This window comes from Variovorax sp. PAMC26660 (assembly GCF_014302995.1).
GTDB lineage: Bacteria > Pseudomonadota > Gammaproteobacteria > Burkholderiales > Burkholderiaceae_C > Variovorax.
This window is the reverse complement of the sequence record NZ_CP060295.1, coordinates 2,514,255-2,569,760: the sequence shown is the minus strand read 5'-3', so window position 1 is coordinate 2,569,760 and position 55,506 is coordinate 2,514,255. Positions and strand designations below refer to the sequence as shown.

Genomic DNA, 55,506 nt, shown 5'->3' with positions numbered 1-55,506 from the left:
TGCACCGCTTCTCGGTCGACGTGGTCGACATGCAGGACATCGCAGGCCCGCACCACACGCATCCGAATGGCGAGATCGACCTGATCATGCCGCTCGACGACAGCCCGGACGCCACGTTCGACAGCCGGCCCGCGGGCTGGTGCGTCTACGGGCCCGGTACCGCGCATCGCCCGACCGTGGCGCACGGCCGCGCGCTCGTTCTCTATCTCCTGCCTGAAGGGCAGATCAAGTTCACTCCATGACCATCGAACGCCTCGCCAACCACGTCGCCGGCCTCTGGCAAAGCGGATCGGGCGCCGGCACGCCCCTGTTCGATCCGGTGCTCGGCACCGAACTCGTGCGCGTCGACGCCACCGGCCTCGATCTGCCCGCCGCCTTTGCCTTTGCGCGCGAACAGGGTGGCGGCGCGCTGCGCGCCCTTACCTACCGCCAACGCGCCGGCCTGCTCGGCGCCATCGTGAAAGTGCTGCAGACGAATCGCGATGCGTATTACGAGATCGCCACCGCCAACTCCGGCACCGTGAAGAACGACTCGGCCGTCGACATCGACGGCGCGATCTTCACGCTGGGCCAGTACGCGAAGTGGGGCGATGCGCTCGGCGACGTGCACGCGCTGCGCGATGGCGACGCGGTCAAGCTCGGCAAGGAGCCCGTGTTCCAGTCGCAGCACCTGCAGGTGCCGACGCACGGCGTGGCGCTGTTCATCAACGCCTTCAACTTCCCCTCGTGGGGCCTGTGGGAAAAGGCCGCCCCCGCATTGCTCTCGGGCGTGCCGGTGATCGTGAAGCCCGCCACGGCCACCGCCTGGCTCACGCAGCGCATGGTCAAGGACGTGGTCGATGCGGGCGTGCTGCCTGCCGGCGCGCTCTCCGTCATTTGCGGCAGCTCGGCCGGATTGATGGATGCGTTGCAGCCCTTCGACGTGGTCTCGTTCACCGGCTCGGCCGAAACAGCCGCGGTGATCCGCTCGCACGCCGCCGTGGCCCAGCGCTCGGTGCGCGTGAACATCGAGGCCGACAGCCTCAACAGCGCCCTGCTGCTGCCCGGCGCCGCGCCCGGCAGCGAGGCCTTCAACCTGCTCGTGCGCGAAGTGGTGCGAGAGATGACGGTCAAGTCGGGCCAGAAATGCACCGCCATCCGCCGCATCCTGGTACCGGCCGAGGTGTACGACGCAGCTGCCGAAGCCATTGGCGCCAAGCTTGCGGGCATCACCGTCGGCAACCCGCGCAACGAGAACGTGCGCATGGGTTCGCTGGTGAGCCGTGCGCAACTGAACGCGGTGCGCGACGGCCTCGACGCGCTGGCCACGCAAACCACCGTGCTGCACGACAGCCGCAACAAGCCATTGATCGACGCCGACCCCAAGGTGGCCGCCTGCATCGGCCCGGTGCTGCTGGGCGCGCGCGATGCCGATGCGGCGCAGCGCGTGCATGACGTGGAAGTGTTCGGCCCGGTCGCCACGCTGCTGCCGTACCGCGATCTCGCGCACGGCATCGCGCTGGCGCATCGCGGCCAGGGTTCGCTCGTCACCTCTCTTTATGGCAGCGACGATGCGGCGCTGGCCCAGGCCGCGCTCGCCGTCGCGCCAAGCCACGGCCGCGTGCATGTGGTTTCTCCCGAGGTGGCGCAGGCCCACACCGGACACGGCAACGTGATGCCGATGTCGATGCACGGCGGCCCTGGCCGCGCGGGCGGCGGCGCCGAACTCGGCGGCCTGCGCGCGCTGGACTTCTATCACCGGCGCAGCGCCGTGCAGGCCAGCCCCGGCGTGCTCGCCGCGCTCGGCCTCTAGAACAAACAAAGACACGGCCGAAGAAGACAAGACCATGACCCTGCCCGCACGATTCAACTTCGCCGAACACCTGTTCGCCCTCAACCGCGGCCGCCCCGAACGCACCGCCTACATCGACGATCGCGGCACGCTGGGCTACGGCCAGCTCCAAGACCGCGCGCGCCGCCTCGCTGCTGCGCTGAAGGCAGCCGGCGTGCGCCGCGAAGAACGGGTGCTGCTGCTGATGTTGGACAGCAGCGACTGGCCGGTTAGCTTTCTCGGCTGCCTCTACGCCGGCATCGTGCCGGTGGCCGTCAACACGCTGCTCACGCCCGACGACTACGCCTACATGCTCGACCACAGCCGCGCGCAGGCCGTGCTGGTGTCGGGCGCGCTACTGCCGACGCTGCAGGACGCGATGGCGCGCGGCGGCCATGAAGTGCACACGCTGATCGTGTCGCAACCGACCGGCCCGCTGCCCGAGGGCGCCAAGGACTTCGAGGCTGCGCTCGCCGCCGCCGAGCCGCTGGCCGCACCGGTGACCACCGCCTCCGACGACCCGGGCTTCTGGCTGTATTCCTCCGGCTCCACCGGCAAGCCCAAGGGCACGGTCCACACGCACGCCAACCTGTGGTGGACGGCCGAGCTGTATGGCAAGCCGGTGCTGGCGCTGACCGAAGACGACGTGTGCTTCTCGGCCGCCAAGATGTACTTCGCGTATGGCCTGGGCAATGCGCTGACCTTCCCGCTGTCGGTGGGCGCGACCGTGGTGCTGATGGCCGAGCGGCCCACACCCGATGCCACCTTCCGTCGCTGGGTCGAGCACAAGCCCACCGTCTTCTTCGGCGCGCCGACCGGCTTCGCGGGCATGCTTGCGTCGCCCCGGCTGCCATCGCGCGATGCGGTGGCGCTGCGCATGTGCTCGTCGGCCGGCGAGGCGCTGCCCGGCGAGATCGCGCAGCGCTTCAAGGCGCAATTCGGCTGCGAGATCATCGATGGCATCGGCTCGACCGAGATGCTGCACATCTTCATCTCCAACCGCCCCGGCGACATCCGCTACGGCACCACCGGCAAGCCGGTGGACGGCTACGAGGTCGAGCTGCGCGGCGAAGACGGCCGTCCGGTGCCCGATGGCGAAGTCGGCGACCTCTACATCCGCGGCCCCAGCGCGGCGCTGATGTACTGGACCAACCGCGAGAAGTCGCGCGAGACCTTCCAGGGCGGCTGGACCAAGAGCGGCGACAAGTACACGCGCGATGCGGACGGGTACTTCACCTATGCCGGCCGCAGCGACGACATGTTGAAAGTCAGCGGCATCTACGTATCACCGTTCGAGGTCGAGGCAACGCTGATGCAGCATCCGGCCGTGCTGGAAGCTGCGGTGATCGGCAAGGAAGATGCGGAAGGGTTGACGAAGACCAAGGCGTTTGTGGTGCTGAAGGATGGCGGTGCGGTCACGGAGGAAGAGCTGAAGGCCTTTGTGAAGGAGCGGTTGGCGCCGTACAAGTACCCGCGCTTCCTCGAATTCGTGAGCGAGTTACCGAAGACGGCGACGGGGAAGATCCAGCGCTTCCGTCTGCGCGAGCGGGAGAAGCAGGCATGAGCTTTCCCTCTTGTCCCCTCTCCCTCTGGGAGAGGGCTAGGGCGAGGGCATCGGCCTTCGCACGAGCACAGCCTTCGCCAACGCCGCTGGCCCTCACCCCAACCCTCTCCCAGAGGGAGAGGGGGCAAAACCCATGAGCGCCAGCGCCCGCAGCGACGGCACGCCGGAATTCGCCACCATCACCTGGCGCAACCGCCCCGTGCAGATCGAGTGCGCATGGATCGCTCCCGAGCGTACCAACGCCCCACTCATCGTCTTCCTCCACGAAGGCCTCGGCTCCATCGCCATGTGGAAGGACTTCCCGGCGCAAATCTGCGAAGCCGCCAACGCACGCGGCCTTGTCTTCTCGCGCCCCGGCTACGGCCGCTCCACCCCGCGCGCCGACGACGAGATCTGGGACGTCGACTTCATGCACCGCCAGGCACACGAAGTGCTGCCCGCGCTCTTCACCGCCCTGAAGCTCGGCGACGAAAAGCCCTGGCTCTTCGGCCACAGCGACGGCGGCTCGATCGCGCTGCTCTATGCCTCGCGCTTCCCCGAAAAAGTCGAAGGCCTCGTGGTGCTCGCACCGCACATCTTCGTGGAAGACAAGACCGTCGCGAACATCGAGATTGCCCGCACTGCGTACCTGTCGACCGACCTGCCGAAGAAGCTGGCCCGCTACCACGACAGCGCCGATTCCGCCTTCTGGGGCTGGAACCGCATCTGGCTGCATCCGCCCTTCCGGCACTGGAACATCGAGGCCGAACTCGACACCATCCGCTGCCCGGTGCTGGCCGTGCAGGGCATCGACGACGAGTACGGCACGCTGGCGCAGATCCGCGGCATCGCGGCGCGCGTCAGTGGTACTTGCGAGCTGCTCGAAATCCCTGAATGCGGGCATTCCCCGCATCGCGATCAGCCGGAACGTGTCACCGTCGCAACCGCTTCTTTCATCACCAAAAACAGGAGACAAACACCATGACCACCCTCACCCCGGTTCGCACCGCGCGCCTCGCACTGACCGCGATCGCCTTCGCCGCCCTGGCCACTGCGGCCGGCGCACAGGGCACGGCGAAGCTCAAGGTCGGCCTGATGCTGCCCTACAGCGGCACCTACACCGCACTGGGCGTGGCCATCGAGAACGGCTTCAAGCTCTACGTCGACGAACAGGGCGGCAAGCTGGCCGGCCGCGAGATCGAGTACTTCAAGGTCGACGACGAATCCGACCCCGCCAAGGCCACCGACAACGTCAACAAGCTCATCAAGCGCGACAACGTCGACGTGATCGTCGGCACCGTGCACTCGGGCGTGGCGATGGCCATGGCCAAGGCCGCCAAGGAAAGCGGCACCGTGCTGATCGTGCCGAACGCCGGCGCCGACGCGGTGACCGGCCCGATGTGCGCGCCCAACATCTTCCGCAGCTCGTTCAGCAACTGGCAACCGGCCTACGCCATGGGCGAAGTGGCGGCCAAGCAGCAGGGCAAGAAGAAGATCATGACGATCACCTGGAAGTACGCGGCCGGCGAAGAGTCGGTCAACGGCTTCAAGGAAGGCTTCGAGAAGGCCGGCGGCAAGGTCGACAAGCAGCTCACCCTGCCCTTCCCCAACGTGGAGTTCCAGGCGCTGCTGACCGAGATCGCGGCGGCCAAGCCCGATGCGGTGTACGCATTCTTCGCGGGCGGCGGCGCGGTGAAGTTCGTCAAGGACTACCAGGCCGCGGGCCTGAACAAGACCATTCCGCTGTACGGCCCCGGCTTCCTGACCGACGGCACGCTCGATGCACAGGGCGAATCGGCGCAAGGCATGCTGACCACGCTGCACTACGCCGACGGCCTGAACACCGCGCGCGACAACGCCTTCCGCGTCGGCTACGCCAAGGCCTTCAAGCTGCAGCCCGACGTGTACGCGGTGCAGGGCTATGACGCGGCACAGATGCTGGGCGTGGGCCTGAACGCCACCAAGGGCGACATCTCGAAGAAGGCCGAGTTCACGAGCGCCATCGAGAAGGCCAAGATCGACAGCCCGCGCGGCACGTTCACGATGAGCAAGTCGCACAACCCGGTGCAGGACATCTACCTGCGCAAGGTGGAAGGCAAAGAGAACAAGCTGGTGAGCATTGCGCTGAAGGGTCTCGCCGACCCCGCTCGCGGCTGCCGGATGTAAGAGGCCACGAGGCCTTCGTTATCTCGTTCCCTCGCTGCCCTCGACCGAGTTCACGGGCCGCGAGCCGCCTTGCGGCAATCACATTCAACTGGGATCTCACACGGTGGATTTCGGAACCTTCCTGGTCCAGTGCCTGAACTCGGTTCAGTACGGGCTTTTGCTTTTCCTCGTGGCCTCGGGGCTGACGCTGATCTTCGGGATCATGGGCGTCATCAACCTTGCCCACGGCAGCTTCTACATGATCGGCGCGTACATGGCGTTCGCGCTCGCGCCGCTGTTCGGCGACCAGTTCCTGCTGATGCTGGTGGCCGGCGTGGTGCTGGCGGCCATCTTCGGCTACCTGCTCGAATGGGCCTTCTTCAGCTACCTCTACCAGCGCGACCACCTGCAGCAGGTGCTGATGACCTACGGGCTCATCCTGGTGTTCGAGGAGTTGCGCTCCATCCTGGTCGGCAACGACGTGCACGGCGTGAAGGTGCCGGCCTGGCTCGACGGCAGCTTCGCGCTGGGCAGTGTCATGAGCTACCCGTGGTACCGCCTGTTCGCATCGGCCGCGTGCATCGTGCTCGCGGTCGGCTTGTACTGGGTGGTCAACCGCACGCGCCTGGGCATGATGATCCGCGCCGGTGCCAGCAACCGCGACATGGTGCGTGGCCTGGGCATCGACGTGAAGCGCCTGTACCGCATCGTGTTCGCGGCCGGGGTGGCGCTCGCGGCGCTGGCCGGCATGATCGCGGCGCCCATGTCCTCGGTGTATCCAAACATGGGTGCGAGCGTGCTCATCATCTGCTTCGTGCTGGTGGTGATCGGCGGCATCGGCTCGATCACCGGCGCGCTGCTGGCCTCGCTGCTGGTGGGCTTCGTCGACACCTTCGGCAAGGTGTTCTTCGCGGACCTGAGCGGCATCGGCATCTACCTGCTGATGGCCATCGTGCTGATCTGGAAGCCCGAAGGGCTGATGGGGAGGCGGTCATGAAGAAGAGCGCATTCCTCGTGCCCGTGGCCTGCGCCGTCGCCATCGGCGTGGCGGGCCCGCTGATGGGCAACTACATGTCCGACTTCGTCGTGAAGATCATGATTTTGTCGATCTTCGCGTTGAGCCTCGAACTGCTGGTGGGCATGACCGGCCTCGTGAGCCTGGGCCATGCGGCCTTCTACGGCATCGGCGCGTATGTCACCGTGCTGGCCTCGGGCAGCGAGGGCGGCAACTTCGCGCTGCTGCTGCCGCTGGCCATGGGCGCGGCGGCGCTGTATGCGCTGTTCGTCGGCGCCTTGAGCCTGCGCACGCGCGGCGTGTACTTCATCATGGTGACGCTGGCCTTTGCGCAGATGGCTTTTTTCGTGTTCCACGACACCAAGGTCGGCGGCGGCAGCGACGGCATCTACATGTACGTGCGCCCCGCCATCGGTGCGCTCGACCTGGAGAACCGCACGGTGCTGTTCTATGTGGTGCTGGCCTCGCTGGTGTTCACTTATGGCCTGCTGGCGCTCATTCGCCGCTCGCGCTTCGGTGCGGCGCTCGCGGGCATCCGCGTGAACGAGCAGCGCATGCGTGCGGCGGGCTTCGCGGTGTACGGTTACAAGCTCGCGGCCTTCGTGCTGGCGGGTGCGCTGGCCGGGCTCGCGGGCTTTCTGCTGGCCTCGCGCGATGGCGTGGTCAACCCCGAGCTGATGGCCTGGCACAACTCGGGCGAGGTGCTGCTGATGGTGATCTTGGGCGGCCTCGGCCATCTGCGCGGCGCGGTGATCGGCGCGATCGCCTTCACGCTGCTGAAGGAGATCTTCTCGACGCATGCGGTGATGGGCCCGCTGGCCGACCACTGGCAACTGACGCTGGGCATCGCGATCATCGTGTTCGTGGCCTTGCTGCCGAAGGGGCTGATCGGGCTGGTGCAGCGGCTGTCGCCGAAGGGGGCGGCATGACCTGCGCCCGCTTCCTGTCTTTCTCCCTCCCCTCCCGGGGGAGGGCTTGGGTGGGGGCGCGCGGCCTCCAACACCGCGCAGCATCCAAGGCCGCTTGCCCCCATCCCAACCTTCCCCCGGAAGGGGAAGGAGCAAGACCATGAACGCACTGCTTTCCGTTGAAAAACTCACCCGCCGCTTCGGCGGCCTCACCGCCGTCAACGCCGTCACGCTCGATCTGCACGTCGGCGAAGTCCACGCGGTGATCGGCACCAACGGCGCCGGCAAGTCCACGCTCATCAACATGCTCTCGGGCGAGATCGAGGCCTCCGAAGGCCGCATCGCGCTCGACGGCATCGACATCACCGGCCGCGCGCAGTCGCGCCGCGCCCGCGACGGCGTGGGCCGCAGCTACCAGCGCACCACCATCTTTCCAGAGTTCAGCGTGCACGAGAACTGCCGCCTTGCCGCGCAGGCCGCCACCGCGAAGCCGTGGGCAATCTGGCAGTCGTCACAACGCTGCACCACCAGCAATGCATCGGCCGATGCGGCACTGGAAGCTGCAGGCCTGTCGAACGAGGCACTGCGCATCGCCGGCACGCTGAGCCACGGCGCGCAACGCCAGCTCGAAGTGGCGATGTGCCTTGCCACCCACCCGCGTGTGCTGCTGCTCGACGAGCCGCTCGCCGGCATGGGCGCCGAAGAAACCGACCGCATGCTCACGCTGCTCGTGCGGCTGAAGGCCACGCACGCCATCCTGCTGGTGGAACACGACATGGACGCGGTGTTCCGTATTGCCGACCGCATCACCGTGATGGTGAACGGCACCGTCATCGCCACCGGCGACCCGGCATCGATCCGCGAGAACCCCGAAGTGCGCACCGCCTACCTGGGCGAGGAAAAACACTGACATGCTGCTCGTTCGCGACCTCAACACCTACTACGGCAACAGCCACATCCTGCGCGGCGTGCACGCCGGCATTCCGGCGGCCACCTCGGTCGGCCTGCTCGGGCGCAACGGCATGGGCAAGACCACGCTGATCCGCACGGTGATGGGCTATGTGCGCCCCGCTTCGGGCGAAGTGCAGGTCGACGGCCGCACCGTCACCGGCCTGCCGCCCGAGAAGATGGCGCGGCTGGGCATCGGCTATGTGCCCGAAGGGCGCGGCATCTTCCCGAACCTGTCGGTGCGCGAGAACCTCGTGATGAGCGAGCGCGCGGGCATCGACGGCAAGCGCGAGTGGACCTTCGACCGCGTGATGGCGACCTTTCCGCGGCTGTCCGAGCGGCTGTCGCACGGCGGGCAGCAACTGTCGGGCGGCGAGCAGCAGATGCTGTCGATCGGCCGCGCGCTGATGACCAACCCGCGCCTGCTGATCCTCGATGAAGCGACCGAAGGATTGGCGCCGCTGATCGTGGCGGAGATTTGGCGCGTGATCAGTGAGATTCGCAGCACAGGGATCGCGACGCTGATCGTGGACCGCGACTATCGCAAGGTGCTGGCACATACCGACCTGGCGGTGGTGATGGAGAAGGGGCAGATCGTGCGGCACGGGGCTTCGGCGGAGTTGCTGGCGGAGCCGAAGGTGCTGGAGGAATTGCTGGGGGTGTGAGCAGCCAGCCAGTGCAGCGATTCAGCGCGGCGGCGGCAGCTTCGCATCCACGAAAACTACCAGGTTGTCGCTTGCGACACTCGCCAACTCGTCTCGGAAGAACTCCGCATCTTCCTGCGAGCGGCAGCCCACGTACACCTTGTGATTCACAAGCAGCGGCCGAAGCCCGGCCGCTAACGCAATCCTGCGCGATGTCATGCGCACGCGTGTGGCATCGTAATAGAGGGTCTCGCAAACCGGATCGAAATTGAACACCTCCGGGCTGCCGTAGGGTCTGCCGATGGTGCTGCCGTTCACGGTAATCGCGCATTTCACGCGCGCCTCCTGCAAGGCAGCCGACACCCGAGGCAGGTCAAACACGTACTTGTTGCCGCTGAGCGTCTTGCTCCTGCCCGTTGTCAAGCGCAGCCGGCCGTCTGGCTCGAAAGCACCTAGAAGTGACTGCACAGCAATCGCGCCACCGTGCTGACCTTGAAGCTGCCTGATATCGAACGCCTTAGCATCGTCCTCGATCACTAGTCTGGTCGTATCAAAACTGACCCTCGCCCGGTTGGCGCCGCCATGTCGCACGGCGTTGTAGATGATCTCGAGGATCGCATCGACGAGCCGCTGAACGAACTTTTCGTCGTAGTCGCTGCTCGCGGCATAGCGTCGCAATTTGTACTCAATGTCTTGGCCGAGTTCATGCTCGATCGTGTCGGCCATGGCATCACTAGCAACACCGCGCGCATCGAATTCGACGGCATCGCCCGAAAGCACGTCGCGCAACCAGTCGATTTGTTCATGCGGCCTGGTCACAGCAAGCTGGTCGTGAGACTCGAGCGCACCAAGCAGAGGCTCAAGCGTCTGCGCGGCTTTGGCGGCCGCTTTTGTCTGGAATTCCTGGGAAAAATCGCTACCGCCCGCGTCCGATGCTGACTTGACGACCAGCCAAGGCTGGTTGTCGGCGACGAAGCCAAAAGCCTCCATCTCGCCACCCAGGATTTCCGGCCATGCCGCCACGAGTCTGTCGCGCAAACCGTCGCTTTTGTAGAGCGTCTCCATGCTGGCAAGAGGACCGGCAGCCACGCTGGGCCCTGCAGAGCCCAGACGCTGCCGGAGATCGGCCATCAGCGCGTCCTCGATGCGGACGGCGCTAGTCTTCCGGTTGAGCACCGGCACCATAGCGTCGCCCTGCGCATGCTGCACATTGAGTGAAAGTACTAGCGGACTCACTACTACTGTCTCGACTGCAAGTTGTGCCGGGTTGCCCCAGCAGAATCCGGCCAGCAACGTCATGGCGGGCCTCGGCAGATGGGGGCTACAAAGAATGCCAGTGGCTATACGGGCAACTGAGAGGTCCTTCGAAACTCCACTGTCACCTGTCACGTGCAACACCAGTCGGCCGCCAAGCACGCCGAACGAGCACCCACGGTGCGCAAGCCCGATGTCCGCCCGCGCGCGGTGCTTGAGCACGGTATTGACTGCATTCTTCTCATGGCTGTTCGAGGTCAAAATCAGGACATAGTTGTCCACGAGCGCGGCTGTGTACCGATGGACGTGAACTCGCAAAGTCATGGTCTCTCCTGATGCGATGTGAAGTCGAGGGATAAGGCAAGCAGCATGTTAGACGTCACGCAGGCGGGCTCGCCAGTTCGTTGAAAACGACAACCCCACCGGGTTTCACCTCTCACTCGCGACAGTGCGACAGCCGAATGATGGACGGCTGCGCGGCCCCTGGCATGGCCGCGCCCCACCATCCTCGCGAGGTTGCGCATGACTTCCCTGCAATCGCGTCACATCGACAACGTCTATTCGATCGCCACCGGCACGGCGCTGGCCGATCCGGCGACGAGCCTGGTCCACAAGTCGTGGGCGCGCTGCGTGCGCGACCACGGGCTCGATCCGTCGAAGCCAACACCCGCGCGCATCCTGCCGGCGCAGGAGGTCCGCGCGCACCAGCAGCAGCTCGAACACTTCCTGCGGGCCGCGCGTGCGGGCATGGAAGACATCTACCGCCGCGTGGCCGACCTGGGCTACATGGTGCTGCTGACCGACGCCGAAGGCATCACCGTCGACTACATCGGCAACCCGGCCTGGGACGACCAGTTGCGCAAGGCCGGCCTGTACCTTGGTGCCGACTGGAACGAAGCCCATGCCGGCACCTGCGGCGTGGGCACCTGCCTGGTCGAGCGGCAGCCGATGACCTGCCACCAGACCGAGCACTTCGATGCCACGCACATCGCGCTCACCTGCACCACCGCGCCGCTGTTCGACCACAGCGGCAAGCTCACGGCCATCCTCGATGTGTCGGCGCTGCGCTCGCCCGAGGCGCGGGAAAGCCAGCATCTCGTGAGGCACCTCGTATCGATCTACGCGCGGATGATCGAAGACGCCGATTTCCTGCGCAACTTTCGCGGCCACTGGATCCTGCGGCTGGGCAGCGCGTACGGGCTGGTCGATGTGGCGGGCGAGGTGATGCTGGCGTTCGACGACAGTGGCGCGGTGGTCGGCGCCAATGGCGGTGCGCGACGGGCGTTCAGTGATGCGCAGACGCCGCTGCTGGGCGGCGCGGTGTCGCAACTGCTGCACATGCCGATGGACGCCATCTGGCGCATCGGTGCCGGCGCCTCGTCGGCCATGCCTTTCGCGCACACGGTGCTGTTGCCCGGCGGCGGCGAGTACCACGCCTCGCTGCTGGCGCCGCGCGTGCGGCGTTCGCCGACGACGGCCACCGCTCTCACTTCCACCAAGCCCTCCGACCGCCTGCCGCCGCTCGACCGTATCGCGGGCGACGACCCTGCGATGCAGAAGCTGCTCGCGCAGGCGCGCCGGCTGGTGGACCGGGGCATCCATGTGCTGGTCGAAGGCGAGACCGGCAGCGGCAAGGAAGTGCTGGCGCGCGCGATGCACGGCCAGAGCAGCCGCGCGGCGATGCCCTTCGTGGCAGTGAACTGCGCGGCCATTCCCGATTCGCTGATCGAGAGCGAGCTGTTCGGCTACACGCCCGGCAGCTTCACCGGCGGCCGCGCCAAGGGCATGAAGGGCCTGATCGCGCAGGCCGACCGGGGCACGCTGTTTCTCGACGAGATCGGCGACATGCCGATGGCGCTGCAGACGCGGCTGCTGCGCGTGCTGTCTGAAGGCGAGGTGCTGCCGTTGGGTGCGGAGTCGCCGCAGCGCGTGGACATCGCGGTGGTGGCGGCCACGCATCGGCATCTGCCGGAGCTGGTGGCTGCGGGGCGCTTTCGTGAAGACCTGTATTACCGGTTGTGCGGCGCGGTGCTGAAGCTGCCGCCCTTGCGTGATCGCGGCGACAGGCGCTACCTGATCGAGGTCATGTTCAACGAGGAGGCGGCTGCGATGCGCTCGACGGCGCGGCTGTCCGATGCGGCGATGCAAAGGCTGCTGGCACACGACTGGCCGGGCAACCTGCGTGAGTTGCGCAATGTGCTGCGGCTGTCGCTGGCGTTGTGCACGGGGTCGACTGTGGCAACGCAGGATCTGCAATTGCAGCCGCGGCCGATGCAAAGCGCCGACACGGCGGTCGACGAAGACCCTTTCGATGAATCCGGCCGCCTGCTCGACGCGCTCAAACGCCATCGCTGGCACGTCGCACGCGCGGCCGACGAACTCGGCTTGAGCCGTGCGACCGCCTACCGCCAAATGAAGCGCCAGGGCATCGTGGCGCCGCGTCGAGGGTAAGCCAAGGCAACCGAAACGCAACGCCATCACGCGACCCGAACGAACGCTGCCCTCATGAAAAAAGCCCGCAACGCCTGTGATGGCGTGCGAGCTCTTTTCGTTATCAGCTCTGTCGAGTTACTGGATGAGACCCAGGTGCAGGAAGCCCGCGCGAGCGGACGGACTGCGTGCGCCGACCAGCACTTCGAGCTGCTTGGAACGCATCGTAAAGAAAGAGTCCGGACCCGATGCCGCCGAGCGGATACCGTAGGACGCCGAAGCGGGGCCTGCAGCCACCGTGAGGGCCAACGGGGCATGGATGACTGCGTCGGTCATGACAATGTTATAGACGGACGGGGTGGCACCGATCACCATGTCCATGGTGCCGTCTGTCGACCATCCGGCAAACGAGCTGAAGCCCACATATTCCGACGCCGCCGGCACCCCAATGGCGAACACTTGGCCACCAGTGGCGGGCGATACTCCCGCGCTCAGGTAGATCTTCTCGCCGTCAACGATGGCAACGCCAAAACGGCCGAGGACGGTTCCATCCGCAGGGTTCTTGAGCAACCACAGACCGCTTTCGGTATCCGCTTCGACCTTGCTGGTCACCACGTTTGCCGTCGGACAATTTTCGATCCTGTAGATGATCAGGTCCGAGCACTGCTTCATCACGGTACCGCCACCAGAGATCTGAATCTGCGCAATGGCCGATTCGCGGCTCGAGTTCGAGATCTCTATGCGTGCGCGGTCGTAGGTACCGTCCAGCTTGCTCTGCGTGGCGAGAAGCGCACGGGTCGCCACCAATGGCGCTGCCGCGTAAGACACCGGCGCCGAGAAGGGCTTCGCAAATGGGAACGCTCCGACGATGTTGTCGCCAAGGGCCCAGAGTGCGGAGGTGTTCGTGCCGGTGATGCGGCTGTTCTGGACCTTCCAGTCGTTTGCAAGCGTCGATGGGGTAGGCGGTGTCAGCGTGCCGCTGGTCATATCGCCGGCCGCATCCGTCATGCTGTAGGTGGCCTTGTCGAAATCGATGTTCAGCTTCTGGCGCGAGCCGTTGGCGGCGAACACCATGTAATCGCCGTTGCGATAGTCACCCGTCTGCACTACGAAGTTCAGTTCCTTTGAGCGGCTTTCCGATGCATTGGCCACGAGTTTGTAGGAGCCAGTCTGCGTCTTGTCGGAATTGGCAAAACGCGAAACCCACTGCGCGACGGTGGTGTCGACATCTGTGCGGGTCACGAAGCTGTTGCCGGCGTCGCTGACCCACGTCACGCTGTCGCTGGCCTTGACCACCACTTGCTGGCCGGGCACCACGCTGTATTTGCCGGCGCCATCGGGCGTTGCGGCTGCCCCCGCGATCTCGACCGTGAGCTTGAGCTCCGCAGCGGCGGGCTGCTGCTGCGACGGCGCGGGTGCGACCGGAATCGGCAGCAACGGAACGCCGCCCCCTCCTCCACCTCCACCGCCGCCACAACCGGCCAAACCCAAGACCAACGCCGCGCCGAACGCAACTCCAATGTTTCTCCTCATCTGTCCCTCTTCATTCGTATGAATCAAATACGTCCTCGGCGACGCCGTGGATCGCATACGAATGTAGCGAAGTGCTTAATTTCTGTAATCAAAAGCAAACAGAAAAGTAGTTGAGAAACCACAAGCTGCGCATGTATTGAAAACAATCATTTTTGAAATTAAATCCAAAGTCTTATTTTTGTGTCCACGGCAATATGAGGCCTGTCGCATCCGTGTCGCACGGCCGTCGCAAGCCACCTGCGACGCACACGACAGTTGCGACAAAAACACCGCCAACCCATTGATTCTTCGTCGCGCCCCACGCGGCACGAAAGCTGCGCAATGAACACCGCGAGCGCCATGCAGCGCCGCGCATTCATCCAACGCCACGGAGACATCCAATGACAGACCCGACCACCGCCCCCACCCGGGCCGCCGCCACCTGGCTTGCCGACTTCGCCGCTGCGCTCGCGCGGGGCGACATCGACGCGGCCGTCGCGCTCTTCGAGCCCGACAGCTACTGGCGCGACCTCGTGGCCTTCACATGGAACATCCGCACGCAGGAAGGCCCCGACGCCATTCGCGCGATGCTGAAGGCGCAGCTGGCCGGCACGCAGCCCACGGCCTTCGCGGTCGAGGGCGAAGCGACCGAGGCCGATGGCGTGGTCGATGCGTGGTTCACCTTCGAGACGCGTGTGGCTCGCGGCCGTGGCCATGTGCGCCTTCGCAACGGCAAGGCGTGGACGCTGCTCACCACCATGACCGAGCTGAAGGGCTTCGAGGAAAAGACCGGCGACAACCGCATCAAGGGTGCGGAGCACGGTGTGCACAAGGGCCGCAAGAACTGGCTGGAGCGCCGCGCGGACGAAGAAGCGGCGCTGGGCTACACCGAGCAGCCCGAAGTGCTGATCATCGGCGGCGGCCAGGGTGGCATCGCGCTCGGTGCGCGGCTGCGCCGGCTGGGTGTGCCGACCATCATCGTGGAGCGCAACGCGAAGGCGGGCGACTCCTGGCGCAAGCGCTACAAGTCGCTGTGCCTGCACGACCCGGTCTGGTACGACCACCTGCCCTACATGCCCTTCCCCGATGACTGGCCGGTGTTCGCGCCCAAGGACAAGATCGGCGACTGGCTGGAGATGTACACGAAGATCATGGAACTGAACTACTGGAGTTCCACCCACGCGAAGAAGGCGCGCTTCGACGAAGCCACGCAGACATGGGAAGTGACCGTCGAGCGCGAAGGCAAGCCCGTGGTGCTGCGGCCCAAGCAGTTGGTCTTCGCGCTCGGCGTGTCGGGCTATCCGAACGTGCCGAAGATGGCGGGCGCCGAGAACTTCAAGGGCGACCAGCACCACTCCAGCCTGCACCCGGGGCCCGAGGCTTACGCCGGCAAGAAGTGCGTGGTGCTGGGCTCGAACAACTCGGCGCACGACATCTGCGCGGCCCTGTGGGAGCACGGCGCGGACGTGACGATGGTGCAGCGCTCGTCCACGCACATCGCGCCTTCGCAGTCGCTGATGGAGCTGGCGCTGGGTGGCCTGTATTCCGAGCAGGCGCTGAAGAACGGCATCGACCACCACAAGGGCGACCTGATCTTCGCCTCTGTGCCCTACAAGATCATGCACACCTTCCACATCCCGGTGTACGAGGAGATGAAGAAGCGCGAAGCGGACCTGTATTCAAGGCTGGAGAAGGCGGGCTTTCTGCTGGACTTCGGCGCCGACGGCTCGGGCTTGTTCATGAAGTACCTGCGGCGCGGCTCGGGCTACTACATCGACGTGGGCGCATCGGAGCTGGTGGCCAACGGCAGCATCCACCTGAAGAGCGGCGTGAACATCGAGCGGGTGAACGAGCGCTCGGTCACGCTGACGGACGGCACCGAGCTGCCGGCCGACCTGCTGGTGTACGCCACCGGCTACGGCTCGATGAACGGCTGGCTGGCCGACCTGATCTCGCCCGAGACGGCGGACAAGGTCGGCAAGTGCTGGGGCCTGGGCTCCGACACGCCGAAGGACCCGGGGCCGTGGGAAGGCGAGCTGCGCAACATGTGGAAGCCGACGCAGGTCGACAACCTGTGGTTTCACGGCGGCAACCTGCACCAGTCGCGGCACTACTCGCAGTTCCTGGCGCTGCAGTTGAAGGCGCGAATGGAGGGGATCGATACGCCGGTCTACGAGCTGGCGGCGTCGCACCACACGCGCTGAATCAGCGCCGGCCGCGCACGATCTGCGCGATGGCGGCGCGCGCCGCCATCGCCCGCTTCACCGGCAGCAACGGCCAGACGTGGATCATGCCGGTGGCCTCGTGCATCTCGACATGCACGCCCTGCGCTGCGGTGCGGTCACGCAGGGCCTGGCAGTCCGCCAGCAGCAGGTCACGCGTTCCGATGAAGACCGTGAGCCGGCCCAGCCCCTGCAGCGGACCGTACAGCGGGCTCAGGTGCGGCAGGGCCGGGTCTTCGTCGCCGGCCCACCAGCGCCCCGCTTCCGCCAGCCCGGGGCGGGCCAGCCACGGGTCGTCGGCTTCGAGCGCGGGTATGGCCGGGTTCGACACCGTGAGGTCGAGCCAGGGCGAAATGAGCACGATGTCGCGCGGCTGCGGCAGGCCCAGCGCGGCGAAGCCTTGGGCCAGTGCGAGCGCGAGGCCGCCGCCCGCCGAATCGCCCATCAGCACCAGTTGCCGGGGGTCGTGCCCGGCGGCCAACGCACGGTAGACCTCGTTCACCATCGCGCTGGCCGGCCGGTACGTGTGCTCGGGCGCGAGCGGGAAGATCGGCACATGCGCGGTGCAGCCGGTGGTCTCGACCAGCTCCGCCATCAGGCGCCAGTGGAACGGCGAGATCTCGGCCACGTGCGCGCCGCCGTGCAAGTACAGGAGCTGTACCGATCCCGCGCCGGACAGCGGCGCCAGGGTGTAGCAATCGTGGCCGTCGACCTGGTATTTGCTGATCGTGCAGCGCTTGCGCACCGACGCGGGCGGTTCGGCACTCGCGGTCTTGCGGTCTCGGGCCACGGCCGTGCGCAAGCCTTCGATGCTTTCGAAGCGGCGGCGACGGCCCAGGAGCTTGAGCAATGCGAGGAACAGGGGCCAGGGCAATGTCATGAAGGTTCCGCCGTTTTTTGGATAGGTTCGTTACTCGATGAAGCGCCGCAGCCCTTCGAGGTCGATCACGGTGATGCCGCCGTACTCGATCCGCAAGAAGCCCGCCTCCTTCAACCGATTCAACGCCGCATTGCACCGTTGCCGCGACACGCCCGACAGGTTCGCAATCTCCTCCTGCGAAGTCTGCAGATGCGGCTCGCTGCCCGGATGCAGCCACGGGTGGAACAGCCCCGCCAGCGCGCGCGCCACCTGGCTGTCCGCATCCAGCAGCCGGTGCGCCGCATAGTTGCCCATGAACCAGTGCAGCCGCTCGTTGATCTGCTGCAGCAAAAAATGATCGAAGCCGCGCTGCGTGCGGTGCAGCCACTCGAAAGTGTCCAGCGGCAGCCGCGCCACGCGGCTGGGCCGCAGCGCGATGATGTCGGCCGAGCGCGGCACCGCGCGCAGCAGCGTGCCTTCGCCGAACCAGCTGCCGACCGACAGGCCACCGAAGGTCACCGAGCGCCCGTCGCTGGACGTGATCGACCACTTGAGCAGCCCTTCGAGCGTGCCGTACCAGTGCATCGGCGTGTCGCCGCGCCGGCACAGCGCGGCGCCGGCGGCCACGTCGACTTCGCGCATCTCGTCGCGCACGCGTTCACGCGCCGCTTCATCGAGCAGCGGGAACCAGGCCGAGCCGTGCAGCAGTTGCGGAATCGTCAGCGATGCCGCCTGGATGGCCGGCTTCGTCGTGGGCATGGAATGAAAGCTCCTGAGAAGGCAAAGAAGGGGCGCGCCGCGTAAACCCTGCCCCCAAATGTCGTCGCGATGACTGAGTGTGCCTGCGCCTCAAAAAATAATACCGCGCCCCCCAATGAAAGACACCAGGAGCCCGGAATGTCGTCGAAGCGCAAAGTGATCGTGACCATCGCCCCCACCGGCGGCATGGCGCACAAGTCGCAGAACCCTCACCTGCCCACGCAGCCCGCCGAGATCGCCGCCGACGTGCTGCGCTGCTGGAACGCCGGCGCCAGCGTGGTGGCGATCCACGCGCGCCGGCCCGACGACGGTGCCACCTGCAATGCCGACGTGTACCGCGACATCAACAGCCGCATCCGCGCGGGCGGCAGCGACATCGTCATCAACAACTCTACCGGCGGCGGCGTGCACGGCGACATGGTCAAGCCGCTGGCCGGCGACCGCTGGGAGATCGCGTGGGAAGAGCGCATCAAGGGCATGGACGCCGGCGCCGAGATGTGCACGCTGGACGCCACCACGCTGAACCTGAGCTTCGAAGGCAAGGAGATCCTGATGGACACGCCCATCACGCGCGGGCGAGAACTCGCCGCCGGCATGAAGGCGCGCGGCATCAAGCCCGAGTGGGAGGTGTTCAGCCCCACGCACATCCTGCAGGACGTGACCACGCTGGTCGGCGAGGGGCATGACGACGAGCCCTACTTCATCAACCTCGTGATGAACGTGCACCGCAACTTCCAGAACGCGATGCCGTATTCGCCGCGCAACCTGCAGATGATGGTCGACACGCTGCCCAAGGGCAGCATCTTCGGCGTGAGCGGTATCGGCATGTCGCAGCTCGAAGCCAACGTGGCGGCGCTGCTGCTGGGCGGCCATGCGCGGGTGGGGCTGGAAGACAACCTCTACTTCCGGCACGGCGAGCTGGCCACCAACGTGCAGCTCACCGAGCGCATCGTGCGCGTGATCCGCGAGCTGGACATGGAAGTGGCCACGCCCGCCGAGGCGCGGCAGATGATGGGCCTGCCGCGCACGGGCACGCCACGGCCCGAGTTCGCACTGGGCTGACAGCCGACAAGAACAACGAACGGAGACAAGAGCACATGAACAATTCCCGCACCGCACTGGCCCTGGCGCTCGGCACGGTTTTCGCAGCGAGCGCCTGGGCCCAGGTGTCGGACGACGTGATCCGCATCGGCTTCATCAGCGACATGTCGGGCCTGTACCGCGACTACGACGGCCCGGCCGGCGCCGAGGCCATCCGCATGGCCATCGCCGACATGGGCGGAGCCATCGACGGCAAGAAGATCGAGCTGGTCACGGCCGACCACCAGAACAAGCCCGACATCGCCGCTGCCAAGGCACGCGAATGGTTCGACGTGCAAAAGGTCGACATGCTGATCGGCGGCGTCAACTCGGGTGCGGCCATTGCGATGGCGGGTGTGGCGGCCGACAAGAAGAAGCCGTACTTCGTGGTGGGTTCGGGCGCATCGAGCCTCACCAACGAATACTGCTCGCCCTACACGGTGCACTACGCCTACGACACGGTGGCCATGGCGCGCGGCACCGCAAGCGCGGTGGTCAAGGCCGGCGGCAAGAGCTGGTACTTCGTGGCGGCCGACTACGCCTTCGGCGCGGCGCTGCAGAACGATGCGGTCAAGATCATCCAGGCCAACGGCGGCACGGTGGCGGGCTCGGTCAAGCATCCGCTGGGCGCGAGCGATTTCTCGTCATTCATGCTGCAGGCGCAGAACTCGAAGGCGCAGGTGCTGGCGCTCGCGAATGCGGGCGGCGACACGGTGAACGCGATCAAGTCGGCGGCCGAGTTCGGCATCAACAAGCACATGAAGCTCGCGGGCATGATCATCACGATCAACGACGTACACGCGCTGGGCCTGAAGGCCTCGCAGGGCATGTACCTCACCGACAGCTGGTACTGGAACCAGAGCGCCGAGTCGCGCACCTGGGCGCGCCGCTTCTTCGACAAGCACAAGCGCATGCCCTCGTCCTTCCACGCCGGCGACTACTCGGCCGCGCTGCAGTACCTGCAGGCCGTGAAGGCTGCTGGCAGCGACGATGCAGACAAGGTGATGGCGCAACTGCGCAAGACGAAGTTCAACGACATGTTCGTCAAGGGTGGCTGGCTGCGCGACGACGGGCTGATGGTGCACGACATGCACCTGATGCAGGTGAAGACGCCGGCCGAGTCGAAGGAGCCGTGGGACTACTACAAGGTGGTCGAGCCGATCGCCGGCGAGGCCGCATGGACCACCAAGGCAGAGAGCCGCTGCACGCGGTGGAAGTCGTCATGAACTCCGTCACCACCACCGATGTGAAGCGCGTCGCCGTCGTCGGCACTGGCGTGATCGGCGCGAGCTGGGTCGCGTACTTCCTGGCGCACGGGCTCGACGTGAACGCGACCGATCCGTCACCCGGTGCCGAGGCGCGCCTGCGCGAAGCGGTGGCGCAGCATTGGCCGACGCTGGAGCGCTTCGGCCTGTCGGAAGGCGCATCGGTGGACCGCCTGCGTTTTCACGACAGCCTGGAAGACGCGGTGTCCGTGGCCGACTTCGTGCAGGAGAACGGCCCCGAGCGCATGGATTTCAAGATCGACCTGTTCCGCCGCATGGATGCGGCAGCGCCGCCCGACACCATCCTGGCGTCGAGTTCGTCGGGGCTGGCGATCAGTGGCGTGCAGTCGGGCTGCGCGCATCCGCAGCGCGTGGTGTTGGGGCATCCGTTCAATCCGCCGCACCTGATTCCGCTGGTGGAAGTGATCGGTGGCGAGCAGACTTCAGCCGAGGTCATCGAACGCACGATGGCGTTCTATGCGGCCATCGGCAAGCGGCCGATCCACGTGAAGCGCGAGGTCAAAGGACACATCGCGAACCGGCTGCAGGCTGCGCTGTGGCGTGAGGCCTTTCACCTCGTCAACGAAGGCGTGGCGAGCGTGGCCGACATCGATACGGCCATCGCGCATGGCCCGGGTTTGCGATGGGCGGTGATGGGGCCGTTCATGAACCTGCATCTCTCGGGTGGTGCGGGTGGCATCGCGCACGTGCTCGCGCACCTGGGCGGCCCGATCGAGGACTGGTGGAAGGATCTGGGAGCACCGTCGATGACGGCCGAACTCAAGCAGCAGGTGACGGAGGGCGTGGCTGAAGAACTCGGCACGCGCCGCACCGCCGAACTCGAAACCGCACGCGACACCCTGCTGTTAAACCTGATTCGCGCGAAGGCTGATACCGGCAAGCTTGACTAGATGGAACCCTGCTTTTCTGTTCGCCGCGGTGTGCGTTTTTGCGCTGCTGCTGTTCAGGGCGGCACTCACGCCGACACGGTGCTCTTTTTCGCGAATGTCCCCCGCTTCGCTCCTCCTTTATTTCGCGAAAAAGAGCCCCGTATCGACGTGAGTGTTATGCGGAGCGGTCGTTGATCGGCTGCGCATCAGCAGCGTGTCCAGGTGCGAATGACGCCGGGTGCTCCCCGCAGCGAAATAAAGGAGGAGCGAAGCGGGGGACATTCGCGGAGGGGAGCACCTGGTGTCATTCGCACTCGCCCCGAACAAGAACGCCGCAGACAGCACTCCGTGGAACACTGAAATGACCGACTTCCTCCAAGACGAAACCCTGATCGCCCCACCCCGCACGCTGCGCATCGATTTCGACGACGGCTCCTTCGCGCTGCGCTCACCGATGGCGCTCAAGCCTTATGCACGCTGCATCGGCGAGTGGATCGAACGCTGGGCGCGCGAAACGCCCGATGCATTGGCCTTCGCGGAACGCGACGAGACCGGCGAAGGCTGGCGCAAGCTCGACTACCGCGCGCTGCGCCAGGCAGTCGGCGCAGTGGCGCAAGGCCTGCTCGACCTGAACCTGCCCGCGGGCCAGCCGGTGGTGATCCTCTCGGACAACGCCATCGACCATGCGGTGCTGATGCTTGCGACGATGCACATCGGTCGCACGGCCTGCTCGCTGTCGAGCGCCTATTCGCGCATGGCCAAGGACCCGTCGCGGCTTCACGGCATGCTGAAGGCGCTCGGGCCTTCGCTGATCTATGCATCGGACGCGAAAGTCTACGGCGGCGCGCTCGCGGGCTGCGGTGTCGAGGCGGCCACGGTATTCAGCCGCAACGCCGACGCGCATCCGGGCGCTCTGGCCTTCGACCAGTTGCTCGCGGCCCGGGAAACTCCGGCCGTGATGGAGGCCTTCGCGGCCATCCTGCCCGACACGCACGCCAAGTACCTGCTGACCTCCGGCTCCACCGGCAAGCCCAAGGTGGTGATCAACACGCACCGCATGCTGTGCGCCAACCAGCAGATGATGGCGCAGACCTGGCGCTTCCTGTCGCAGGAAAAGCCGGTGCTGGTCGACTGGCTGCCCTGGAGCCACACCTTCGGCGCCAACCACAACCTGCACATGGTGCTGTGCCACGGCGGCGCGCTCTACATCGACGAAGGCCGGCCTGCGCCGGGCCTCATCGAGAAGACGGTGCGCAACCTGCGTGAAGTGAAGCCCACGCTGCTGTTCAACGTGCCGCGCGGTTTCGACATGCTGTTGCCCTTTCTGGAAGCCGACGACGCGCTGGCCACCGAGGTGTTCTCGCGGCTGCGGCTGGCCTTCTATGCGGCGGCGGCGCTCGCGCCTTCCACGTGGCAGCGGCTCGAAGCGGTGGCGCAGCGCGTGCGGCCCACGCGGCCGCTGTGGCTCACGACCTCGTGGGGCGCGACCGAGACTTCGCCCGCCATCACTTCCGCGCACTGGAAGCTCGACGGTGCCGGCTGCATCGGCGCGCCGCTGCCGGGGCTGGAAATCAAGTTCGTGCCGAACGGCGAAAAATTGGAGATGCGGGTCAAGGGTGTCTCGGTGTTCCCCGGCTATCGCGATGCGCCACGTGAAACCGCCGAGGCTTTCGACGAAGAAGGCTACTACCGCATCGGCGATGCCGGCTTTCTTGCGGACCCGACGCAGCCCGCGCACGGCGTGATCTTCAACGGCCGCGTGGCGGAAGACTTCAAGCTGTCGACCGGCACCTGGGTGTCGGTGGGCACGCTGCGCGTGAAGCTGGTGTCACTGCTCGCGCCGCACGTGCAAGACGTGGTGCTGACCGGTCATGACCGCGACGAGATCGGCATGTTGGTGTTTGCCAGCCCGCAAGGCGCCGCGCTGTCGCCCGAAGCGATGGGCGCACGCATCGCCGAGGTGTTGCGTGCGCTGCGCGATGAAGGCGCGGGCTCGTCGCAATGCCCGGCCTGTGCGCTGGTGCTGGCCGAGCCGCCGAGCCTCGATGCGGGCGAGATCACCGACAAGGGCTACATCAACCAGCGCGCGGTGCTGACCCGGCGCGCGGCCGAGGTGATGCGGCTGCATGCGCGTACGGCCGGCGATGCGCAGGTGGTGCGGCTGCGCGGCTGAACCTTGGCGGCTCAGGACGGCTGTTCAAACAGGGCCAGCAAGGTGTTCTTCAACCACTGGTGCAGCGCGGAGGTCTCGTGCCGCTGGTGCCAGAACAGCTCGATGATGCGCGGCGGCGCTTCGAGCGGAACGGGCATCTTGCGCAGGCCGGTCAGCCGTGGCGGCTCGAAGCGCTCGGTCCACGGCAGCACCGCGATCAGGTCGGAGCGGCGCACCACTTCGTACGCCGCGCTGTAGTGGTTCACGGTCGCGACCAGGTTGCGTTGCAGCCCGCGGCTGTGCAGGAAGAGGTCGTAGGTCGGCGTGGTCTTGCCGACCAGGCTCACATCGACATGGCGCGCGGCAAGAAATTTCTTCAGCGGAATTTTCTGCAGGCGCGCCAGCGGATGCCCGGTGCGCATGAGGCAGACGAAGTCGGGTGACCACAGCGCCCTCGACTTGAGGAACGCCGGCCGCTGCACTTCCTCGTTGTAGACACTGATCGCGAAGTCGGCCTTGTTGTCCGCCAGCACCTTGCCGAAGTCCACCAGCGTGTTGGGAATGGCGTGGATCTGCATCGACGGCGCCGCCTTGCTCAGCCTGCTGGCCAGCCGGGGCACCACGATGCTCGACACGTAGTCGGACATGGCGATGCTCAGGCTGGCGGTGCTGCGCAGGGCATCGAAGCTCTCGACATCGAGGGTGTTGCGAATGGCATGCAGCGACTGCGAGAGCGGCTCCCACAGGTCGATGGCCCGCCGCGTCGGGTTGACGCCCGCGCCGCTGCGCACGAACAGCGGGTCGTCGAAGGTCTCGCGCAAACGCCGCAGCGCATTGCTGACGGTGGGCTGGGTCAACGACAGCTTGCGGGCCGCACGGGTGACGTTGCCTTCGGTCATGAGGGCCTCGAACACCTTCAGCAGGTTGAGGTCAGCGGTGCGATAGGTCATTCACAGCCTCTATAAACACAATCACCAGTATAAATTTGTCGTTATATCCGGTCGATCCTACGATCTGGCGCGTCGTTCATTTGCCGCGTTTGCCAAATCCGTCGTCGAAGGAAATCACATGACCATGCTGTCGGCCCGCATCGAGCGCCTGCCCTTCTCCGGCTTTCATCGCCGGCTGCTGCTGATGGGAGGACTGGGCTACACCTTCGATGCGATGGACGCGGCGGTGATCGCCTTCGTGCTGCCGGTGCTGCGCGTCGAATGGGCCCTGAGCAGCGTGCAGATCGGCGTGCTGGCCAGCGCGAACTTCATCGGCTTTTTCTTCGGTGCGCTGGCGGCCGGCTCCTTCGGCGACCTGATCGGGCGGCGCAAGGTGATGATGTCGGCGCTGGCGATCTACTGCGTGGCTTCGCTTTTCAGCGGCATGGTCAACGAATGGACGCTCTTCCTGGCGCTGCGCATCGTGGCCGGCTTCGGCGCCGGCGCCGAGAGCGCGATCATCGCGCCCTACCTGTCGGAGTTCGTGGCGCGCCGCTACCGGGGCACCTTCACGGGGGCGCTGGCGGGCTTCTTCTCGTTCGGCTTTGTTGCCGCGGCCTTGCTGGGCTACTTCATCGTGCCGGCGTTTGCCGACGGCTGGCGCATCGTCATCTTCATCACGGCCACGCCCGTGGTGCTGTTGCTGTGGTGGCGCCGGGCTTTGCCGGAATCGCCGCGCTGGCTCGAAAGCCAGGGGCGCACGCTCGAAGCGCAATCGATCATGGACGCAATGGAGTCCGACCATGTGCGGCGCGGCCTTGCGCTGCCCGCGCTCAACGCCGAGGACATCGCCGCACCCCCGCCCAGCAACAGCCGGGGCAGCCTGCTGAAGAACTACGCCACGCTGGTCTCCAGCAAGCTCATCCGCATCAGCAGCATGACGTGGTTGATGTGGCTGTCGATCACCTTCAGCTACTACTCGTTCTTCACCTGGATTCCGAGCCTGCTGATCCAGAACGGCATGACGATCACCAAGAGCTTCGGCTATTCGCTGGTGATCTACATCGCGCAGATTCCGGGCTACTTCTCGGCCGCATGGTTCAACGAACGTATCGGCCGGCAGGCCACCATCGTGAGCTACATGCTGCTGGGCGGCCTCTCGGCGCTGGGCCTGGCCTTCACGCACAGCGACAACCAGATCATGCTCGCCGGCGTGCTGCTGTCCTTCTTCATGAACGGCACGTACGCGGGCGTCTACGCCTACACGCCCGAGGTGTTTCCGACGCAGGTGCGGGCCACCGGCTCCGGCCTGGCGTCGGCCATCGGGCGCATCGGCGGCATCACCGCGCCCATTCTGGTCGGCTTCGTCTACCCGTCGCTGGGCTTCGCGGGCGTGTTCGGCATGACGACGGCGGTGTTGCTGCTGGGCGCGGCAGCCGTCACGTTCATGGGCATCCAGACGCGGGGGCGTTCGCTCGAAGACATTGCCGCCACCGAACTTTCCTAAGACCTGTCATCCATGTTGCCAACCTCTTCCCTCACCGAATCGCTCTTCGCCGTGGCACAGGCCCACGCCGACACGCAGCAGCCGCAAGCCACCTTCGATGCGATCAATGCCGCAGTGGCGGCGACCATCGGCCACCGGCTGTTCACCATCCTGGTTCATCACCGCGCGGCGCGCGAGTCGGAGCGCGTCTACACCAACATGCGCGAGGCCTATCCGGTGGGCGGGCGCAAGCCCATCACCGATTCGCCATGGATGCAGCAGGTGATGCTGCAAGGCCTGCCCTACATCGGTCGCAATGCCGACGACCTGCGCGACGTGTTCTATGACCACGAACTCATCGTGTCGCTGGGTTGCCGCAGCGTGCTGAACATTCCGCTGCGCTGGCGGGGCGAAACACTGGGCACGCTGAACATGCTGCACGAAGAAAACTGGTACGACACCGGGCACGTCGAGCTTGCGCGCGTGTTCGCGCAACTGGCCGTGCCGGCCGTGATGGCGCAACAGACCCAGGAGTCCATGGCATGACGAACACGGTACTTTTCAGGAACGCCCATCTGCTCGACCCGCTGCGCAACGAGCTGCTGGAGGGGCACGACATCCTGGTCGAACAGGGTGTGGTGCGCGAGGTCTCCGACAAGCCGCTGCACAGCAAGACGGCGCGGGTCATCGACGTGAAGGGCAAGACGGTGATGCCGGGCCTGATCGACCTGCACGTGCACGTGATCGCGGTGGAGCTGAATCTCTCGCGGCAGGTGCACATGCCCAATGTGCTCATCACGCTGCGCAGCGTGCCCATGATGCGCGGCATGCTGCGCCGCGGGTTCACCACGGTGCGCGACGCGGGCGGCGCGGGGTTCGCGTTCAAGCAGGCGATCGATGCAGGGCTGGCCCAGGGGCCGCGATTGTTCGTCTCAGGGCGCGCACTGAGCCAGACCGGCGGACACGGCGACATGCGGGCCCGTTCCGACTTCCTCGACCCGGGCGCGACCTGCTCGACCTGCGTGCGGGTGGGTGCGCTGGCGCGCGTGGTCGACGGTGTCGATGCGGTGCGCAGGGCCGTGCGCGAAGAGCTGCAGATGGGCGCGGACCAGATCAAGATCATGGCCTCCGGTGGCGTGGCGTCGCCGACCGACCCGGTGGGCGCCTTCGGCTACAGCGAGGACGAGATCCGCGCCATCGTGGAAGAGGCCCGCGGGCGCGGCACCTATGTGATGGCGCATGCCTACACCGCCGCCGCCATCGCACGGGCCGTGCGCTGCGGCGTGCGCACCATCGAGCACGGCAACCTCGTGGACGCGCCCACGGCGGCGCTGATGGCACAACTCGGCGCCTACGCGGTGCCCACGCTGGTCACCTACGACGCGCTGGCCAACGAAGGCGAGAGCTACGGCCTGCCCAAGGAAAGCGTGGCCAAGGTGGCCGACGTGCGCGAGGCCGGCCTGCGCTCGCTGGAAATCTACAAGGCGGCCGGCGTGAAGATGGGCTTCGGCTCCGACCTGCTGGGCGAATCGCAGCGGCTGCAGAGCGACGAGTTCCGCCTGCGCGCCGAAGTGCTGTCGCCCGCCGAGGCCATCGCCAGCGCCACCACGGTCGGCGCCGAGGTGCTGGGCATGTCCGACCGCCTCGGCCGGCTCGTGCCGGGCGCGCTGGCCGACATCCTGGTGGTCGACGGCAATCCTCTGCGCGATGTCGCCTGCCTGCTGGGCCAGGGCGAACGCATCCCGCTGGTCATGAAGGAAGGCGTGATCCAGTTCGACGAACTGGGGTGAAGCGCTTCGGCGCGGTCAGGGCTGCGCCAGCCACTGGCGCCACAACTGCAGCGCCTTGCCCTGGTAGCGCTGGGTCGCCACGAGCAGCGCGGCCCGCGGCTCGGGCGACATGAGTTCGGCCGGCAGCAGCGGGTCGCGGATCAGGTGCGCGATGACGGCGCGCCCCAGCAGCAGGGACTCGCGCACGGCCACTTCCAGCGGCTGGGTGCGCAGGCGCTTCTCGCTGCGTTCGAGCCCCGTCTGCAGGCGCCGGCAGTCGGCTGTCAGCGAGCGCACATCCCACAGCTTGCGCGAAGCGGCCTGCGCCGCCGCATCGAGATCGGCCAGCCGGAACACCAGCGCCTGCGCCGACAGGCCCAGCGCTTCCAGTTGCGTGCGTTCGGCTGCGAGCCCGCCCGCGAGGTTGTCGGGCCGGATGTGCAGGCCGGGCCGCAGCGCGGCGAAACCACGCAGCGTGAGCGCCAGGCCGTGGTGACGCCAGGCCGTCTTGTCGGCGCGCGGCACGCCGGCGTCGTGCACCGCGAGCCAGTCGCCCTGCCATGCGATGGCCTGCGCCTGCTTGTGCTGCCAGTCGTCGACCGCGCGCGACAAGGCCGGCCCCGCGCGGTTGAGCCGATAGCTGCCGCGCTCGCCGCGCCCGATCTTGCCGTCGCTTGCCAGGCGCGTCAGGCCCACGCGAAGCGTCGACTCGCCGATGCCCATGAGCGCGCCGGCCCGGCACAAGGCCTGCGAAGTCAGCGTGCCGCCGTGGGCCACCAGCAGGTCGAGGATCAGATCCGGCGCACTCGGAACGGCGACCGGAACATTACATATCTTGTCCATGTTTGCGTAATAGTGAAATATTTCCTACGATGACCATGAACGAATCAAGCATGTAATTTTGCCCCGAAAGGACACCCACATGGTCAGCCCTTACGTGAACTACACCGTCGACCGCACGGTCTGCACCATCACGCTGAACCGCCCCGACAAACGCAATGCGGTCGACGGCGTCGTGGCCGCCGGGCTGCGCGAGGCCTTCGAGCGCTTCGAGGCCGATGACGCATTGCGCGTTGCGGTGCTGACCGGCGCCGGCGGCCACTTCTGCGCCGGCGCCGACCTGGCCGCTGTGGGCGACCCCGCGCGCCGCAACGAACTCGACCGCGAAGGCGGCGGCAGCGGGCCGATGGGGCCGACGCGCATGGCGCTGTCCAAGCCGTTGATCGCGGCGGTGAACGGCTATGCGGTGGCAGGCGGGCTCGAACTCGCGCTGCTCGCCGATCTGCGCGTGGCCGACGACGACGCCGTGCTCGGCGTGTTCTGCCGCCGCTGGGGCGTGCCGCTGATCGACGGCGGCACGGTGCGCCTGCCGCGCATCGTGGGCATGGGCCGCGCGCTCGACATGATCCTCACGGGCCGGCCGGTCGGTGCCGCCGAGGCGCTGGCGATGGGCCTGGTCAACCGCGTCACGCCGCCCGGTGGCGCGCTCGCGGCCGCACAGGAACTGGCCCACCAGATCGCCGCATTCCCGCAGCAATGCATGCTGACCGACCGCCATTCCGCCTACGGGCAGTGGGACCTGCCGCTGGCCGAGGCCCTGCGCAGCGAAGGCGCGCAGGGCGTGCCGATCGTCTTTGCCGAAGGCGAAGCCGGTGCCGCGCGCTTCGCCGGTGGCGCCGGGCGCCACGGTGAGTTCAAGCGCTGAACCGCACACCCCATCCATAGAAACGACAGGAGACACGCCTTGCATTCCACGCCGTCCGCCGCCCCACCCGCCCGTGGCCCGACCTACCTCGACCTGATCCGCCGCGGCGCACTGCAGCACGGCCCGCGCACCGCCATCGTGTTCGGCGACAAGACGCTGACATTCACCGAAGTCGACCGCCTGAGCAGCCAGCTCGCGCATGCGCTGCACGCGGCCGGCGCGGTGCCGCACACGCGCGTGGCGCTGCTGCTCAACAACGGCCTGCACAGCGTGCCGCTGGACTTCGCCTGCGTGAAGGCCGGCATCAACCGCGTGCCGTTGAACTCGCGGCTGTCGCTGGCGGAACACGCGCGCATGCTGGCGGAAACCGGCAGCACGCACCTGGTGTTCGGCCCCGATCTCGCCGAGCGCGCAGCCGCCTTGCGCGAGGCCGTGCCCGCGCTGGTGTGCATGGGCATGGGCGCAGCCCTGGCCGGCGCCACCGACCTGCTCGCACAAGCCGCGTCGTGCCCCACCGAAGGCCCGGCCTTCACGCCTTCGCACGACGACGTGGTGCTGACGCTGTTCACCTCGGGCACCACCGGCACGCTCAAGGCGGCGCAGCACACACAGGCGTCGTATGCGGGCATCTGCCGCAACGTGCTGCTGAACCTGCTGCCCGCCACGCCCGACGACGCGATGCTGCACGCGGCTTCGCTGATCCATGCGAGCGGCGTCTTCGTGCTGCCCTTCTGGCTGCGCGGCGGCCGCACGGTCATCCTGCCGGGCTTCGAGCCGGGCCTGTTCCTGCGCACGCTGCAGGCCAAGCGCATCACCGCCATCAACCTGGTGCCGACGATGCTGCAGATGCTGTTCGAGCACCCCGACATCGCCGCCACCGACGTGCAGGCCCTGCGCTATGTGATCTACGGCGCCTCGCCCATGCCGCGCGCCGTGATCCAGCGCGCGATGGCGGCCTGGGGCCGGCACCGCTTCTGGCAGTACTACGGCCAGACCGAGGTGCCGCTGTGCCTGGCGGTGCTGCGGCCCGAAAACCACACCGACGACCTGCTCGACGCCTGCGGCCAGCCGGCACTCGACATCGAGATGCGGCTGATCGACGAAGCGGGCAACGACGTGCCACCGGGCACGCCCGGCGAGATCGCGGTGCGTGCGCCCTCTGCCGTGGCGGGCTACTACAACGCCACCGCGCTCAATGCCGAAACTTTTGTCGAAGGCGGCTGGGTGCGCACGCGCGACGTGGGCGTGTTCGACGAACGCGGCTTCCTTCACCTGAAGGACCGCACCTCGGACATGATCATCAGCGGTGGCTACAACGTCTATCCGCGCGAGGTCGAGAACGCACTGATGACGCACGCGGCCGTGCGCGAATGCGCGGTGATCGGGCTGCCGCACGAGAAGTGGGTCGAGATCGTCACCGCCGTCGTGGTGCTGCGCGCCGGCCAGCAAGTGAACGAGGCCGAGCTGATCGCGCATGTGGCGGACCAGCTCGCGTCTTACAAGAAGCCGCAGCGCGTGCTGTTCGCGCAGGAGATTCCGAAAACGGCCGTGGGCAAGCTCAACCGCAAGCAGTTGCGCGAGAGCTTGCGCGACTGACGACGTCTGTTCAGCTCCCGCGCCGCCGCAGCGCGGTGCGCAGCGCCTTTGCGAAACGCGGGTCGGCCATCGCGCCCACGTTGAAGCGCGACCAGCGCGACACCTGCGTCGAATCGACGCTGAAGATGCGCCCAGGCGCCATCACGATCTTGCGCGGCAGCAACTCGCGGGCAAAGGCCAGCGAGTCGTCCACGCCCGGCAGCGCGGCCCAGATGTAGAGCGACTGCGGGCTGCGCGCAAAGACCTCGGCGTCCACGGTGTCGAACAGCTTGAGCGCGTTGCGCGTCGCTTCACCGAGCCGGTTTTGCAGGCGGTTGAGGTGCCGCTGGTAGTGGCCTTCGCTGAGGATCACGTCGACCGTGCGCTCGCAGTACTCCGAGCTGCTCACGTGGATCAGCGCCTTCAGGTCCGCGAGGTCGCTCGCCAGGTCGGCACCGCAGGCAATGAAGCCCACGCGCAGCGCCGCCGAGAACGACTTCGAGAAGCTGCCGATGTAGATCGTGCGTTCGAGTTGGTCGAGCGCCGAGAGGCGCGGCAAGGCCGTGGGCTTGAAGTCGGCCAGCGGGTCGTTCTCGACGATCAGCAGGTCGTACTTCTGCGCCAGCTGCAGCACGCGAAACGCCTTGGCCGGCGAGATGTCGGAGCCCGTGGGGTTGTGTGCCAGCGACTGCGTGAAGAACAGGCGCGGCCGCTCGGCGATCAGCAACTGCTCCAGCACGTCGAGGTCGGGCCCGTCGGCCAGACGCGGCACGGCGAGCATCTGCGCGCCCGCGAGCTTGAGCTTGCCGAACAGCGGGTAGTAGCCGGGGTCGTCCACCAGCACCTTGCCGCCGGGCGGCACGAAGTAGCGGATGACGATGTCCATCGCCTCGTTGGCGCCATGCGTCAGCACGATCTGCCGTGGCTCGGCGCCGATGCCGAAGTCGGCGAGCTTGCGCACGAGGTGGTCGCGCAGCGGCGCATAGCCGAAGCGGCTGCCATAGCGAAACAGCGCGCCGAGCCCCGTGCGGACCACCTTCGGGTGGTACTTGTCCAGGCGCACGTCGGCCAGCCATTCGACCGGCGGAAAGCCGTCGCCCACGGCGATGGCGTCGGGCTGCGTCTTCAGTTGCTCGCGCATGAGCCACACGATGTCCATGGCGCGGCCGAGGCTGCCGGCGTCTTCTTCCGCCGGCTTGGCCGCCTGCTGTTGCGGCAGCACGAAGTAGCCAGAGCCGCGTCGCGGCTCGACCAGCCCGCGCGACACCAGCAACTCGAAGGCGGCGACGACGGTGTTCTTGGCGTAGCGGTGCAGTTGTGCGAGTTCGCGCAAGGAAGGCAGCTTGTCGCCGGCCTTGTAGGCGCCGCTGGCGATCTGGCGCGCGAGGGCATCGGCGAGCGAATCGGCAATGGTGGTCATGGGCGCCGACTGTGACACAGCGGCCCGCCCTCGCGCACCACTGTCCGCACTGTCCCGCCAAACTGTGCCTTCCGCCGGCGGTACAGCCGACCTAAATTGCCTGCTCCCGAATTCATCTTCCGAAGAGACAAGCAACGATGGTCGCCGATTCCCGCATTCCCAACTTCCGCGCACTCACGCCCGCGCAGCGCTTCGCCCACATCGCGCAGGCCGCATCGCTCAGCGACGACGAAGTGGCGCTGCTCGCGCAGCCCGGCGCGCTGAGCGTGGACCGCGCCAACGGCATGGTCGAGAACGTGATCGGCACCTTCGAGCTGCCGCTGGGCGTGGCGGGCAACTTCACCATCAACGGCCGCGACTATCTCGTGCCGATGGCGGTGGAAGAGCCCTCGGTGGTGGCCGCCGCGTCGTTCATGGCCAAGCTGGCGCGCGAAGGCGGCGGCTTCGAGGCATCGAGCACCGGGCCGCTGATGCGCGCGCAGGTGCAGGTGATCGGCATCACCGATCCGTACGGCGCGCGGCTCGCATTGCTGCGTGCGCGCGACGAGATCCTGGCCGTGGCGAACAGCCGCGACAAGGTGCTGATCGGCCTGGGCGGCGGCTGCCGCGACATCGAGGTGCATGTGTTCGGCGACACGCCGCGCGGCGCGATGGTGGTGATGCATCTGATCGTCGACGTGCGCGACGCGATGGGTGCGAACACCGTCAACACCATGGCCGAGGCGGTGTCGCCGCTGGTCGAGAAGCTCACGGGCGGCACGGTGCGGCTGCGCATCCTGTCGAACCTGGCCGACCTGCGGCTGGCGCGTGCGCGCGTGCGCCTTGCGCCCGCGGTGCTGGCCACGCGCGAGCGCAGCGGCGAAGAAGTGGTCGAGGGCGTGATCGATGCGTACACCTTCGCGGCCATCGACCCCTACCGCGCGGCCACGCACAACAAGGGCATCATGAATGGCGTCGATCCGGTGATCGTCGCGACCGGCAACGACTGGCGCGCGGTGGAAGCCGGCGCACATGCCTACGCCTGCCGCAGCGGGCGCTACACCTCGCTGACCACCTGGGAGAAGGACGCCACGGGCGCGCTGGTCGGCACCATCGAGATGCCGATGCCGGTGGGCCTGGTCGGCGGTGCGACCAAGACGCACCCGCTCGCACGGCTCGCACTGAAGATCCTCGACGTGAAGTCGGCGCAGGAGCTGGGCGAAGTCGCGGTGGCCGTGGGCCTCGCGCAGAACCTCGGCGCCTTGCGCGCGCTCGCCACCGAAGGCATCCAGCGCGGCCACATGGCGCTGCATGCCCGCAACATCGCGCTGGTCGCGGGCGCCACCGGGGACGAGATCGACGGCATCGCCAGGCAGATGGCGGCCGAGCACGACGTGCGCACCGACCGCGCGGTGGCGCTGCTCGAAGCGCTGCGCAAGAAGTAGGCAAGCAGAAGGCGGGAGAGCCCCGCACAACGGACCGCGGCCGATACCGCGGCGGCCACGCAGGTGGCCGTCACATAACCACCGACGGAGACAAAGACCAATGAACGCAGACAGTGCAACGCCCGCCCGCTGGCGGCTGGTGGAGATATGGGGCGACACCGCCGACCTGGGACACCTCGCGTGGTCCATCGTCATCGGTGTCGCGGTGAGCCTCACGGGTTACCTCGTGGCGAGCCGCGTGCTCGCAAGCGCCGTGAGCACGCCCGAGCTGGCGCGCGCCTACGCCATGCTCGCGGGCCTCGGTGGCTGCGTGGTGTCGGGCCTGATCTGCGCGAAGCTCTTCGTGCCCAAGCGTGAAGTCGTCGAAGGCACAGCGGCCGATCCGCGCTGGCGCGAAGAAGTGCTGGCCGAACTGGCTGGCGAGCACAGCGACCTCGGTTCGGTGGACGACCTGCCGCCGTCGGTGGTGCGCGAGATGAAGGAGCTGGAAATCTACGACCTGTTCGCGTCGTACAAGCCCCGCGCCCGCAGCACTGAAGGAGCCGCACCGTGATCGATGCCGCCCTGTTCAACCAGATCCTCGTCGCCACCGGCATGGGCCTCGTGGGCGCCATCGTGTTCGCGGCCATCGGCCTCGTCTCGGGCACCGACGAAACAACCACGCTCGCGCCGCTCACGCTGCTGGTGGTGCTGCTGGGCGTGCCGCCCGAAGGCGTGTTCACCTTTTTCCTGGCGGCGGCCGTGGCCAAGCACATGACGCATGCGGTGCCCACCGCGCTGCTGGGCATTCCGGGCGACACCATGGCCACGCCGCTGCTGCAGGATGCGAACGTGCTGCGCAACCTGGGCGTGCCGCACATCGCGCTGCGCAAGATGGTGTCGGGCGCGATCATCGCGGCCTTCATCGCGGTGCCGCTGGCCGTGCTGTTCGCGGTGCTGCTGGCGCCTTATGGCGCAGCCATCACCAAGGCGGCGCCGTGGATCTTCGTGGTGGCGGCCGTGGCCATTGCGTACTTCTCCAGCGGACGCTGGGCCTCGGTGGCCACGCTGGTGCCGTTCGTGATGGTGATCGTGGCGCTGCAGGCACTCACCGGCAAGTACGGCGTGAAGCTCAGCATCAGCTACTTCCTGGGCATTGCCATCGGGCCGCTGGTGGCCGACCTGTTCTCGGTGATTTCGCCCGCGGCGCGTGCACGGATGAAGCGCGACAAGGTCCGCACCTTCTCGCTCGCACCCGACGTGAAGGGCTGGACGGGCTACTTCCCGAACCCGTTCAAGGTGCTCGACCGCACGCAGGTGAAGTGGACCTTTGCAACGGCCGCGATTTCCAGCGCCACCTTCGTGTTCAGCCCGGTCGCGATGACGGTGGTGCTGGGCGAGCTGGTCGGCTCGCGCATCAAGCATGCGTACCACCGCCTCACCACCACGCTGGCCGCGCGCAACGGCGTGACCGAGGCGACCTACATCGCCGAGGCGCTGATTCCGCTGATTGCCATCGGCCTGCCGCTGAGCCCGGTGGCGGCCGGCCCGGCCGCGCCGCTGTTCAATGCGCCGCCGGTCTACACCATCGACACCGCCACCGGCCAGACCCACAACCTGCACAACCTGCTGAACCACTGGGAGTTCCTGGGCTACGGCATGCTGGCGGTGGTGCTTGCAGCGCTGGTGGCCTATCCGTTCACGATGAACTTCGCGCGCCGCGCGGCGCTGTTCGTCTCGCGCAAGGTGAGCCACGAGGCGATCATCGCGACCTTCGTCGGGCTGATCGTGGTGATCAGCGTGTGGGAAGGCCAATTGCTCGGGCTGCTGGTGATCTTGACGATGGGCCTGCTCGGCGGCTTGCTGTCGCGTGCCATCGGCTTCAACACCGGCGTGCAGTTCATGGGCTACTACACGGCGGTGCTGACTGTGCCTGCTGTGATCAAGGCTTTTTCGTAGTCGTACGTCTCGTTCGGAGGTGCTGCTGTTCAGGGCGTTGCTCACGCCGACACGGTGCTCTTTTTCGCGAATGTCCCCCGCTTCGCTCCTCCTTTATTTCGCGAAAAAAAGCCCCGTCTCGACGTGAGCGCTCAGAGCAGTCGTTGATCGCGGGATCACCAGCAGCGTGCCCAGTGCGAATGACGCCAGGTGCTCCCCGCAGCGAAATAAAGGAAGAGCGAAGCGGGGGACATTCGCACAGGGGAGCACCTGGCGTCATTCGCACTCGCCCTGAACCTATCGGCGAGCGGCCGGCGAGGCCGAGCCGGCCTGAGCCGCGTTCAGCGCGCGGAGGCTGGCGCCGTGCGCTGCTTCCTGGGCGCCGGCTTCTCGGGCTTGCCGCCACCGAACAACTTTTCCACCTGCTGCCCCACGCGCGCGCCGATGGCGGTGCCCACGCCCGGCAGCACCGCGCTGCCGATGGCCGCGCCCGTGAGCGCGGCGCCGGTCAACGACAGCTCGGGGTCGCTCACCGTGCCGCCGATCTTGAGCGGCACGCCGACCACGCCGTCGACGAGGTCGACCGCCACCTCGCCATCCAGCTTGCGGTTGAACAGGCGCAGGTTGCCGCTCGCGGACAGCACGCCGGAGCGCGCCTTGAGGTTGCTGTACTGCATCACCACGCCGTCGGCGGTGCCCTGGGTGTCGAGCGTGCCGGTGAGTTCGTCCAGCGCCGTGCGGCCGCCGCGGCTGATGCCGGCGGTGGTCACGGCCTTGGCGATGTCCAACTTCGTGAGCGTGGCGGGCTGGACCGAGAAGGTGGTGCGGGTGTGCAGGCTGCGCACCAGCGCCCCCACCTCGTCGGCCTCGGCCACCAGCGTGGAGCGGCCCGAGACCTTGCCGGCCAGCGCGCTGCGGCGGTCGAAGGCCTGCAGCAGGCCTTCGATGTCGACCTGCCGGGGTTCGAGTTCGGCCGACACGCGCAGCTTGCCGTCGGCCAGCGTCTCGAAGCGCATGACGCCGTTTCCGGTGCCGCCGCCTGCATCGATGCGGGTGCGCCAACGGTCCTGCCCGGCCTCGCGGTCCAGCCGCAGGCGCACCGGTGGCGACACGCCGGCGCGCTCGACGCGGGCCTGGCGCGGGCGCCATTCAGGGTCGAAGGTGATTTCGCCGTCGTAGGCCAGCGCGATGTCGCGCCGGTCGATCCAGACCACGTCGCGCCAGCGCAGCAGTTCCACGGGGATGGGTGCCAGCGTCCACGGCGTGGGCAGCGCGACGACATTGCTGCCCTCGGCCGGCTTGGGGCCCTTGCCCCGGAATGCTTGCACCGAGGCGCGCGGCAGCACCAGGCTGTCGACCTCGACTTCATCGACGGCAATGACGCGGTGCAGCAGCGGCCCGAGCTTCAGTTGCAGGCTGACCTGGCGCAAGGTAATGGGGCGGGCCTGGTCGGTGGCGATGTCGGTCAGCACCAGCGCAGGCGCCGGCAACAGCGACCAGCGGGCGCCGCCGACCTTCAGGGCAACGCCGAAGCGCTTCTCGAAAGCAGCGGAAATCTGCGCGGCCACCTCGGCGTCGGTGGGCAGCTTCGCGCGCACGACCAGCACCAGCACGCCAACCCCCAGCAGCAGCACGGCGGCGGTGCCGATGAGCCAATGTCGGAGGGGGCGCTTCATCGATCCAAGTTAACACGCAAAGGCGACTGCCAATGTCAGCCGCCGTCGCTATAGTTTCCCCACACCCTGTACCGGAGAGAACCGAATGCGTATCTGGAAAAAAGAAATCACCGTCGAAGAACTGACCCGCAACCACGTCGGCACCGCCGTCGCCACGCTGGGCATGGAGTTTCTGGAGGTGGGCGACGACTTCATCCGCGCCCGCGTGCCGGTCGACGAGCGCACCCGCCAGCCCTACGGCATCCTGCACGGCGGTGTGTCGGTGGTGCTGGCCGAAACGCTGGGCTCCTGCGGCGCCCACTACTCGGCGCCCGAAGGCGACCGCGCCGTGGGCCTGGACATCAACGCCAACCACATCCGCTCGGTCACCAGCGGCTGGGTCATCGGCACGGCGCGGCCGGTGCACCGCGGCCGCAGCACGCAGGTCTGGCAGATCGACCTGACGAACGAAGCTGGCGAGCTGACCTGCGTGTCGCGCATCACGATGGCGGTGCTGCAGCCGCGCTGAGGCGGCGGTCTCTTCTTTCTTATTGGCGGGGACAACTGTTCAGGCGCTGCACCTGCCTGACCATACGTTCGGTGTTCTCGGCGAGGCAGGTGTTGCGCGCCGTGGGCTCCATGGAGCCACCGCCCCATTCCCGGGCGGCACTCTTCGTGCAAGTCCGGTCGCGGGCCGCCTTCCAGCGTTCGACCTTGGCGTCGATCGCGCCCTTGCACCCGGGGCGTCCGCGCACCTTGTCCGCCATCACGCGATCGAGCTTCAGTTCAGCCGCCACGACATCGCGGTAGGCGCAGAAGTACATGTTCTGCTGGTTGGCCGCGCAATCCGCGGTCAGGTGGCGCAGTTCGTCCTCGGAAAGCTGGCTGCGCCGGGACAAGGCGGACAGGACTTCCTGGGCCGAAGGCGTCTGTTCTGACTGGGAGAAGGCCTGTGCATGCGCCGTCGCGCAGATGCCCAGGGAGACGAGGATTGCCGCGATCAAGCCCGCCGTATTCACAGTGCACGCCTTGTTGGATGTGGTGATGCCAAAAGAATAGAGGCCACCGACCAGGCCCCGCCTCCCAATCCATCACGGTCTGGCCGCAAATCAATGCGGTGCATGCGGATGTTCAGCACGAAGCGCTTCGACCACAATCACGCCCCGGGAGAGCCAGGGTGCGCTGGGACAAGCGCAGGCGATTCGACGGCAACCACCAATCAACACCCCCTCAAGAGGAGCAAGAAGAATGTTCAACTGGACTGAAAGACCGGCGTCCGCGCTGGCCAACGGCGCGGTCATCGCGCCCGACGAGCGGCTGCCCTGGCTGCAGACCGGCGCGATGGGCGTGCAGCACGTCATCGCGATGTTCGGCGCCACGGTGCTGGCGCCGATCCTGATGGGCTTCAGCCCCAACATCGCGATCCTGATGAGCGGCATCGGCACGCTGATCTTCTACTTCATCACCGGCGGCAAGGTGCCCAGCTACCTGGGTTCGAGCTTCGCCTTCATCGGCGTGGTGATCGCGGCCAGCGGCTACGCGGGCAAGGGCCCGAACGCCAACATCGCGGTGGCGCTGGGCGGGATCATCGCCTGCGGGGTGGTCTACATCCTGATCGGCGCCCTCGTGCAGGCCATCGGCACGGGGTGGATCGAGCGCTTCATGCCACCGGTGGTCACGGGCGCGGTGGTGGCCGTGATCGGGCTCAACCTGGCGAGCGTGCCGATCAAGAACATGGCGGCCAGCAATTTCGAGTCGTGGATGCAGGCCGTGACCTTCCTGTGCGTGGGCCTGGTGGCGGTGTTCGCGCGCGGCATGCTGCAGCGCCTGCTGATCCTGGCCGGGCTGATCCTGGCCACGGTGGTCTACGCGGTGCTGACCAACGGCCTGGGCTGGGGCAAGCCGGTGGACCTGAGCGGCATCGCCAACGCGGCCTGGGTCGGCATGCCGACCTTCACCGCACCGGTGTTCACCACCAACGCGATGCTGCTGATCGCCCCGGTGGCGATCATCCTGGTGGCGGAAAACCTGGGCCACCTGAAGGCGGTGACGGCCATGACGGGCCGCAACCTCGATGCGTACATGGGCCGCGCGTTCATCGGCGACGGCATCGCCACGGTGGTGAGCGGCGCTGCGGGCGGCACGGGCGTGACGACCTACGCCGAGAACATCGGCGTGATGGCGGCCACGCGCATCTACTCGACGGCGGTGTTCGTGGTGGCGGCCGTCATTGCGCTGGTGCTGGGCTTCAGCCCCAAGTTCGGCGCGCTGATCCAGGCGATTCCGCTGCCGGTGATGGGCGGCGTGAGCATCGTGGTGTTCGGCCTGATCGCCATTGCCGGCGCCAAGATCTGGGTCGACAACAAGGTCGACTTCTCGCAGAACAAGAACCTGATCGTGGCCGCGATCACGCTGATCATCGGCACGGGCGACTTCACGCTGAAGTTCGGCGACTTCGCGCTGGGTGGCATCGGAACCGCCACTTTCGGGGCGATCATCCTCTACGCGCTGTTGGGCAAATCGCGCAACGCCTGACCCCCGGGAAAGTGAAACGTGGTGCAAGAAGTGTTGTGCGAGGGGCTTCAAAGAGCGGCCGGTCACCGGCCGGAAGCCCGCGCCCGTTAGACTCCAACGCTTTTCGCACCGACGTTTTCCAATGGCCGATGTCTCCGCCGCGCGCACCAAGGCGGTTTTCGAATTCAAGAGCGCCACGCTGCCGCTGATTGCAGTGATCCTCAAGACGGCCGATCTGGACGTGCTGGCCGAGGCGCTCGACGCCCAGCTGGCCGACTCGCCCGACTTCTTCGAGCAGGAGCCGGTGGTGATCGACCTCTCGCTGCTGCAGGCCCAGGAAGGAGACGACGGCGCCACCGCCGAGATCGACTTCGCCGCCCTGCGCAGCCTGCTGGCGCGCCACCAGACCCAGCCCATTGCGGTGCGCGGCGGCAATACCGCCCAGAACGCCGCGGCCCGTGCCGCCGGCCTCTCGCTGGCAGCCATGCCCTCGGCGCCTGCGCCGAGGTCTCCGGCCCCACCCGCCGAGGCCCCGGCCGCGTCGGAAGCACCGCAGATCGTGCGCGAAGTGCCGGTGCCGGCCAACGGCACGCTGCTGATCGACAAGCCGCTGCGCTCGGGCCAGCAGGTCTACGCCCGTGGCGGCGACGTGGTGGTGACGGCCGTGGTCAGCTTCGGCGCCGAGGTCATTGCCGACGGCAACGTGCACGTGTACGCGCCCTTGCGTGGCAAGGCGATTGCCGGCGCGCGCGGCAACACCGAGGCGCGGATCTTCTCGACCTGCATGGAAGCGCAGCTGGTGGCCATCGCCGGCATCTACCGGACCAACGAAGTGCCGCTGCCCGACGCGGTGCTGGGCAAGTCGGCCCAGGTGCGGCTGGACGGCAAGAAAATTGCGATCGACGCGATTCCCTGACCCGGCTCACCGGCTCACGGAACGCGGCGACCCTGACAACCAACAACTGAATCGAAACAAGAAGGAATGGCCATGGCCAAAATTGTGGTGGTGACTTCGGGCAAGGGCGGCGTCGGCAAGACGACCACGAGCGCCAGCTTTGCATCGGGCCTGGCGCTCGCGGGCAAGAAGACGGCCGTGATCGACTTCGACGTGGGCCTGCGCAACCTCGACCTGATCATGGGATGCGAACGCCGCGTGGTGTACGACCTGATCAACGTCATTCAAGGCGAAGCCAACCTGAGCCAGGCGCTCATCAAGGACAAGCAGTGCGACAACCTGTTCGTGCTGGCCGCCTCGCAGACGCGCGACAAGGAAGCCCTGACGCAGGAAGGCGTCGAGAAGATCCTGACCGACCTGGCCGCGATGGACTTCGAATACATCATCTGCGACTCGCCCGCGGGCATCGAGACCGGCGCCATGATGGCGATGTACTTCGCCGACGAAGCGCTGGTGGTGACCAACCCCGAAGTCTCTTCGGTGCGCGACTCGGACCGCATCCTGGGCATGCTCAGCAGCAAGACCAAGCGTGCCAAGGACGGCGGCGACCCGATCAAGGAACACCTGCTGATCACCCGCTACAACCCGAACCGGGTGGCAGGGGGGCAGATGCTCTCGCTGGAAGACATCCAGGACATCCTGCGCATCAAGCTGATCGGCGTGATTCCCGAGTCGGAAAGCGTGCTGCATGCCTCCAACCAGGGCGTGCCGGCGATCCACGACAAGGACACCGACGTGGCGCAGGCCTACAGCGACGTGGTGGCGCGCTTTCTGGGTGAAGACAAGCCGATGCGCTTCGTCGACGCCGAGAAGCCGGGCTTCTTCAAGCGGATTTTCGGAGGCAAGTAGGCATGTCGTTTCTCTCGTTCCTGCTCGGCGAGAAGAAGAAGACTGCAAGCGTCGCAAAAGAGCGCCTGCAGATCATCCTCGCGCACGAGCGCTCCAGCCTCAGCGGCAAAAAGCGCCCCGACTATCTGCCCGAACTCCAGCGTGAGCTGGTGGCGGTGATTTCCAAGTACGTGTCGATCAACGCGAACGACATCAAGGTTCACCTGGAAACCCAGGACAACCTCGAAGTGCTCGACATCAAGATCGAGCTGCCCGACCCGGCCCCTACGCCGGCGCGCTGAGAGGGAAGAAGCGAAAGCGCACCGACGGGTCCTGCCGGACCCGCTCGGCCAGCGCGCGCTCCCACGCCAGGTAGTCGGCCCAGGCCGCGTCGCGGCGCGGACCGAACACCCGCATCACCGAGCCCCAGTCGTCGTCGAAGGGGGTCAGGAGCTGGGCCGGCACGAAGGCGGTCGTCAGCGGTCGTCCTGAAGCCTTCCAGCCCTGCGTTCCGTCCTGGAGCCAGGTGAACACCGCCCCCGAACCCGGCCAGCGCTGGTGCGCATCGCGCGCCACGCGGGACGCGGCCTCGCCATCCGGCGAGGTGAAGACCAACGTACGGCCGGCCGCGGCATGCGCGGCCAGGGGCGCGAGCGAGGCCGGCAGCATGTAGAGCGCGCCGGGCAGATGGCCGCGTTCGTAGTCGAGGCTGGGGCCGACGTCGATCACCGTGACCGCACCGTTTTTGCGCAACTGGGCGAGGCCGGCGTGGTCGAGCGACTGGGGCGCCTCTTTCACGGTGCCGGATGTTGCGGGCGACGCCTGTTCCGGCAGGAACTCGCCGTCGTAGATATGCACCTCGGCCTGGTTGAGCTGCGTGAGCCAGAAGCTGGTGACGGCCGCGCGCAGCCGGTGGGCCGGATCATCGAGCAGCACGATGCGCGCGCCGCGCGTGCCGATGAGGTTCTCGAAATGCATCAGCAACTGGCCGCCGGGCACCTGCTGCACCGCCGTGCCCGCCAGGGCCGGATCGGCGGTGGGCCGCACGTCGAAGACGTAGAGCGTGCGCGCGTCGTCGGTGCGCCAGCGTGCGAGCTGGTCGGCGCCTGCCACTGGCAGGGCGAAGCGTTCGATGAGGTCGTCGGCGATGCGGCGCAGCACATGCGGCGACTCGGGCGGAAGCTCGTCGTCGGGCGCGGCGTTCTGGACGGTCGGCGCACCTTGCAGGCCCCAGGCCATGACGCCGTCCTCGACGAACACTGCGTCGGGCGCATGGCCCAGCAGGCGCAGCGTGGTCGCGCCGATGATGCCGCGCGTGCGGCTGAAGCAGTTGATGGCCCACACGTGGGCCGTATCGCGCGGCTCGAAGTGGCGCAGTGCCAGCTCGGTGCCGGCGTGGTTGCGCGCGCCGGGCAGCGACAGGAACTCGAACTCCGCACGCGGCCGTGCGTCGACCAGCGTGGTCGGCAGGCCTTCGCGCTGGCGAGCCCGCAGCGACTCGACGGGCAAGGCCGGCGTGCCGTAGTGCAGCCGGGCGCGGTCGCCAAAGGCCTTGACCAGCGTGCCGTAGCCGTCGATGGCGGGCAGGCCCTCGGTCACCCAGCGCTGCAGGCCGCCGTCGAGTGTGCGCACGTCGGTGTAGCCGATGCGCGCGAGCAGGGCTGCGGCAGCTTGCGCGGCGCCGTCGGGCGCGTTGTAGTCGTCGTAGAGCACCACGGGCGTGGAACGGCGGGGCACCAGTGCGCCGATCTGCAGTTCGAGGCCGCTGAACGGTGCGTTGCGCGCGAGGTTGGGGTGGCGTTGCACGAACCAACGGGTTTCGCGCACGTCTAGCAGGGCCAGCTCTGCGGTGGGTTCGGCCAGCAGGAGGGTCTGCAGTTCGGCGGGGGTCATGGCCTTCTTCTGGGTCCAGCTCATTTCGGTTTTTTACTACGTTGGGGCGCGGTGTGTTGCGGAGCTTTTGTTTTGAGCGCTTGCTGTTCGGGGCGTGTGCGAATGACACCGGGAGCTCCCCTCCGCGAATGTCCCCCGCTTCGCTCCTCCTTTATTTCGCTGCGGGGAGCACCCGGTGTCATTCGCACAGGGGCACGCTGCTGGTGATCGCCGATCAACGACTGCTCTGTCCAACGCTCACGTCGATACGGGGCTCTTTTTAGCTAAATAAAGGAGGAGCGAAGCGGGGGACATTCGCGAAAAAGAGCACCGTGTCGGCGTGAGCGACGCCCTGAACAGCAGCGCCCCAAAACAACGCAACGAACACCAAAGCAAGATCTCGTCCCGGCGTCAGTTGGGCTGGATCCCCGCCTGCTTCACGACAGCCGTCCACTTGACGGTCTCGGACTGGATGAAGCGGCCGAACTCCTCGGGCGTGTTGCCCACGGTGAATGCGCCGATGTCGTCATAGCGCCTCTTGAAATCGGCCGACTGCACGATGTCGCGCAACTCGCGCGACAGCCGCTGCACCAATGGCGCCGGCGTGCCGCTGCGCACCACCACGCCGTACCAGGACGTGACCTCGAAATCGGGCAGGCCCGCTTCGGCGGTCGTCGGCACGTCGGGCAGCCACGGCGCGCGCGTCTTGTACGCCACGGCCAGCGGCTTGAGCGTGCCGGCCTTCACGAAAGGAATCGCGGTGATCACCTCATTGAAGATGAACTGCGTCTGTCCGCCCAGCAGGTCGTTGATGGCCGGCGCGCTGCCCTGGTAAGGAATGGCGGTGAAGTCGGCGCCGGTCTGCGCCTTCAACAGCTCGCCCGCGAGGTGCGAGTACGCGCCCACGCTGATGCCGTAGTTGACCTTGCCGGGATGCTTCTTCGAATAGTCGATCAGCTCGCGCGGCGTGCCCACAGGCAGCTTCGGATTGACCAGCAGCACCTGCGGCGTCTGCACCAACAGCGAGACCGGCGTGAAGTCGCGCGCGAGGTCGTAGGTCAGTTGCTTGAAGAGCGCGGGCTGCACCGTGAGGTTGGACGCGGGCGCGAGCAGCAGCGTGTAGCCGTCGGCCGGCTGGCGCGCCACGTAGTCGAAGCCGATGTTGCCGGCTGCGCCGCTGCGGTTTTCGACCACCACGGCCTGCTTGAGCCGCTGCTGAAGCTGCTCGGCGACCTCGCGCGCGATCTTGTCGGCGATGCCGCCGGCCGGATAGGGAACGACGACGCGGATGGTCTTTGTCGGGTAGTCGTCCACGGTGGCGGCGTGGGTCGGCGTGAAGGTCAACAGCGCGGATGACGACAACGCCCCCAGCAAAACGGCAAGACGGGACAGGGAGGGTTTCATAAAGCAGACGCGAAGACGGACGGAAGCGGCAGGGACGCAGCAAAGCCGTGCAGCGTAGGCCGCGCAGGCCCCGGGCGGAACGAAGTTTCACGACCTTGCTTATGCGAAATGCGCGCATGCGAACAGGTTCTTCATACCTAGGATCGCAGTCCTTCGCACCATGACCTCGATCGCCGAACCGTCGCCCGCGCCAACGCGCGCCCCCATCGCTAAGCGCCAGCACTGGTGGTGGCACTACGAAGCGCCCACGCTGCTGCTGGCCGTCGCGCTGTACGGTGCGTGGGCCGCGCTGCTGTGGTGGCACACGGTCTTGCCGGGCTGGGCGTTGTTCGTGCTCGGCGGTTTTCTTGCGCAACTGCACTTCTCGCTGCAGCACGAGAGCATCCATGCGATGCGCCATCTGCCGAAGTGGTTGCGCCATGCCGTCGTGTGGCCGCCGCTCAACCTGTGGCTGCCGTACCCGTTCTACAACCGGGGCCACAGCTCGCACCACGTCAACTTCCACCTGACGCATCCCGAGCGCGACACGGAAAGCGCCTACCACTCGGCGCCCGCGTGGGCCGGCTACGGGCCGGTGTGGAGGTGGATCTACATGGCGAACCAGACGATCGCGTTCCGCGTGGTGCTGGGGCCGTTCCTGCGGCTGTGGAAGCTGGTGCGCTTCGAGCTGGGGCAGGTGTTCGCGGGCGACTTCTCGCGCCTGCCGACTTGGGGCTGGCATGCGCTGAGCGTGGCGCCGGTGCTGTACTACGTGACCGAGGTCTGCAGCATGAGCGTTGGCGAGTACCTGCTGTACTTCGTCTACCCCGGGATGATGCTGGGCTCGCTGCGCACCTTCACCGAGCATCGGTGGGCAGACACGCCGCACGAGCGCGTGGCCATCGTCGAATCGAACCTCGTCTTCGGGCTGCTCTACCTCTTCAACAACCTGCACCATGTGCATCACCGCGCGCCGACGATGCCCTGGTACGAGATCCCGGTGTACTTCCGCCGTCATCGTGCGGCGGTGCTGGAAGCGAACGGCCATTTCTACTACCGGGGGTACGGGCAGATCGTGTGGAGGCACCTGTTCAGGCCGGTGTTCACGCCGGTTCATCCGACGTGGTAGCGGGCAGCAGACGCTGAGCTATGCCAGCGTCATCAGGAAACGCGTCACCTCGTCGAGCACCGCTGCTTCCTTGAGGATGCGGCGATGACCCCAGCCCTGCGTGGCCACGAGGCGTGCGTTGACGATGGCATTGCGGTAGGCCTCTGCATCTGCGAAGCGGTTCACGCGGTCGTCCCGGTCATGCACGATCAGCGTCGGCTGTGCGATGCGCGGGCCCACGAAGGTGGGCTCGAACTGCGGCATGAGCACGCCTTCGCGCGCCTCGAACATCCACTGCATTGCGGCCCGCGTGCATTCACTGAGGCCGAACGCATGCGCGAAGTAGCGCGTGTATTCGCGCGGCGACGCGGGCGGTGCAAGCAGCACGATGCGCTCCGCGGGGAGCCCGCGCCCGGCGGCATAGGCCAGGGCGTTGGCGCCCAGTGAATGCGCCACCACTGCACGCAGGGCGTGCCCATCGTTCGTGAGCCGCGCCGCGACGTAGTCGATAGCGCGCGCGAACTGTGCGCCGTTGGTCACGGTGCCCGCGCTGCGGCCGTGGGCCGGCAGTTCGAGCAGCACGGGCCGCAGGCCGGCAGCAGCCAGCACCTGGGCGAGCGGCAGCATCTGGCCCGCGTGGCCGCCCCAGCCGTGCACCAGCAGCACGACAGGCGCTGATTCCGCGGCCGAGTCCTGTGCCGCGAGGTGGTAAATGCCCAGGCTCGCGTCCTCGAAGGACCAGGCTTCGTGTCGCCAGTCGGTGCCGGGGTGTTGGCCGCGATAGAGCCACTTGGGTGGCAGCGGCGTGCCGAACACGCGGTAGGCGGCGCGAACGCCCAGCGCGGGCCAGAGGCGCTGCGAGGCACCCAGGCCGAAGCGCATCGCACGCATCAGCCGGCTGGCGCCGTAGTAGTTGACGGGGGTGGCCTTCGAGGTGGCGGAAGTGCTTGTCATGAGGTGGTCCTTGGGTATCCGTTTTTCACCACGCTATTGCGTGGCTTGCGGCGTATGAAACGGGCGCCGATCCGTGGGGCATTTGGGTGCTTGGGTTCGGGGGCATTCAGGGCGTGTACGAATGACACCGGGTGCTCCCCTCCGCGAATGTCCCCCGCTTCGCTCCTCCTTTATTTCGCTGCGGGGAGCACCCGGTGTCATTCGCACATGGACACGCTGCTGGTGTGCAGCCGATCAACGACCGCTCTGTCCAACGCTCGCGCCGATACGGGGCTCTTTTTAGCTAAATAAAGGAGGAGCGAAGCGGGGGACATTCGCGAAAAAGAGCACCGTGTCGGCGGGAGCTCGCCCTGAACAGCAGCGCTCAAAGCACAAAAGCCGACGAACAGAACCGGGGCTTCATTCCTAGTACCAGACCCAGTCGCGGTTGCTGCGAGGCAAGCTGCGCAAAGTGTCGCAAACGGCTCGGGCGCCGACGACGGCCGCGTAGGCAGCGAGAAAGAGGGCAATGATCAGCATGGCGCTTCTCCTGTTTATCGCACGACTGTGCGAAATTATGACAAATGGGAACGCGGGGAATCCGCCTGCTCCGTGAATCAGGCGAGGTAGCTGGAAAGAAGCCGCTGCCAGGTCTGCGTGGCGCGGTCGGCCGCCTGCGGGTCGCGCAGGAAGCGCGCGTCGTGCAGCTGGGTCATCATCACGCCGTTCATTTCGCTGACCAGTTGCGCGGGGTCGGTGTCGGCCTTCAGTTCGCCGGTTTCCACCGCGAGCAACACTGTGCGGCGCAGTGCGGCGCGCCAGCGCGTGATCTCGTCGAACAGCACGTCGCGCAACTCGCCTTCGCGGTCGTCGAACTCGAAGGCACCGGCCATGTAGAGGCATCCGGTGTACATCTCCACATCTCGCGTGCGGGCGATCCAGCGCGCCACGATGTCGTTGAGGCGGGGCAGGCCCTTGGGCTTTTGCATGGCGGGCACGAACACATCGGCCAGGAAACCACGGCCGTACTCCTCGATGACAGCCTTCTGCAGCGCCTCGCGTGAGCCCACGCGGGAAAACACGCCGCTCTTGGACAGCCCGAGCCGGCTCGCGACCGCTTGCAGCGTGATCGCCTCCAGCCCTTCGGCCAGCGCAAGGTTCATCGCCGCACCGACGATGGCGGTGCGGGTGAGTTCGCTTTTTTGGGTCTTGGCGTCCATGCGGCGAACTTTAGCACGGACGTGCGAAATTACAAGAGACCTACCGACAAAGGCTCTAAAGATGTTTTGCTCATGTGAAACCAACAAACGCATCGTTCCCCGAATAAGCACTTGTACGGAGAATCGCCCGTCGGCTCCGCTCCGGGGCCCCGACCCTTTCGCGCCAGATGAACTTTCAACAACTGCGCTCGGTACGCGAGGCCGTTCGTTGCGGCTTCAACCTGACCGAAGTCGCGCACACCCTTCACACCTCCCAGCCCGGCGTGAGCCGGCAGATCCGCGAACTCGAAGAGGAACTCGGCATCGAGCTCTTCGTGCGCGCCGGCAAGCGGCTGACCGGCCTCACAGAGCCGGGTGGCCATGTGCTGCCGATCATCGAGCGCATGCTCATGGAGAGCAGCAACCTGCGGCACGCCGGACAGGAGTTCGTCGCGCAGCAGAGCGGCCTGCTTTCGGTGGCGGCCACCCATTCGCAGGCACGCTACGCGATGCCGGTGGCGGTGCAGGAATTCCGCACGCAGTTTCCGAACGTGAAACTGCACCTGCACCAAGGCTCGCCCAAGCAGATCGCGCAGATGCTGCTCGACGGCGAGGCCGACGTGGGCATTGCCACCGAAGCATTGGGCGACTACCCGCAACTGGTCGCCCTGCCCTGCTACCGCTGGACGCATTCGGTGATCGTGCCGCCGGAGCATCCGCTGCTCGATGCACCGCTCACGCTCGATGCGCTCACACGCTATCCGCTGATTACCTACGACACCGGCTTCACCGGCCGTTCGCGCATCGATGAGGCCTTCGAGCAGCGCGGGCTGCAGCCCAACATCGTGCTCGCCGCAATGGATGCCGACGTGATCAAGACCTACGTGCAGTTGGGCCTGGGCGTGGGCATCGTGGCCGGTGTGGCCTATGAAGCGGAGCGCGACACGCAACTGCGTGCGCTCGACGCGGGGCGCCTGTTCGGCATCAACCTCACCAAGCTCGCGGTGCGGCGCGGCACCTACCTGCGCAAGTACGTCTATGCGTTCATCGAGTCGTTCGCACCCACGTTGACGCGTGCGGTTGTGGAGAAGGCTTTGGGCGATGAGGCAAGGGCATCGCACTACGAAATCTAGGGGCTGTCCAGCGGCTGTTGCGTGGCGTGTACTACGGACGACAAAGAGGTTAAAAAAGAAGAATGCGCCTTCACACAAGGGGCGTACATTCGGGTTAATTCCCTGGCTTCCTGGAAACGGATCAGCAATGGCATCGACCCCGCAGCAGCAGCAACAGCAAACAAGGGCCGCCCTCAAGGCCGCCGATGCAGCGGAACGGCGCGAGCGGTTGAGACGGGCTTTGCCCGCCACGGTGGAGCTTCTGCAAAGCCGCCAGGCCGACCGCATCGACGACAGCGACATCGACGCGTATGTGAGCCTTAACTGGCTCGAATGGCACGGCGGTGGCCTTCGGCTGACCATCACCGGGCGCAATGTGTGCGCCCAGTCCGTGCCCACCGCACTGGCCTGAAGGCCACCTTCCCCCCCAAAGAAAAGCCGCCACAGTGACCTGCGGCGGCTTTGGGTTGTCGCGAACCGACGCGGCTGTTTACTGGCCTGCGATGATGTTCGCGATCACGCCGGTGGCAATGGCCGCGAGCACGAAGTCCCCGCCCACGCCAACCCATTGATAGCCACGGGGTGGTGCCTGCAGGCGATAGCCGCGCCAGTCGTTCACCACGTAGTTGCGGCCCAGGTACTCGGGCGGCACGCGGCCACCGCGGCGCCATTCGACGTGCGGCTGCGGAAAGCCACGGCGATCGAACTGGCGGCCGTCGCGGAAGTCCTGGTTGCCGCGGTAGCCGCCACGTGGGCCACCGCGATCGAAGTTGCGGTCGCGCTGTTCATAACGACCGTCACCAGGGCGGCCATCGCCGGGGCGTCCGTCGAAGCGGCGGTCTTGCGCAAAGGCGCTCCCCGCGGCCATGCACATCGCGAGCGCCGCGACAGCGACGGCCATGCTCTTTGAATTGCTGATCATCTGGAACTCCTTCATGCGTTGATGACGAGTCCATTGTGGGCCGGGCTTGTGTCCGGATCGAACACTTCAGGTCTCGGTCAGGTGAAATCAGGTAAGCGCCGGTATCCGCACGAGGTGTTGTCCTTCAAATCGGGGCGTAGCGGTTGACCACGACACCGCATTCGTAGCCCGTGGATTGAAGCAGGCGCAGTTTGTGGCCCTGCTGCGTGTCGTGAAACACCGAGCGACCGCCGCCCACGGCCGTGGGATTGACGAAGAACTGGAACTCGTCGACCAGCCCCTGCGCCACGAGCGAGGACGCGAAGCCCACGCCGCCGATGCAGAGGATGCTCTTTCCACCCTGCCGTTTGAGCGCGTTCACTTCATCGGCCATGCCGCCGCGCGCGATGACGGTGCGCTCCCAGCGCGATGCCTTCAGCTTGTCGGTGAGCACGACCTTCTGCGCATCGACCACCTTCTGTGCAAAGGCGTAGTGCGGGTTCGCCGGATAGTTCTTCGCGGCACGCCCCCAGTGGTCGAGGTAGCCCTCCTGCGCGATCTTGCGGCTCAGCAAGATGGTGTCGACGCCGTCGAAGACAGTGTTGAAGTCTTCCTTCAACCCATCGTCCCAGGCCCAGCGATCGCCCCACCCCCACACCTGCCAGTCGAGATTGCCGTTGGCTGGCGAGACGTAACCATCGACGGACATCTGCATCTGCAGCACGAGCTTTCGCATGTTGTCTCTCCTTCGGTCCCGTGAGTTCAACTGATCTTGAAATGCAATCAGTCGAAGTATTGGATGACTGGTGCGAAAATGCAATCAGTTTCTCAAGATGCAGGAAAGCCCGATGGCCACCCAACAAAAATCGCTGTGCCCGATCAACCTCGCGCTCGAAGTCCTCGGCGACCGTTGGAGCCTGCTGATCGTTCGCGACATGATGTTTGCCGGCAAGCGGCATTTCCGGGAGTTCCTGCAGTCCGAGGAAGGCATCTCCTCGAACATCCTGACCGAGCGGCTGAACACGCTCGTCGAACACGGCGTGCTCACCAAGACCGACGACCCGAGCCACAAGCAGAAGGCCATCTACAGCCTCACGCCGAGGGGCATCGACCTGCTGCCGGTGGTGACGCAGCTCGGCATCTGGGGGCGCAAGCACCGGCCGGCAACGAAGCAAAGCGCAGCGCCCGCGGCAGCGCTCGAAAAAGGCGGCCTGCCGCTGCAAAAGAAGATGCAGGCCGAGATGCGCAAGGCGCACATCGCGGGCCGATCGGCCTGATCCGCGTCAGTACAAGCCGATCGCGAGCGCGAAGATCGCAAGACCGTGCGCCAGCGTGGCACCCAGCAAGCCCGCACGCCGGTACACGAAGCCCGCGACCAGCCCTTCGATCAGCGTGAAGACCAGCACCGGCAGGCCCACGCGCGTGACGATCAACGCCAGCCACGCATGACACAGGCTGAACAGCACTGCTGCCACGACCCACGCGCGCGTCGCCGACATGTGCTGTCCCAAGCGCTGCTGCAGCATGCCGCGAAACAGCAGTTCTTCGTAGGCATTGCCCAGCAGCGCGAAGACCAGGATCGGCGCGTACATGGAAGAGTCCGGCGCCGGCAGCGATGGCAGCCCCAGCGCAGTTTTCAATGCCGCAGCGATGGCGGTAACGACCACCGCACCCAGCACGCCCCAGAGCACCGACGGCACCATGCGCCCCTTGCCCCACCACGCCATGCCCTCGCGCGCCCCGCGCTCCAGCCAGGCCACGCCGATGACCAGCGCGGCAGACATGCCCGCCAGCGCAAACAGCACCGGCGCCGATCCGCTCAGGCGCATCGAGCCCGCGTCCAGTTGCCAGAAACCCGCAGGGCTCATGGCATCGCGCGCCAGGATGAAGAACAGGATGTGCACGGCCACCCGCGCGCCCACCAGAGCGCGTGGAATCAGCAGCAGCAGAGCCAGCGCGAGCACGCCCGCAGGCAGAATCGAAACGAGGTAGCCGAACAGTGAAGAAACCATCGAGGAAGTGCGTATGCCAGATCAAGCCGTTGCAGCAGCCGTCATCTATGCCAAGGACGTTGCCCGTGTGGGCGCCTTCTACGCGAAGGTCGCGGGGCTGACGCTCTCGCCACCGGAACCCGACCACGCGAGCCTGGCCTCGCCGGCGCTGCAGCTCTTCATTGTCGCGATGAATCCGGGCATCGCGGCCAAGGTACAGATCGCGCAGCCGCCGGTGCTGCGCGAAAACACCGCGCTGAAATTCATCTTCCCGGTGGCCAGCCTCGCAGGTGCGCGCCAACAGGCGGCCGAGAACGGCGGTGCCCTGAAGCCGGCAGAGGCGGAGTGGGAATTCAACGGCCACCGCCATTGCGATGGGCACGACCCCGAAGGCAATGTGTTCCAGCTGCACGAGCGGGCGGCCTGAACGCCACCTCCTCGATGCGGCAGTGACCTATCCACCCACTACGCTGTTGGCCTGATCTGCATGTGCGCTGCCATGCTTCGCATGGCGCTCCAGCGGCGGCAGGTCGAGTTCGATCAACGCGCCATGGGTGCGTGCCAGGTCGAACACACCGGTCGATTGCGGGCGGTCGGTGTGCAGCACCAGCGCATACGGACCTTCACCACGCGCAGCGATCCGTTGCGTGAGCGTGTCGCTGCCCTCCTGCGCGGTCGATGCGTTCTCGCGCGGCGATGACAGCACGAGCACGCTGCCGCCCAGCGCAATGACCGCCACGCGCAGGTTGCTGCCCGGCACCGCCACCGGCTCGCCGATGTGGGTGTCGGCATCGTCGGGCACGATGCCGAGCAAGGCGCGGTAGCGCGCCAATGTGGCATCGAGGTCACGTACCGCAATCGCCAGGCTGGCCACGCCGAGCGCGCCGTTGGCATGCACGCGCGCTTCGCCTTCGGGCACGCGCAAGGCGCGCGGCGTGAGGTCGCCGCACAGGAAAGGCAAGTCGGCCGAGGGCGCACGCGCGGTCTGCCAGCGCAGGCGTTCGCCGTCGGGGCGCACGCGGCCGCCGTCGAGCGGGCCTTCGAGCGTGAGGCCGCGCGCCTTGGCGTCGGCCACGGTGATGGCGGTGTCGCGCGGCAACAGCGCAAAGTCGACGATGCCTTCGCCATGCCGCTGCAGCAGTTGCCACCAGCGTTCGTTGGGTGACGGCTGGCGCCACGCGATCAGCTCGAAGTAGCTGCCGTCGCCGAACACCACCAGCGCGTTGTGCGTGGCACGGCCCGGGTGATCGCCACCGCGCAGCACGTGGAAACCGAGCGCGCCGTAGTTGGCGATGCTGCGTTCGAGGTCGTGCACCGCGATCACGATGTGGTCGAGTGTCAATGGCATGGTGATCGTTCTCCGTGTGTCCGATAGATGGTTCAAGAGGCGGTGCGGGCTGCGCCCTCGCCGCCGAGGTAGGCATCGCGGATGCGCGCATCGGCCAGCAGCTCGCGCGCCGGGCCCGACAGCACGATGCGCCCGGTCTGCAGCACGTAGCCGTGGTGCGCGATCTGCAGTGCCAGGCTGGCGTTCTGCTCGACCATGAAGACCGAGACGCCCTGGCTGTTGATGCGCGCGATGAGTTCGAGCACCTTGTCGACATACAGCGGCGACAGGCCCATGGTCGGCTCGTCCATGCAGATGAGTTGCGGGCGGCCCATGAGCGCGCGCGCCATCGCCACCATCTGCTGCTCGCCACCCGAGAGCGTGCCGGCCTGGAACTCGATGCGCTCGGCCACACGCGGAAACAGCTCGAGCATGCGTTCGAGGTCTTCGGCCACGCCCTTGCGGTCGCTGCGCGCATAGGCGCCCATGAGCAGGTTCTCGCGCACGCTCATCGCGGGGAACAGGCGGCGCGCCTCGGGCACCGAGCCGATGCCCTTGCGGATAATCTGCGGCGTGCTCAGGCCGAGCGTGGATGCGCCGTTGAAGTTGACTTCACCCGAGCGCGGCTTGAGCAGCCCGAGCACGATCTTCATCGTGGTCGACTTGCCGCTGGCGTTGCCGCCGAGCAGGCTGACGATCTGGCCCTTGCGCACTTCGATGTCGAGGTCGAAGTGGGCCTGCACGGGGCCGTAGAAGCTGTTGATCTTTCTGAGTTGCAGCAGGGGTTGCGTAGCGGCATTGGAGGCGGGTGCCGCGCTGCGTTCGGGCAGCCCCTCACCCCAGCCCTCTCCCCGCAGGGGCGAGGGGGCAAGAAGGCCGGTGCGGGCGACGGTGGCGATCATGCGGGCACCGCTTCTTCGCTTGCTTCACGTACGTCGCGCGCCTCGCCCACATGGCGATGGCCGAGGTAGGCCTCGATCACGGCCGGGTCGTTGCGCACCTCGTCGGGCAGGCCCTCGGCGATCTTGCGGCCGTCGTCGAGCACCACCACGCGGTCCGACAACTGCATCACGAGATCGAGCTTGTGTTCGATCAGCAGGATGGTCTGGCCGCGTGCCTTGAGGCCGCGAATGATCTCCAGCATCTCGGCGGTCTCGCTTTCGTTCATGCCGGCCGTGGGCTCGTCGAGCAGCAGCAGGCGCGGCTTGAGCGCGAGCGCGCGTGCGATCTCCACGCGGCGACGGTTCGCATACGAGAGGCTGTACGCCGGATGGTCGGTGCGTGGCGTGAGCCGCTCGCCGAAGAGCGCGATGATCTCGTGCGCGTCCTTGCGCAGCGCCTCTTCCTCGCGCCGCACGGCGGCAGGCTGCACCAGCGCAAGCGCCAGTTCGGCCAGGGCGCCCAGCCCCGGCACGCCGCCCACGCGCGGTTTCACGGCGCGCAGCCGCGTGTGCGCGCCGACCAAGACGTTGTCGAGCACCGAGAGATTCGCGAACACCCGGCCATGCTGGAAAGTGCGCGCCAGCCCGCGCTGCGCGAGTTGTTGCGCCGGCAGGCCGGTGATGTCTTGCCCGTCGAACAGCACCTGCCCCGCATCGGGCCGGTCGAGGCCGGTCACGAGGTTGAACAGCGTGGTCTTGCCCGCGCCGTTGGGGCCGATCACGCTGAGCAGTTCGCCCTCGCCCACTTGCAGGTCGACCGCATTCACTGCGGTGAGGCCGCCGAAGCGGCGCGTGAGCCCGCGAATCTCAAGCAGCGATGGCATCGCCCGCTTTCGACGGCGCGTTGGCCGCTTGCGCCTTCGAGTTGATGAGCTTCACCTCGGCGCGGATGGTCTGCGGATTGCGCAGCAGGTTGAGGATGGGGCAGTTGCGTTCCACCGCCTCAAACAGCGCGTCGATGTCTTCGCGGCTCGCGGGCGAGTCGATGTGCACCGTGTAGCCGATCTGGTGCGGCCAGATGGGCGTGTGCTCATGCCCCGGCTTGCCGCCGCGCGGATCGATGATGCCGGTCACTTCCACTTCGAGGCTTTCGAGCGGCACCTGGCGCTCGGCCGCCTGGATCAGA

Annotated in this window: 53 protein-coding genes (2 of these 53 running past the window's edge); 33 read left to right on the top strand and 20 right to left on the bottom strand. The window is 66.8% G+C overall.

The annotated features are described in order from the left end of the window. The 9 genes from H7F35_RS12410 to H7F35_RS12370 all read left to right on the top strand — a co-directional run. Positions 1–242 carry the 3' portion of a DUF4863 family protein gene (locus H7F35_RS12410; protein ID WP_410010788.1) on the top strand. It extends 202 nt beyond the left edge of the window, so 242 of the gene's 444 nt are visible here — the last part of the coding sequence; its start codon lies off the left edge, out of view; the stop codon is at positions 240–242. Then, positions 239–1,792 (top strand): 3,4-dehydroadipyl-CoA semialdehyde dehydrogenase, encoded by a 1,554-nt coding sequence (locus H7F35_RS12405; RefSeq protein ID WP_187113152.1) that lies wholly within the window; start codon positions 239–241, stop codon positions 1,790–1,792. The genes H7F35_RS12410 and H7F35_RS12405 overlap by 4 nt, the downstream gene beginning before the upstream one ends. Before the next feature lie 34 nt (positions 1,793–1,826). Next, positions 1,827–3,374, top strand: a complete 1,548-nt coding sequence (locus H7F35_RS12400) for a benzoate-CoA ligase family protein (RefSeq protein WP_187113151.1) — start codon at positions 1,827–1,829, stop codon at positions 3,372–3,374. Between the two features lie 133 nt (positions 3,375–3,507). Further along, a complete protein-coding gene (locus tag H7F35_RS12395; RefSeq protein ID WP_187113150.1) occupies positions 3,508–4,338 on the top strand; it encodes an alpha/beta fold hydrolase in 831 nt (276 codons plus the stop codon). After that, entirely contained in the window at positions 4,335–5,519 is a 1,185-nt protein-coding gene (locus H7F35_RS12390; protein WP_187113149.1) for an ABC transporter substrate-binding protein, read from the top strand. Before H7F35_RS12395 ends, H7F35_RS12390 begins: the two co-directional genes overlap by 4 nt. Positions 5,520–5,622: 103 nt before the next feature. Continuing rightward, positions 5,623–6,495 (top strand): branched-chain amino acid ABC transporter permease, encoded by an 873-nt coding sequence (locus H7F35_RS12385; RefSeq protein WP_187113148.1) that lies wholly within the window; start codon positions 5,623–5,625, stop codon positions 6,493–6,495. Further along, positions 6,492–7,442, top strand: a complete 951-nt coding sequence (locus tag H7F35_RS12380; protein WP_187113147.1) for a branched-chain amino acid ABC transporter permease — start codon at positions 6,492–6,494, stop codon at positions 7,440–7,442. Before H7F35_RS12385 ends, H7F35_RS12380 begins: the two co-directional genes overlap by 4 nt. A gap of 139 nt (positions 7,443–7,581) precedes the next feature. Then, positions 7,582–8,331, top strand: coding sequence for an ABC transporter ATP-binding protein (locus H7F35_RS12375; protein ID WP_187113146.1), 750 nt, complete (start codon positions 7,582–7,584; stop codon positions 8,329–8,331). Between the two features lies 1 nt (position 8,332). After that, a complete protein-coding gene (locus H7F35_RS12370; RefSeq protein WP_187113145.1) occupies positions 8,333–9,034 on the top strand; it encodes an ABC transporter ATP-binding protein in 702 nt (233 codons plus the stop codon). A gap of 21 nt (positions 9,035–9,055) precedes the next feature. On the opposite strand, the gene H7F35_RS12365 is transcribed toward H7F35_RS12370, so the two are convergent. Next, positions 9,056–10,591 carry a hypothetical protein gene (locus tag H7F35_RS12365; RefSeq protein WP_187113144.1) on the bottom strand — a complete coding sequence of 512 codons (1,536 nt, stop codon included), beginning with the start codon at positions 10,589–10,591 and terminating at the stop codon, positions 9,056–9,058. A 198-nt stretch (positions 10,592–10,789) separates the two neighbouring features. Between H7F35_RS12365 and H7F35_RS12360 the strand changes: the two genes are divergently transcribed. Beyond that, a complete protein-coding gene (locus H7F35_RS12360; protein WP_187113143.1) occupies positions 10,790–12,718 on the top strand; it encodes a sigma-54-dependent Fis family transcriptional regulator in 1,929 nt (642 codons plus the stop codon). A 117-nt stretch (positions 12,719–12,835) separates the two neighbouring features. Here H7F35_RS12360 and H7F35_RS12355 read toward each other — a convergent pair whose 3' ends face one another. Further along, a complete protein-coding gene (locus H7F35_RS12355) occupies positions 12,836–14,230 on the bottom strand; it encodes a hypothetical protein (RefSeq protein ID WP_187113142.1) in 1,395 nt (464 codons plus the stop codon). Positions 14,231–14,610: 380 nt separating this feature from the next. Here H7F35_RS12355 and H7F35_RS12350 point away from each other — a divergent pair, with 380 nt between their 5' ends. Next, positions 14,611–16,413, top strand: a complete 1,803-nt coding sequence (locus tag H7F35_RS12350) for an NAD(P)/FAD-dependent oxidoreductase (protein WP_187113141.1) — start codon at positions 14,611–14,613, stop codon at positions 16,411–16,413. A 1-nt stretch (position 16,414) separates the two neighbouring features. On the opposite strand, the gene H7F35_RS12345 is transcribed toward H7F35_RS12350, so the two are convergent. Beyond that, positions 16,415–17,311 carry an alpha/beta hydrolase fold domain-containing protein gene (locus tag H7F35_RS12345; protein WP_187113140.1) on the bottom strand — a complete coding sequence of 299 codons (897 nt, stop codon included), beginning with the start codon at positions 17,309–17,311 and terminating at the stop codon, positions 16,415–16,417. Positions 17,312–17,341: 30 nt separating this feature from the next. Beyond that, positions 17,342–18,049 (bottom strand): Crp/Fnr family transcriptional regulator, encoded by a 708-nt coding sequence (locus H7F35_RS12340; protein ID WP_187113139.1) that lies wholly within the window; start codon positions 18,047–18,049, stop codon positions 17,342–17,344. Between the two features lie 138 nt (positions 18,050–18,187). Here H7F35_RS12340 and H7F35_RS12335 point away from each other — a divergent pair, with 138 nt between their 5' ends. The 4 genes from H7F35_RS12335 to H7F35_RS12320 all read left to right on the top strand — a co-directional run bounded on the left by H7F35_RS12335 (position 18,188) and on the right by H7F35_RS12320 (position 23,457). After that, positions 18,188–19,111: a 3-keto-5-aminohexanoate cleavage protein gene (locus H7F35_RS12335; RefSeq protein WP_187113138.1), complete on the top strand. Its 924-nt coding sequence runs from the start codon at positions 18,188–18,190 to the stop codon at positions 19,109–19,111. A gap of 35 nt (positions 19,112–19,146) precedes the next feature. Continuing rightward, a complete protein-coding gene (locus H7F35_RS12330; RefSeq protein ID WP_187113137.1) occupies positions 19,147–20,355 on the top strand; it encodes an ABC transporter substrate-binding protein in 1,209 nt (402 codons plus the stop codon). Then, the gene (locus H7F35_RS12325) at positions 20,352–21,305 is read left to right on the top strand and encodes a 3-hydroxyacyl-CoA dehydrogenase NAD-binding domain-containing protein (RefSeq protein ID WP_187113136.1); all 954 of its coding nucleotides are present in this window, start codon (positions 20,352–20,354) and stop codon (positions 21,303–21,305) included. Before H7F35_RS12330 ends, H7F35_RS12325 begins: the two co-directional genes overlap by 4 nt. Positions 21,306–21,645: 340 nt before the next feature. Continuing rightward, positions 21,646–23,457: a feruloyl-CoA synthase gene (locus H7F35_RS12320; protein WP_187113135.1), complete on the top strand. Its 1,812-nt coding sequence runs from the start codon at positions 21,646–21,648 to the stop codon at positions 23,455–23,457. Positions 23,458–23,468: 11 nt separating this feature from the next. Here H7F35_RS12320 and H7F35_RS12315 read toward each other — a convergent pair whose 3' ends face one another. Further along, a complete protein-coding gene (locus H7F35_RS12315) occupies positions 23,469–24,386 on the bottom strand; it encodes a LysR family transcriptional regulator (protein WP_187113134.1) in 918 nt (305 codons plus the stop codon). A gap of 118 nt (positions 24,387–24,504) precedes the next feature. Between H7F35_RS12315 and H7F35_RS12310 the strand changes: the two genes are divergently transcribed. Genes H7F35_RS12310 through H7F35_RS12300 form a run of 3 tightly spaced genes read left to right on the top strand, consistent with a single transcriptional unit; the run spans position 24,505 to position 27,641 of the window. Next, on the top strand, positions 24,505–25,872 hold the full coding sequence (locus tag H7F35_RS12310) for an MFS transporter (RefSeq protein ID WP_187113133.1): 1,368 nt from the start codon (positions 24,505–24,507) through the stop codon (positions 25,870–25,872). A gap of 12 nt (positions 25,873–25,884) precedes the next feature. Beyond that, positions 25,885–26,397 (top strand): GAF domain-containing protein, encoded by a 513-nt coding sequence (locus H7F35_RS12305; protein WP_187113132.1) that lies wholly within the window; start codon positions 25,885–25,887, stop codon positions 26,395–26,397. Beyond that, complete coding sequence (locus tag H7F35_RS12300; protein WP_187113131.1) at positions 26,394–27,641, top strand: metal-dependent hydrolase family protein; 1,248 nt, start codon at positions 26,394–26,396, stop codon at positions 27,639–27,641. Before H7F35_RS12305 ends, H7F35_RS12300 begins: the two co-directional genes overlap by 4 nt. A gap of 15 nt (positions 27,642–27,656) precedes the next feature. On the opposite strand, the gene H7F35_RS12295 is transcribed toward H7F35_RS12300, so the two are convergent. Continuing rightward, positions 27,657–28,463, bottom strand: coding sequence for a PaaX family transcriptional regulator (locus tag H7F35_RS12295; protein WP_187113130.1), 807 nt, complete (start codon positions 28,461–28,463; stop codon positions 27,657–27,659). Positions 28,464–28,542: 79 nt separating this feature from the next. Between H7F35_RS12295 and H7F35_RS12290 the strand changes: the two genes are divergently transcribed. Both H7F35_RS12290 and H7F35_RS12285 read left to right on the top strand, forming a co-directional pair. After that, on the top strand, positions 28,543–29,325 hold the full coding sequence (locus tag H7F35_RS12290) for a crotonase/enoyl-CoA hydratase family protein (RefSeq protein ID WP_187113129.1): 783 nt from the start codon (positions 28,543–28,545) through the stop codon (positions 29,323–29,325). 39 nt (positions 29,326–29,364) lie between these two features. Then, positions 29,365–30,921 (top strand): class I adenylate-forming enzyme family protein, encoded by a 1,557-nt coding sequence (locus H7F35_RS12285; RefSeq protein WP_187113128.1) that lies wholly within the window; start codon positions 29,365–29,367, stop codon positions 30,919–30,921. 10 nt (positions 30,922–30,931) lie between these two features. Here the strand turns inward: H7F35_RS12285 and H7F35_RS12280 are convergent, their stop codons facing one another. After that, a complete protein-coding gene (locus H7F35_RS12280) occupies positions 30,932–32,320 on the bottom strand; it encodes a PLP-dependent aminotransferase family protein (RefSeq protein ID WP_187113127.1) in 1,389 nt (462 codons plus the stop codon). A gap of 137 nt (positions 32,321–32,457) precedes the next feature. On the opposite strand from H7F35_RS12280, the gene H7F35_RS12275 reads away from it, so the two are divergent. The 3 genes from H7F35_RS12275 (at position 32,458) to H7F35_RS12265 (ending at position 35,682) form a co-directional block, all read left to right on the top strand. After that, positions 32,458–33,744, top strand: coding sequence for a hydroxymethylglutaryl-CoA reductase, degradative (locus H7F35_RS12275; protein WP_187113126.1), 1,287 nt, complete (start codon positions 32,458–32,460; stop codon positions 33,742–33,744). 100 nt (positions 33,745–33,844) lie between these two features. Further along, positions 33,845–34,297 (top strand): hypothetical protein, encoded by a 453-nt coding sequence (locus H7F35_RS12270; RefSeq protein WP_187113125.1) that lies wholly within the window; start codon positions 33,845–33,847, stop codon positions 34,295–34,297. Positions 34,298–34,338: 41 nt separating this feature from the next. After that, complete coding sequence (locus H7F35_RS12265) at positions 34,339–35,682, top strand: tripartite tricarboxylate transporter permease (protein ID WP_187114250.1); 1,344 nt, start codon at positions 34,339–34,341, stop codon at positions 35,680–35,682. 320 nt (positions 35,683–36,002) lie between these two features. Here the strand turns inward: H7F35_RS12265 and H7F35_RS12260 are convergent, their stop codons facing one another. Then, a complete protein-coding gene (locus H7F35_RS12260; protein ID WP_187113124.1) occupies positions 36,003–37,337 on the bottom strand; it encodes an AsmA-like C-terminal region-containing protein in 1,335 nt (444 codons plus the stop codon). Positions 37,338–37,422: 85 nt separating this feature from the next. On the opposite strand from H7F35_RS12260, the gene H7F35_RS12255 reads away from it, so the two are divergent. Beyond that, entirely contained in the window at positions 37,423–37,845 is a 423-nt protein-coding gene (locus tag H7F35_RS12255; protein WP_187113123.1) for a hotdog fold thioesterase, read from the top strand. A gap of 19 nt (positions 37,846–37,864) precedes the next feature. On the opposite strand, the gene H7F35_RS12250 is transcribed toward H7F35_RS12255, so the two are convergent. Next, a complete protein-coding gene (locus tag H7F35_RS12250) occupies positions 37,865–38,320 on the bottom strand; it encodes a lysozyme inhibitor LprI family protein (protein ID WP_187113122.1) in 456 nt (151 codons plus the stop codon). 244 nt (positions 38,321–38,564) lie between these two features. On the opposite strand from H7F35_RS12250, the gene H7F35_RS12245 reads away from it, so the two are divergent. The 4 genes from H7F35_RS12245 to minE all read left to right on the top strand — a co-directional run bounded on the left by H7F35_RS12245 (position 38,565) and on the right by minE (position 41,915). Next, complete coding sequence (locus H7F35_RS12245; RefSeq protein WP_187113121.1) at positions 38,565–39,851, top strand: solute carrier family 23 protein; 1,287 nt, start codon at positions 38,565–38,567, stop codon at positions 39,849–39,851. A 121-nt stretch (positions 39,852–39,972) separates the two neighbouring features. Continuing rightward, on the top strand, positions 39,973–40,746 hold the full coding sequence (gene minC, locus H7F35_RS12240; RefSeq protein ID WP_187113120.1) for a septum site-determining protein MinC: 774 nt from the start codon (positions 39,973–39,975) through the stop codon (positions 40,744–40,746). Between the two features lie 72 nt (positions 40,747–40,818). Next, positions 40,819–41,634, top strand: a complete 816-nt coding sequence (minD, locus tag H7F35_RS12235) for a septum site-determining protein MinD (RefSeq protein ID WP_187113119.1) — start codon at positions 40,819–40,821, stop codon at positions 41,632–41,634. A 2-nt stretch (positions 41,635–41,636) separates the two neighbouring features. Next, entirely contained in the window at positions 41,637–41,915 is a 279-nt protein-coding gene (gene minE, locus H7F35_RS12230) for a cell division topological specificity factor MinE (protein ID WP_187113118.1), read from the top strand. On the opposite strand, the gene H7F35_RS12225 is transcribed toward minE, so the two are convergent. Further along, positions 41,899–43,530 carry a rhodanese-like domain-containing protein gene (locus H7F35_RS12225; RefSeq protein WP_187113117.1) on the bottom strand — a complete coding sequence of 544 codons (1,632 nt, stop codon included), beginning with the start codon at positions 43,528–43,530 and terminating at the stop codon, positions 41,899–41,901. The two genes, minE and H7F35_RS12225, sit on opposite strands and share 17 nt — an antisense overlap. Positions 43,531–43,896: 366 nt before the next feature. Beyond that, positions 43,897–44,889 carry a Bug family tripartite tricarboxylate transporter substrate binding protein gene (locus tag H7F35_RS12220; protein WP_187113116.1) on the bottom strand — a complete coding sequence of 331 codons (993 nt, stop codon included), beginning with the start codon at positions 44,887–44,889 and terminating at the stop codon, positions 43,897–43,899. A 160-nt stretch (positions 44,890–45,049) separates the two neighbouring features. Here H7F35_RS12220 and H7F35_RS12215 point away from each other — a divergent pair, with 160 nt between their 5' ends. Then, positions 45,050–45,997 carry a fatty acid desaturase gene (locus tag H7F35_RS12215; protein WP_187113115.1) on the top strand — a complete coding sequence of 316 codons (948 nt, stop codon included), beginning with the start codon at positions 45,050–45,052 and terminating at the stop codon, positions 45,995–45,997. 18 nt (positions 45,998–46,015) lie between these two features. Here H7F35_RS12215 and H7F35_RS12210 read toward each other — a convergent pair whose 3' ends face one another. Together H7F35_RS12210 and H7F35_RS12205 are read right to left on the bottom strand one after the other, a co-directional pair. After that, positions 46,016–46,930: an alpha/beta hydrolase gene (locus H7F35_RS12210; protein WP_187113114.1), complete on the bottom strand. Its 915-nt coding sequence runs from the start codon at positions 46,928–46,930 to the stop codon at positions 46,016–46,018. A 596-nt stretch (positions 46,931–47,526) separates the two neighbouring features. Continuing rightward, positions 47,527–48,129, bottom strand: coding sequence for a TetR/AcrR family transcriptional regulator (locus tag H7F35_RS12205; protein WP_187113113.1), 603 nt, complete (start codon positions 48,127–48,129; stop codon positions 47,527–47,529). A gap of 167 nt (positions 48,130–48,296) precedes the next feature. Between H7F35_RS12205 and H7F35_RS12200 the strand changes: the two genes are divergently transcribed. Both H7F35_RS12200 and H7F35_RS12195 read left to right on the top strand, forming a co-directional pair. Beyond that, positions 48,297–49,241, top strand: coding sequence for a CysB family HTH-type transcriptional regulator (locus H7F35_RS12200; RefSeq protein WP_187113112.1), 945 nt, complete (start codon positions 48,297–48,299; stop codon positions 49,239–49,241). A gap of 127 nt (positions 49,242–49,368) precedes the next feature. After that, complete coding sequence (locus H7F35_RS12195) at positions 49,369–49,632, top strand: hypothetical protein (protein ID WP_093242115.1); 264 nt, start codon at positions 49,369–49,371, stop codon at positions 49,630–49,632. 78 nt (positions 49,633–49,710) lie between these two features. Here H7F35_RS12195 and H7F35_RS12190 read toward each other — a convergent pair whose 3' ends face one another. Together H7F35_RS12190 and H7F35_RS12185 are read right to left on the bottom strand one after the other, a co-directional pair. Beyond that, positions 49,711–50,142 carry an RcnB family protein gene (locus H7F35_RS12190; RefSeq protein WP_187113111.1) on the bottom strand — a complete coding sequence of 144 codons (432 nt, stop codon included), beginning with the start codon at positions 50,140–50,142 and terminating at the stop codon, positions 49,711–49,713. A gap of 124 nt (positions 50,143–50,266) precedes the next feature. Further along, the gene (locus H7F35_RS12185; RefSeq protein ID WP_187113110.1) at positions 50,267–50,857 is read right to left on the bottom strand and encodes a dihydrofolate reductase family protein; all 591 of its coding nucleotides are present in this window, start codon (positions 50,855–50,857) and stop codon (positions 50,267–50,269) included. A 112-nt stretch (positions 50,858–50,969) separates the two neighbouring features. Here H7F35_RS12185 and H7F35_RS12180 point away from each other — a divergent pair, with 112 nt between their 5' ends. Beyond that, on the top strand, positions 50,970–51,398 hold the full coding sequence (locus tag H7F35_RS12180) for a winged helix-turn-helix transcriptional regulator (RefSeq protein WP_187113109.1): 429 nt from the start codon (positions 50,970–50,972) through the stop codon (positions 51,396–51,398). Between the two features lie 6 nt (positions 51,399–51,404). Here the strand turns inward: H7F35_RS12180 and H7F35_RS12175 are convergent, their stop codons facing one another. Next, positions 51,405–52,133 carry a CPBP family intramembrane glutamic endopeptidase gene (locus H7F35_RS12175; protein ID WP_187113108.1) on the bottom strand — a complete coding sequence of 243 codons (729 nt, stop codon included), beginning with the start codon at positions 52,131–52,133 and terminating at the stop codon, positions 51,405–51,407. A gap of 13 nt (positions 52,134–52,146) precedes the next feature. Between H7F35_RS12175 and H7F35_RS12170 the strand changes: the two genes are divergently transcribed. Continuing rightward, complete coding sequence (locus H7F35_RS12170; RefSeq protein WP_187113107.1) at positions 52,147–52,539, top strand: VOC family protein; 393 nt, start codon at positions 52,147–52,149, stop codon at positions 52,537–52,539. Positions 52,540–52,566: 27 nt separating this feature from the next. On the opposite strand, the gene H7F35_RS12165 is transcribed toward H7F35_RS12170, so the two are convergent. The 4 genes in view from H7F35_RS12165 to H7F35_RS12150 are tightly spaced (at most 32 nt apart) and all read right to left on the bottom strand, a layout consistent with a single transcriptional unit that may run on beyond the window. Then, on the bottom strand, positions 52,567–53,460 hold the full coding sequence (locus tag H7F35_RS12165; protein ID WP_187113106.1) for a VOC family protein: 894 nt from the start codon (positions 53,458–53,460) through the stop codon (positions 52,567–52,569). A gap of 32 nt (positions 53,461–53,492) precedes the next feature. Beyond that, entirely contained in the window at positions 53,493–54,341 is an 849-nt protein-coding gene (locus H7F35_RS12160; protein WP_261803610.1) for an ABC transporter ATP-binding protein, read from the bottom strand. Then, positions 54,338–55,204, bottom strand: a complete 867-nt coding sequence (locus tag H7F35_RS12155; protein WP_187113105.1) for an ABC transporter ATP-binding protein — start codon at positions 55,202–55,204, stop codon at positions 54,338–54,340. Before H7F35_RS12155 ends, H7F35_RS12160 begins: the two co-directional genes overlap by 4 nt. Continuing rightward, positions 55,188–55,506, bottom strand: partial view of an OsmC family protein gene (locus H7F35_RS12150; RefSeq protein ID WP_187113104.1) — the 3' portion only. Its footprint extends 260 nt past the window's final position; only the last 319 of its 579 coding nucleotides appear in the window; the start codon falls outside the window, past its right edge; it ends in the stop codon at positions 55,188–55,190. Before H7F35_RS12150 ends, H7F35_RS12155 begins: the two co-directional genes overlap by 17 nt.

Coding starts and splice junctions, on each gene's coding strand:
- H7F35_RS12405 (WP_187113152.1), top strand. CDS start 239: ATGACCATCGAACGCCTCGCCAACCACGTCGCCGGCCTCTGGCAAAGC.
- H7F35_RS12400 (WP_187113151.1), top strand. CDS start 1,827: ATGACCCTGCCCGCACGATTCAACTTCGCCGAACACCTGTTCGCCCTC.
- H7F35_RS12395 (WP_187113150.1), top strand. CDS start 3,508: ATGAGCGCCAGCGCCCGCAGCGACGGCACGCCGGAATTCGCCACCATC.
- H7F35_RS12390 (WP_187113149.1), top strand. CDS start 4,335: ATGACCACCCTCACCCCGGTTCGCACCGCGCGCCTCGCACTGACCGCG.
- H7F35_RS12380 (WP_187113147.1), top strand. CDS start 6,492: ATGAAGAAGAGCGCATTCCTCGTGCCCGTGGCCTGCGCCGTCGCCATC.
- H7F35_RS12375 (WP_187113146.1), top strand. CDS start 7,582: ATGAACGCACTGCTTTCCGTTGAAAAACTCACCCGCCGCTTCGGCGGC.
- H7F35_RS12370 (WP_187113145.1), top strand. CDS start 8,333: ATGCTGCTCGTTCGCGACCTCAACACCTACTACGGCAACAGCCACATC.
- H7F35_RS12365 (WP_187113144.1), bottom strand. CDS start 10,591: ATGACTTTGCGAGTTCACGTCCATCGGTACACAGCCGCGCTCGTGGAC.
- H7F35_RS12360 (WP_187113143.1), top strand. CDS start 10,790: ATGACTTCCCTGCAATCGCGTCACATCGACAACGTCTATTCGATCGCC.
- H7F35_RS12355 (WP_187113142.1), bottom strand. CDS start 14,230: ATGAGGAGAAACATTGGAGTTGCGTTCGGCGCGGCGTTGGTCTTGGGT.
- H7F35_RS12350 (WP_187113141.1), top strand. CDS start 14,611: ATGACAGACCCGACCACCGCCCCCACCCGGGCCGCCGCCACCTGGCTT.
- H7F35_RS12345 (WP_187113140.1), bottom strand. CDS start 17,311: ATGACATTGCCCTGGCCCCTGTTCCTCGCATTGCTCAAGCTCCTGGGC.
- H7F35_RS12340 (WP_187113139.1), bottom strand. CDS start 18,049: ATGCCCACGACGAAGCCGGCCATCCAGGCGGCATCGCTGACGATTCCG.
- H7F35_RS12335 (WP_187113138.1), top strand. CDS start 18,188: ATGTCGTCGAAGCGCAAAGTGATCGTGACCATCGCCCCCACCGGCGGC.
- H7F35_RS12330 (WP_187113137.1), top strand. CDS start 19,147: ATGAACAATTCCCGCACCGCACTGGCCCTGGCGCTCGGCACGGTTTTC.
- H7F35_RS12325 (WP_187113136.1), top strand. CDS start 20,352: ATGAACTCCGTCACCACCACCGATGTGAAGCGCGTCGCCGTCGTCGGC.
- H7F35_RS12320 (WP_187113135.1), top strand. CDS start 21,646: ATGACCGACTTCCTCCAAGACGAAACCCTGATCGCCCCACCCCGCACG.
- H7F35_RS12315 (WP_187113134.1), bottom strand. CDS start 24,386: ATGACCTATCGCACCGCTGACCTCAACCTGCTGAAGGTGTTCGAGGCC.
- H7F35_RS12310 (WP_187113133.1), top strand. CDS start 24,505: ATGACCATGCTGTCGGCCCGCATCGAGCGCCTGCCCTTCTCCGGCTTT.
- H7F35_RS12305 (WP_187113132.1), top strand. CDS start 25,885: ATGTTGCCAACCTCTTCCCTCACCGAATCGCTCTTCGCCGTGGCACAG.
- H7F35_RS12300 (WP_187113131.1), top strand. CDS start 26,394: ATGACGAACACGGTACTTTTCAGGAACGCCCATCTGCTCGACCCGCTG.
- H7F35_RS12295 (WP_187113130.1), bottom strand. CDS start 28,463: ATGGACAAGATATGTAATGTTCCGGTCGCCGTTCCGAGTGCGCCGGAT.
- H7F35_RS12290 (WP_187113129.1), top strand. CDS start 28,543: ATGGTCAGCCCTTACGTGAACTACACCGTCGACCGCACGGTCTGCACC.
- H7F35_RS12280 (WP_187113127.1), bottom strand. CDS start 32,320: ATGACCACCATTGCCGATTCGCTCGCCGATGCCCTCGCGCGCCAGATC.
- H7F35_RS12275 (WP_187113126.1), top strand. CDS start 32,458: ATGGTCGCCGATTCCCGCATTCCCAACTTCCGCGCACTCACGCCCGCG.
- H7F35_RS12270 (WP_187113125.1), top strand. CDS start 33,845: ATGAACGCAGACAGTGCAACGCCCGCCCGCTGGCGGCTGGTGGAGATA.
- H7F35_RS12265 (WP_187114250.1), top strand. CDS start 34,339: ATGGGCCTCGTGGGCGCCATCGTGTTCGCGGCCATCGGCCTCGTCTCG.
- H7F35_RS12260 (WP_187113124.1), bottom strand. CDS start 37,337: ATGAAGCGCCCCCTCCGACATTGGCTCATCGGCACCGCCGCCGTGCTG.
- H7F35_RS12255 (WP_187113123.1), top strand. CDS start 37,423: ATGCGTATCTGGAAAAAAGAAATCACCGTCGAAGAACTGACCCGCAAC.
- H7F35_RS12245 (WP_187113121.1), top strand. CDS start 38,565: ATGTTCAACTGGACTGAAAGACCGGCGTCCGCGCTGGCCAACGGCGCG.
- minC (WP_187113120.1), top strand. CDS start 39,973: ATGGCCGATGTCTCCGCCGCGCGCACCAAGGCGGTTTTCGAATTCAAG.
- minD (WP_187113119.1), top strand. CDS start 40,819: ATGGCCAAAATTGTGGTGGTGACTTCGGGCAAGGGCGGCGTCGGCAAG.
- minE (WP_187113118.1), top strand. CDS start 41,637: ATGTCGTTTCTCTCGTTCCTGCTCGGCGAGAAGAAGAAGACTGCAAGC.
- H7F35_RS12225 (WP_187113117.1), bottom strand. CDS start 43,530: ATGAGCTGGACCCAGAAGAAGGCCATGACCCCCGCCGAACTGCAGACC.
- H7F35_RS12220 (WP_187113116.1), bottom strand. CDS start 44,889: ATGAAACCCTCCCTGTCCCGTCTTGCCGTTTTGCTGGGGGCGTTGTCG.
- H7F35_RS12215 (WP_187113115.1), top strand. CDS start 45,050: ATGACCTCGATCGCCGAACCGTCGCCCGCGCCAACGCGCGCCCCCATC.
- H7F35_RS12210 (WP_187113114.1), bottom strand. CDS start 46,930: ATGACAAGCACTTCCGCCACCTCGAAGGCCACCCCCGTCAACTACTAC.
- H7F35_RS12205 (WP_187113113.1), bottom strand. CDS start 48,129: ATGGACGCCAAGACCCAAAAAAGCGAACTCACCCGCACCGCCATCGTC.
- H7F35_RS12200 (WP_187113112.1), top strand. CDS start 48,297: ATGAACTTTCAACAACTGCGCTCGGTACGCGAGGCCGTTCGTTGCGGC.
- H7F35_RS12195 (WP_093242115.1), top strand. CDS start 49,369: ATGGCATCGACCCCGCAGCAGCAGCAACAGCAAACAAGGGCCGCCCTC.
- H7F35_RS12190 (WP_187113111.1), bottom strand. CDS start 50,142: ATGATCAGCAATTCAAAGAGCATGGCCGTCGCTGTCGCGGCGCTCGCG.
- H7F35_RS12185 (WP_187113110.1), bottom strand. CDS start 50,857: ATGCGAAAGCTCGTGCTGCAGATGCAGATGTCCGTCGATGGTTACGTC.
- H7F35_RS12180 (WP_187113109.1), top strand. CDS start 50,970: ATGGCCACCCAACAAAAATCGCTGTGCCCGATCAACCTCGCGCTCGAA.
- H7F35_RS12175 (WP_187113108.1), bottom strand. CDS start 52,133: ATGGTTTCTTCACTGTTCGGCTACCTCGTTTCGATTCTGCCTGCGGGC.
- H7F35_RS12170 (WP_187113107.1), top strand. CDS start 52,147: ATGCCAGATCAAGCCGTTGCAGCAGCCGTCATCTATGCCAAGGACGTT.
- H7F35_RS12165 (WP_187113106.1), bottom strand. CDS start 53,460: ATGCCATTGACACTCGACCACATCGTGATCGCGGTGCACGACCTCGAA.
- H7F35_RS12160 (WP_261803610.1), bottom strand. CDS start 54,341: ATGATCGCCACCGTCGCCCGCACCGGCCTTCTTGCCCCCTCGCCCCTG.
- H7F35_RS12155 (WP_187113105.1), bottom strand. CDS start 55,204: ATGCCATCGCTGCTTGAGATTCGCGGGCTCACGCGCCGCTTCGGCGGC.